At 72.3% G+C, this 45801-nt stretch carries 42 protein-coding genes and 1 pseudogene (1 of these 43 only partly in view); 12 read left to right on the forward strand and 31 right to left on the reverse strand.

The features are described 5' to 3' along the window. Positions 1–1280, reverse strand: partial view of an amidophosphoribosyltransferase gene (purF, locus tag NUV38_RS08740; RefSeq protein ID WP_257728756.1) — the 5' portion only. Its footprint begins 214 nt before the window's first position; 1280 of the gene's 1494 nt are visible here — the first part of the coding sequence; its start codon is at positions 1278–1280; the stop codon falls past the left edge of the window. A 289-nt stretch (positions 1281–1569) separates the two neighbouring features. Here purF and NUV38_RS08745 point away from each other — a divergent pair, with 289 nt between their 5' ends. The 4 genes from NUV38_RS08745 (at position 1570) to NUV38_RS08760 (ending at position 6029) form a co-directional block, all read left to right on the forward strand. Next, positions 1570–2253 carry a ZIP family metal transporter gene (locus tag NUV38_RS08745; protein ID WP_257728757.1) on the forward strand — a complete coding sequence of 228 codons (684 nt, stop codon included), beginning with the start codon at positions 1570–1572 and terminating at the stop codon, positions 2251–2253. Positions 2254–2311: 58 nt separating this feature from the next. Then, positions 2312–2764 (forward strand): SRPBCC family protein, encoded by a 453-nt coding sequence (locus tag NUV38_RS08750; protein ID WP_257728758.1) that lies wholly within the window; start codon positions 2312–2314, stop codon positions 2762–2764. A 108-nt stretch (positions 2765–2872) separates the two neighbouring features. Continuing rightward, positions 2873–4450, forward strand: coding sequence for an AMP-binding protein (locus NUV38_RS08755; RefSeq protein ID WP_257728759.1), 1578 nt, complete (start codon positions 2873–2875; stop codon positions 4448–4450). Between the two features lie 232 nt (positions 4451–4682). After that, complete coding sequence (locus NUV38_RS08760) at positions 4683–6029, forward strand: glycoside hydrolase domain-containing protein (protein ID WP_257728760.1); 1347 nt, start codon at positions 4683–4685, stop codon at positions 6027–6029. Between the two features lie 61 nt (positions 6030–6090). Here the strand turns inward: NUV38_RS08760 and NUV38_RS08765 are convergent, their stop codons facing one another. The 6 genes and pseudogenes from NUV38_RS08765 to NUV38_RS08785 all read right to left on the reverse strand — a co-directional run. Next, positions 6091–6459 carry a sterol carrier family protein gene (locus NUV38_RS08765; RefSeq protein WP_257728761.1) on the reverse strand — a complete coding sequence of 123 codons (369 nt, stop codon included), beginning with the start codon at positions 6457–6459 and terminating at the stop codon, positions 6091–6093. 5 nt (positions 6460–6464) lie between these two features. Then, on the reverse strand, positions 6465–8756 hold the full coding sequence (purL, locus tag NUV38_RS08770; RefSeq protein WP_257728762.1) for a phosphoribosylformylglycinamidine synthase subunit PurL: 2292 nt from the start codon (positions 8754–8756) through the stop codon (positions 6465–6467). Positions 8757–8810: 54 nt separating this feature from the next. Continuing rightward, entirely contained in the window at positions 8811–9101 is a 291-nt protein-coding gene (locus NUV38_RS08775; protein WP_257728763.1) for a DUF1905 domain-containing protein, read from the reverse strand. 61 nt (positions 9102–9162) lie between these two features. After that, the gene (locus NUV38_RS08780; RefSeq protein ID WP_257728764.1) at positions 9163–10257 is read right to left on the reverse strand and encodes an NADH:flavin oxidoreductase/NADH oxidase; all 1095 of its coding nucleotides are present in this window, start codon (positions 10255–10257) and stop codon (positions 9163–9165) included. Between the two features lie 85 nt (positions 10258–10342). Further along, on the reverse strand, positions 10343–10663 hold the full coding sequence (locus tag NUV38_RS17155; protein WP_374626623.1) for a cation:proton antiporter regulatory subunit: 321 nt from the start codon (positions 10661–10663) through the stop codon (positions 10343–10345). Between the two features lie 27 nt (positions 10664–10690). Then, positions 10691–11551: pseudogene (locus tag NUV38_RS08785) on the reverse strand (RimK family alpha-L-glutamate ligase); the annotation flags it as partial. Between NUV38_RS08785 and NUV38_RS08790 the strand changes: the two are divergent. Both NUV38_RS08790 and NUV38_RS08795 read left to right on the forward strand, forming a co-directional pair. Then, positions 11550–12089, forward strand: a complete 540-nt coding sequence (locus NUV38_RS08790; protein ID WP_082480286.1) for a RimK/LysX family protein — start codon at positions 11550–11552, stop codon at positions 12087–12089. The pseudogene NUV38_RS08785 and the gene NUV38_RS08790 sit on opposite strands and share 2 nt — an antisense overlap. Then, a complete protein-coding gene (locus tag NUV38_RS08795) occupies positions 12086–13039 on the forward strand; it encodes a succinylglutamate desuccinylase/aspartoacylase family protein (protein WP_257728766.1) in 954 nt (317 codons plus the stop codon). The genes NUV38_RS08790 and NUV38_RS08795 overlap by 4 nt, the downstream gene beginning before the upstream one ends. 153 nt (positions 13040–13192) lie before the next feature. Here the strand turns inward: NUV38_RS08795 and NUV38_RS08800 are convergent, their stop codons facing one another. Continuing rightward, positions 13193–14392: an NAD(P)/FAD-dependent oxidoreductase gene (locus NUV38_RS08800; protein ID WP_257728767.1), complete on the reverse strand. Its 1200-nt coding sequence runs from the start codon at positions 14390–14392 to the stop codon at positions 13193–13195. 86 nt (positions 14393–14478) lie between these two features. Between NUV38_RS08800 and NUV38_RS08805 the strand changes: the two genes are divergently transcribed. Beyond that, on the forward strand, positions 14479–15219 hold the full coding sequence (locus NUV38_RS08805) for a hypothetical protein (RefSeq protein ID WP_257728768.1): 741 nt from the start codon (positions 14479–14481) through the stop codon (positions 15217–15219). Here the strand turns inward: NUV38_RS08805 and NUV38_RS08810 are convergent. From NUV38_RS08810 to guaA, 13 genes are all read right to left on the reverse strand, one after another. After that, entirely contained in the window at positions 15209–15658 is a 450-nt protein-coding gene (locus NUV38_RS08810; protein WP_257728769.1) for an META domain-containing protein, read from the reverse strand. The genes NUV38_RS08805 and NUV38_RS08810 overlap by 11 nt on opposite strands. 45 nt (positions 15659–15703) lie before the next feature. Beyond that, entirely contained in the window at positions 15704–16018 is a 315-nt protein-coding gene (locus tag NUV38_RS08815) for an META domain-containing protein (RefSeq protein WP_257728770.1), read from the reverse strand. Continuing rightward, positions 16015–16860, reverse strand: a complete 846-nt coding sequence (locus NUV38_RS08820; RefSeq protein ID WP_257728771.1) for a hypothetical protein — start codon at positions 16858–16860, stop codon at positions 16015–16017. Before NUV38_RS08820 ends, NUV38_RS08815 begins: the two co-directional genes overlap by 4 nt. Positions 16861–16935: 75 nt before the next feature. After that, complete coding sequence (locus NUV38_RS08825; protein ID WP_257728772.1) at positions 16936–18435, reverse strand: gamma-glutamyltransferase family protein; 1500 nt, start codon at positions 18433–18435, stop codon at positions 16936–16938. A gap of 10 nt (positions 18436–18445) precedes the next feature. Next, positions 18446–18805 (reverse strand): monovalent cation/H(+) antiporter subunit G, encoded by a 360-nt coding sequence (locus NUV38_RS08830; RefSeq protein ID WP_257728773.1) that lies wholly within the window; start codon positions 18803–18805, stop codon positions 18446–18448. Continuing rightward, the gene (locus tag NUV38_RS08835) at positions 18802–19059 is read right to left on the reverse strand and encodes a monovalent cation/H+ antiporter complex subunit F (RefSeq protein ID WP_257728774.1); all 258 of its coding nucleotides are present in this window, start codon (positions 19057–19059) and stop codon (positions 18802–18804) included. Before NUV38_RS08835 ends, NUV38_RS08830 begins: the two co-directional genes overlap by 4 nt. After that, positions 19056–19415 (reverse strand): Na+/H+ antiporter subunit E, encoded by a 360-nt coding sequence (locus NUV38_RS08840; protein WP_257728775.1) that lies wholly within the window; start codon positions 19413–19415, stop codon positions 19056–19058. Before NUV38_RS08840 ends, NUV38_RS08835 begins: the two co-directional genes overlap by 4 nt. Continuing rightward, entirely contained in the window at positions 19412–20923 is a 1512-nt protein-coding gene (locus NUV38_RS08845; protein ID WP_257728776.1) for a monovalent cation/H+ antiporter subunit D family protein, read from the reverse strand. The genes NUV38_RS08840 and NUV38_RS08845 overlap by 4 nt, the downstream gene beginning before the upstream one ends. Continuing rightward, a complete protein-coding gene (locus tag NUV38_RS08850; RefSeq protein WP_257728777.1) occupies positions 20920–21258 on the reverse strand; it encodes a sodium:proton antiporter in 339 nt (112 codons plus the stop codon). The genes NUV38_RS08845 and NUV38_RS08850 overlap by 4 nt, the downstream gene beginning before the upstream one ends. Further along, entirely contained in the window at positions 21255–23999 is a 2745-nt protein-coding gene (locus tag NUV38_RS08855) for a DUF4040 family protein (RefSeq protein ID WP_257728778.1), read from the reverse strand. The genes NUV38_RS08850 and NUV38_RS08855 overlap by 4 nt, the downstream gene beginning before the upstream one ends. Positions 24000–24208: 209 nt before the next feature. Then, complete coding sequence (locus tag NUV38_RS08860; protein ID WP_257728779.1) at positions 24209–24655, reverse strand: GNAT family N-acetyltransferase; 447 nt, start codon at positions 24653–24655, stop codon at positions 24209–24211. A gap of 17 nt (positions 24656–24672) precedes the next feature. Next, positions 24673–25305, reverse strand: coding sequence for a hypothetical protein (locus tag NUV38_RS08865; RefSeq protein ID WP_257728780.1), 633 nt, complete (start codon positions 25303–25305; stop codon positions 24673–24675). 94 nt (positions 25306–25399) lie between these two features. After that, a complete protein-coding gene (gene guaA / locus NUV38_RS08870; RefSeq protein WP_257728781.1) occupies positions 25400–26959 on the reverse strand; it encodes a glutamine-hydrolyzing GMP synthase in 1560 nt (519 codons plus the stop codon). Between the two features lie 213 nt (positions 26960–27172). Here guaA and NUV38_RS08875 point away from each other — a divergent pair, with 213 nt between their 5' ends. Continuing rightward, a complete protein-coding gene (locus NUV38_RS08875; RefSeq protein WP_257728782.1) occupies positions 27173–27991 on the forward strand; it encodes an adenylate/guanylate cyclase domain-containing protein in 819 nt (272 codons plus the stop codon). A gap of 124 nt (positions 27992–28115) precedes the next feature. On the opposite strand, the gene NUV38_RS08880 is transcribed toward NUV38_RS08875, so the two are convergent. Further along, complete coding sequence (locus NUV38_RS08880; RefSeq protein ID WP_055963666.1) at positions 28116–28514, reverse strand: cyclic nucleotide-binding domain-containing protein; 399 nt, start codon at positions 28512–28514, stop codon at positions 28116–28118. A 138-nt stretch (positions 28515–28652) separates the two neighbouring features. On the opposite strand from NUV38_RS08880, the gene NUV38_RS08885 reads away from it, so the two are divergent. After that, positions 28653–30224 carry an adenylate/guanylate cyclase domain-containing protein gene (locus NUV38_RS08885; protein ID WP_257728783.1) on the forward strand — a complete coding sequence of 524 codons (1572 nt, stop codon included), beginning with the start codon at positions 28653–28655 and terminating at the stop codon, positions 30222–30224. Positions 30225–30379: 155 nt separating this feature from the next. Here the strand turns inward: NUV38_RS08885 and NUV38_RS08890 are convergent, their stop codons facing one another. The 4 genes from NUV38_RS08890 to efeO form a co-directional block, all read right to left on the reverse strand. After that, positions 30380–32071 carry a GMC oxidoreductase gene (locus NUV38_RS08890; protein ID WP_257728784.1) on the reverse strand — a complete coding sequence of 564 codons (1692 nt, stop codon included), beginning with the start codon at positions 32069–32071 and terminating at the stop codon, positions 30380–30382. Between the two features lie 67 nt (positions 32072–32138). After that, complete coding sequence (locus NUV38_RS08895; protein WP_257728785.1) at positions 32139–33689, reverse strand: succinic semialdehyde dehydrogenase; 1551 nt, start codon at positions 33687–33689, stop codon at positions 32139–32141. A gap of 66 nt (positions 33690–33755) precedes the next feature. Next, complete coding sequence (efeB, locus tag NUV38_RS08900) at positions 33756–35021, reverse strand: iron uptake transporter deferrochelatase/peroxidase subunit (RefSeq protein ID WP_257728786.1); 1266 nt, start codon at positions 35019–35021, stop codon at positions 33756–33758. Positions 35022–35061: 40 nt separating this feature from the next. Further along, complete coding sequence (gene efeO, locus NUV38_RS08905; protein ID WP_257728787.1) at positions 35062–36195, reverse strand: iron uptake system protein EfeO; 1134 nt, start codon at positions 36193–36195, stop codon at positions 35062–35064. Between the two features lie 274 nt (positions 36196–36469). Here efeO and NUV38_RS08910 point away from each other — a divergent pair, with 274 nt between their 5' ends. Both NUV38_RS08910 and NUV38_RS08915 read left to right on the forward strand, forming a co-directional pair. Continuing rightward, entirely contained in the window at positions 36470–37162 is a 693-nt protein-coding gene (locus tag NUV38_RS08910; protein ID WP_257728788.1) for a response regulator transcription factor, read from the forward strand. Further along, the gene (locus NUV38_RS08915; protein ID WP_257728789.1) at positions 37159–39846 is read left to right on the forward strand and encodes a DUF4153 domain-containing protein; all 2688 of its coding nucleotides are present in this window, start codon (positions 37159–37161) and stop codon (positions 39844–39846) included. Before NUV38_RS08910 ends, NUV38_RS08915 begins: the two co-directional genes overlap by 4 nt. Before the next feature lie 2 nt (positions 39847–39848). Here the strand turns inward: NUV38_RS08915 and NUV38_RS08920 are convergent, their stop codons facing one another. The 4 genes from NUV38_RS08920 to guaB form a co-directional block, all read right to left on the reverse strand. Then, complete coding sequence (locus tag NUV38_RS08920; RefSeq protein WP_257728790.1) at positions 39849–40265, reverse strand: hypothetical protein; 417 nt, start codon at positions 40263–40265, stop codon at positions 39849–39851. Further along, positions 40262–41368, reverse strand: coding sequence for a GuaB3 family IMP dehydrogenase-related protein (locus NUV38_RS08925; protein WP_055966179.1), 1107 nt, complete (start codon positions 41366–41368; stop codon positions 40262–40264). Before NUV38_RS08925 ends, NUV38_RS08920 begins: the two co-directional genes overlap by 4 nt. Before the next feature lie 207 nt (positions 41369–41575). Then, complete coding sequence (locus NUV38_RS08930; protein ID WP_257728791.1) at positions 41576–42103, reverse strand: SRPBCC family protein; 528 nt, start codon at positions 42101–42103, stop codon at positions 41576–41578. Between the two features lie 7 nt (positions 42104–42110). Then, a complete protein-coding gene (gene guaB, locus NUV38_RS08935; protein WP_257728792.1) occupies positions 42111–43619 on the reverse strand; it encodes an IMP dehydrogenase in 1509 nt (502 codons plus the stop codon). A gap of 182 nt (positions 43620–43801) precedes the next feature. Between guaB and NUV38_RS08940 the strand changes: the two genes are divergently transcribed. Beyond that, entirely contained in the window at positions 43802–44980 is a 1179-nt protein-coding gene (locus NUV38_RS08940) for a low temperature requirement protein A (RefSeq protein ID WP_257728793.1), read from the forward strand. Between the two features lie 14 nt (positions 44981–44994). Here the strand turns inward: NUV38_RS08940 and NUV38_RS08945 are convergent. Continuing rightward, the coding region (locus tag NUV38_RS08945; protein WP_257728794.1) for an SIP domain-containing protein at positions 44995–45801 on the reverse strand (807 nt) is incomplete at its 5' end.

Consider the following 45801-nt stretch of genomic DNA (forward strand, 5'->3'; position numbering starts at 1 on the left):
TTGGCGATGAGCTCGGCGCGCGAGGCGAAGTCGATGCCGTAGAAGCACGGCCACTTGACCGGCGGGCTCGAGATGCGCACGTGCACCTCGGCGGCGCCGGACTCGCGCAGCATCCGCACGAGGGCGCGCTGCGTGTTGCCGCGCACGATCGAGTCGTCGACCACCACGAGGCGCTTCCCGGCGATGACGTCGCGCAACGGGTTCAGCTTGAGCCGGATGCCGAGCTGGCGGATGGTCTGCGACGGCTGGATGAACGTGCGGCCCACGTAGGAGTTCTTGACCAGCCCGTGGCCGAAGGGGATGCCGCTCTCCTCGGCGAAGCCGATCGCCGCGGGCGTGCCCGACTCCGGCACGGGGATGACCAGGTCCGCGTCGACGGGGTGCTCGCGCGCCAGCCGACGACCGATCTCGGCCCGCACGGAGAAGACCCGCTGGTCGGAGATCGTGGTGTCGGGGCGCGCGAGGTAGACGTACTCGAAGATGCAGCCCTTGGGTGCGGCGGGCGAGAACCGCTCGGTGCGCAGCCCGCTCTCGTCGATCGCGATGAACTCGCCGGGCTCGATCTCGCGGATGAAGGACGCACCGACGATGTCGAGGGCCGCCGTCTCGCTGGCGACCACCCAGCCGCGCTCGAGGCGACCCAGCACGAGCGGTCGGATCCCCTGCGGGTCACGAGCGGCGTACAGCGTGGTCTCGTCCATGAACACCAGCGAGAACGCGCCGCGCAGCTTCGGCAGGACCTCGATGGCCGCCTCCTCGACCGAGCGGTCGCGGTAGGAGGCGAGCAGGCTGGCCATGACCGACGTGTCGGTGGTGGCGGTCTCGCCCTTGCCGCGACGGTCCGGAGCCTGCTGGGCGGTCCGCTCCTCGAGCATCGTCACGAGCTCGGCGGTGTTGGTGAGGTTGCCGTTGTGGGCGAGGGCGACGGACCCCTGCGCCGTGGGCCGGAACGTCGGCTGGGCGTTCTGCCAGACGCTGGCGCCCGTGGTGCTGTAGCGCGCGTGGCCGATCGCGACCGATCCCTTGAGGGACTCAAGCGTCGACTCGTCGAACACCTGCGAGACCAGGCCCATGTCCTTGTAGACCAGGATCTGGCGCTGGTTGCTGACCGCGATGCCGGCGGACTCCTGGCCGCGGTGCTGCAGGGCGTAGAGGCCGAAGTAGCTGAGCTTGGCGACCTCCTCACCGGGGGCCCACACCCCGAACACGCCACAGGCGTCCTGGGGTCCGACGTCCTGGGGATCGATGTCGTGCGTCAGCCGACCGTCTCCGCGTGCCACCGCTCCAGTGTAGGGGCCTGCGCGAGGCCCCGGAACCGTCCTGGGCGTGACGTGGTCGGCAGGGGGAGGTAGGTGTCGCGCGCTTCCCGCGGAGGGGCGGTAGGTGGCGCGCGGATACGGGGCCGCCATCCGCGCCTCTCCTACCGCCGGACGCGGCGAGGCGCGTGCCCCCTACCGCCCACCCGGCCGAGCCCCGACGGCCCGGCGGCCGACGACGCCAGCCGTCCGGTCGAGGCGTCTCGGAGGCCACCGACGGGCACGACCGCGCCCCCGGTCCTAGCGTGGACGGGTGCTCACCGCTGCTCTCTACGGCGCCGCCACGGCCGTGCCCCTGGTCGTCGGCGCCGCGGCGGGCCTGCGGTGGCGGATCCCCCAGGCAGCCCTCGCCGCGCTCATGGCGTTCGGCGCCGGCACCATGATCGCCGCGGCCTCGCAGGAGCTGTTCGGGCCGGCCTTCGACGCCCTCGACGCCGTCCGGGCCGGGATCGCCCTGCTCGGCGGCGCCGGGCTCTACGTCGTCCTCAGCCACCTCCTGGACCGTCGGGCCGGCACCTCGGCCGTCGGCATGGGCCTGCTGCTCGGGGCCTTCCTCGACGGCGTGCCGGAGAACACCGCGCTCGGGGTCTCCCTGGGTGAGGGCGGTCTGGCCCTGCTGGTCGCGATCGCCGTCGGCAACACGCCCGAGGCCATCGCGAGTGCTGCGGCCCTCCGCGACGACGAGCGACTCGGCCCTCGCCGCGGGCTGGCGCTGTGGGCCGCCGTCGGTGTGCTGCTGACCCTCGTCACCGTGGGTGCGCACGCGGCCGGCGACGCGGTCTCCCCCGCCGCCGTCGCGGCGGCCCAGGCCGTGGCCGGCGGCGCGACGTTGGCCGTGCTCGCCGACACGCTCCTCCCCGAGGCCTACCGCGAAGGTGGGTGGTGGGTCGGGATCGCCACGGCGCTCGGCTTCTGGCTCGCCTTCGTGCTCGGCTGACCCGCGCACCCTCCCAGCTCGTCGTGCGGGCATGCCCCACCTCGGCCACGATGAGCCCATGTCCACCGACCAGGTCACGGCCGAGCGCCTCGTCGCCGCCCCCGCCGAGCGCATCTTCGCCCTGCTGTCCGACGCCGCACGACACCGTGAGATCGACGGCTCCGGGACGGTGCAGGGCACGAGCAGCGGGAGCGAGCCGCTGCACATGGGCTCGGTCTTCGGCATGTCGATGAAGATGGGTCTGCCGTACTCGACGAAGAACGAGGTCATCGAGTACGACCCCAACCGGCGCATCGCGTGGCGCACCACGGGTCTGTTCGGGATCATCGGCGGCCGGATCTGGCGCTACGAGCTCGTCGACCAGGGCAGCAGCACGATCGTCCGCGAGACCTGGGACATCAGCCGCGACCGTCAGCGCATCGCCCTGCGCCGCGGCAACATGCCCCGGGCCACCAAGCGCAACATCGAGCGCACCCTCGAGCGCATCGCCGCGGTCGTCGAGGGCTCCTGACCGGCCCTCCCAGTACTCGTGACGGGCCGGAACCGGTACCGGGACGATGCTTCACCGTGACGTCGCGAGCCCCTAGGCTGGCGTGACCCACGCCACAGAGGAGACGCCGTGCCCGACCTGCCCGACGCCACGTACCTGACCGACTTCCACGCGTACCGCGCCGAGCACGACCCGGACGGCCGGTGCTGGACCTACCTCGAGCGCGCCTGGACCTGGGGCGAGGCCTGGGACGACGTCCGACGCTTCGCCGGGGCGCTGCAAGCCGAGGGCATCGTGCGCGGCGACCGGATCGCCTTCCTCGACAAGAACAACCCGGCCATCCTCGCGGCGACCCAGGCGTGCTGCCTGCTCGGCTCGGCCAACGCGATCGTCAACTGGCGGCTGGCCGGCGACGAGCTCGACTACGTCATCAACGACGCCGGGGCCCGCATCCTCTTCGTGGGCCACGAGCTGGCTCCGTCGATCGACCTGATCCGCGACCGCCTGGTCGGCGTCGAGCGCATCATCGTGGTCGGGGGCGACGACGACGAGCTCGAGGCGTGGCTCGCAGCGGCGACCCCCGTCGAGCGCCAGCCCGGTGTCGACCCCGACGACGTGTGCCTGGTGATGTACAGCTCGGGCACCACGGGCCGCCCCAAGGGCGTCATGCTCACCCAGCACAACATGGTCGTGCACACGCTCAGCGCCATGGGCGACATCGAGTACGGGCCCGACGACACCATGCTGGTCGCGATGCCGATGTTCCACGTGGGCGGTTCGTCGTACGCACTGTTCGGTCCCGCGACCGGCACACACGGCTACATCATCCGCGAGGTCGACCCCCAGCTGCTGGCCGGCGCGATGATGGCCGGTGCCACCCACGCGTTCCTCGTCCCCGCCGTCGTAGCCGCCCTGCTGCAGGCCGGGCCCCAGGCCATGGCGTTGTTCAGCCGGCTGAAGGCGTTCTCCTACGGTGCGGCCCCCATGCCCCTGCCGGTGCTGCGCGGCGCCCTCGAGCACTGGCCCGGCACCGCGTTCATGCAGGTCTACGGGATGACCGAGATGGGCGGCGTCGTCACCATCCTCGACGACGCGGCGCACCGCGACGCCGAGCACCCCGAGCGTCTCGTCTCGGCCGGTCGACCCATCCCCGGGGTCGAGCTGCGCGTCGTCGACGTCACCACCCTCCAGGACGTCGAGCCGGGTGGATCGGGCGAGCTGTGGTGGCGGACCGAGCAGAACACCGTGGGCTACCTCGGTCGCCCCGAGGCCACCGCCGAGCTGCTCGTCGCGGCCGACGACGGAGGCGGCCCGTGGCTGCGCTCGGGTGACATCGGGCGGGTCGACGACGGCGGGTTCGTGTTCATCGAGGACCGCGTGAAGGACATGATCATCACCGGCGGGGAGAACGTGTACTCCCCCGAGGTCGAGCGCGTGCTCGCCGAGCACCCGGCCGTGCTGGAGACCGCGGTCATCGGCGTCCCCGACGAGCGGTGGGGCGAGACGGTCAAGGCCGTCGTGGCGTTCCGCCCCGAGCACACCGTGGACCCGCAGGAGCTCATCGACTTCGCCCGGGAGCGGCTGGCCCACTACAAGGCCCCCCGCACGGTCGACGTCGTCGAGGCCCTGCCCCGCAACCCGTCGGGCAAGATCCTCAAGCGGGACCTGCGCAAGGGCTACTGGCCGAGCGACGGCCGCCAGGTCTGACTCGATCCCGGGCACCACACGGGAGAGGACGTTAAAACGGTCCCGACCCTCCAGGGGTGTGGGCCGGGACCGTTGTGCCTCCAGGATACATGCCCGGGCAGGTTTCGTCTCCCTCACGGTCGGATGAACTCTGGTTGCGAATGTTTTCCGCCTCGAACCTGCCACCCCGACGCCGCGACGAGAATCCTTCGTGCACCTGACAGGACGCCACCCGTTCCGTAGCCTTCCGGACATGCCTACGGTGACTTCCCCCCCGTCTCACCTCGGCGCAGGGCGGCAGGCCCTCACCCTCGCCTGCGCGCTCCTCGCGTCCGTCCTCGTCACGCTCGCCCTGCCCGGGCCCGCGTCGGCGGCCACGCCCGCGGCGCCCGGCGACCGGACCGCCTACGCCTTCGACGCGTGCGTCGCCCCGAGCACCAGGGTCATGGACGCATGGATGCGCGACTCGCCCTACTCGGCCGTCGGCATCTACGTGTCCGGCAACTCCCGCTACTGCGGGGACCGCTACCAGCCGAACCTCTCGAAGTCGTGGGTCCAGCACAACGCCGACGCCGGGTGGGGCTTCATGCCGATCCACGTGGGCTACCAGTCGCCCTGCTTCAAGAACAACCCGCAGAGCCGCGTGCAGAAGAAGAGGATGTCGACGTCGCAGACGACGGCCCGCAAGCAGGGTGCCGCCGACGCGCGCGAGGCCATCGCCGCCCTCAAGAAGTACGGCTTCGGCGCAGGCTCGGTGGCCTACCTCGACATCGAGTGGTACGCCCGCACCACGACGTGCGACAACGCCGTGCTCGCCTTCTCCGACGCCTGGACCGAGACCCTGAAGGCCTCGAAGTTCCGCTCCGGCATCTACTCCAGCGGCTCGGCCGCCATCAAGCTCGTCGACGACGTCCGCTCCGGTGCCAAGAAGTTCTCGGGCTTCACGCAGTTCGACCAGGTGTGGTTCGCGTGGACGAACAAGAAGGCGAACGTGGACGGCGGTCCCTACCTGTCCGACACCGGCTGGAAGAACGCCCGCATCCACCAGTTCCACAACAACGTGAACGAGACGTACGGCGGGCACCGCCTCACCATCGACCGCAACCTGATGCGCGTGGGCACGGGGTCCGTGGCCACCAAGGAACCGCGGTCATGCGGTGTCGACCTCACGCTCGCGTCCTACCCGACGCTGCGGGCGGGCTCGAAGGGCAAGGCCGTGGAGGCCCTGCAGTGCCTGCTCCAGGAGCGCGGGCTCAAGAAGTCGGTGACGGGCGAGGTCGGCTCCGGCACCCTCTCGGGCATCAACGCGTACCGCGCGAGCAAGGGCTGGAGCCGCAACGGGGTCGTCAGTCGTCCGGTGTGGACCGCCCTCCTCGCCGAGGGGTCGACCCCGAAGGTCCTGAAGTACGGCTCGACGGGCTCGGCCGTCTGGAGGCTGCAGCGCTCGCTGCGCGCCGCCGGCTACACGCCGTCGGTGAAGGGCGTGCTCGACACCGCCACGGTCAGGGCCGCCCAGCAGCTGCGCCGCGACAACAAGCAGGCCGCACTGCAGACGGTGACCTCGTCGCAGTGGTCGCTGCTGCGCCGCGGCAACCTCTGACGGCGGCCAGGTCGGTCCCGCCCGCGTCGGCCGGACCGACCCTGACCCTCCGACGGGGCGGCTACGCGCCGTCGAGCGGCAGGTGGGGCGAGAGGTCCGAACGCTGCCCCGAGGCCCGCACCCGCGTCCGGTCGGCCGACGCCTCGCTCCAGGCCAGTGATCCGCGGGCCAGGGCGATCCAGGTGGCTGCGTCCATCTCCACGACGGCCGGCGGCGTGCCGCGGGTGTGCGTGGAGCCCTCGATGCACTGGACGGCCGCGAAGGGCGGGACCCGCACCTCCACGCTGCGACCGGGCGCCCGCTGGGCCAGCGCACCCAGGTAGTGCTTCACCAGGGGCTTGACCACGTCGCGGGCGTCGTCACCGTCGTCGAGCCGGGCCAGCAGGCCGTCGACGACCTCTGGCGTGAGCAGGGTGGACGGGCGCGCCACGCGGGTCAGCCGCCGAGGACGGGACCGAGCACCGCGGGCAGCGTGGCGCTCCACGCGTCGCGCAGGTCCTCGAGGTCGATCGTGAACTGACCGGCCACCTCGTAGGCCGAACCGCCCGTGCGACCGATCGACGTCAGCTCGACCCCGTGCTCCGCCGCGATCTCCGCGACCTCGTCGTGGTGGTGCTCGGGGACGGCCAGCAGCGCACGCGCGGCGGACTCGCTGAACAGCTGCACGAAGGGATCGTCGTCGAGCACGACCCGCACGCCGACACCGTGGGCGAATGCACCCTCGGCCAGCGCCATGGCGAGACCGCCGTCGGACAGGTCGTGCGCCGACGTGAGCAGCCCGCGCCGACCGGCCTCGCGCACGACCGCGGCGAGCGCCTGCTCGGCGGGGAAGTCGACCGCGGGGGGCAGTCCGCCGAGGTGGCCGTGCACGACGTCGGCCCAGGACGAGCCGGACAGCTCCTCCCGCGTCTCGCCTAGCACCAGCAGGTGGTCGTCGTCGCGGGTGAAGCCCTGGCGGACGCGCTGGCGCACGTCCTCGATGACACCCAGCACGCCCACCACCGGGGTCGGCAGGATGGCCGTCTCGCCGGTCTGGTTGTAGAAGCTCACGTTGCCGCCGGTGACGGGGATCCCCAGCTCGGCGCAGCCGTCCTTGAGCCCGTGCGTGGCCTGCTCGAACTGCCACATGACGGCCGGGTCCTCCGGGGAGCCGAAGTTCAGGCAGTCCGTGACGGCCAGGGGCAGGGCGCCGGTGACCGCGACGTTGCGGAAGGACTCGGCGAGCGCCAGCTGGGCTCCCGCGTACGGGTCGAGCTTGGCGAAGCGGCCGTTGCAGTCGGTCGAGACGGCCACGCCGAGGTTGCTCGACTCGTCGACGCGGACCATCCCGGCGTCCTCGGGCTGCGCCAGGACCGTGTTGCCCTGCACGTAGCGGTCGTACTGGTCGGTGACCCACGACGGGTCGGCGAGGTTGGGGCTCGTGACGACCCGCACCAGCTGCTCGCCGATCTGCTCGCCGGTGGCCGGCCGCGGCAGCGCCTCGGCGGTGTCGGCCTGGAGGGCGTCCTGCCAGTCGGGGCGCGCGTAGGGGCGCTCGTAGGTGGGTCCGTCGTGCGCGACGGAGCGCGGGGGGACGTCGACGATCGTCTCGCCGTGCCAGTCGATCACCAGGTGCTCGCCGTCGGTGACCTCACCGACGACGACGGCCTCCACGTCCCACTTCTCGCAGATCGCCATGAACGCGTCGAGGTGCTCCGGCTCGACGACGGCCATCATGCGCTCCTGGCTCTCGCTCATGAGGATCTCCTCGGGCGAGAGCGACGGGTCGCGCAGCGGCACGGTGTCGAGCTCGACGTGCATGCCGCCGTCACCGGCGCTGGCCAGCTCGCTCGTGGCGCACGACAGACCGGCACCGCCGAGGTCCTGGATGCCGTTGACGACCTTGGCGGCGAACAGCTCGAGGGTGCACTCGATGAGCAGCTTCTCCATGAACGGGTCGCCGACCTGGACGCTGGGCCGCTTGGCCGGGCCGTCCGCGTCGAAGGTCTCCGAGGCGAGCACGGACACGCCGCCGATGCCGTCGCCGCCGGTGCGGGCGCCGTAGAGGACGACCTTGTTGCCGACGCCCGAGGCGAACGCGAGGTGGAGGTCCTCGTGGCGCAGCACCCCCACGCAGAGCGCGTTGACGAGCGGGTTGCCGAGGTAGGTCTCGTCGAAGACCACCTCGCCACCGATGTTGGGCAGGCCGAGGCAGTTGCCGTAGCCACCCACACCGGCCACGATGCCGGGCAGCACCCGGGCGGTGTCGGGGGCGTCGAGCGGGCCGAAGCGCAGCGGGTCCATGACCGCGACGGGGCGCGCGCCCATCGCGAGGATGTCGCGGACGATGCCGCCGACGCCCGTGGCCGCACCCTGGTACGGCTCGACGTAGCTGGGATGGTTGTGCGACTCGACCTTGAACGTGACGGCGTAGCCCTGACCGATGTCGATGACGCCGGCGTTCTCGCCGATGCCGGCGAGCGTCTTGCCCAGCGGGGTCTCCTGCGGCAGCTCGCCGAACTTCTTCAGGTGCACCTTGGAGGACTTGTACGAGCAGTGCTCGCTCCACATGACCGAGTACATGGCCAGCTCGGCGCCCGTGGGACGTCGCCCGAGGATCTCGACGATGCGGTCGTACTCGTCGGGCTTGAGGCCCAGCTCGGACCACGGCAGCTCACGCTCGGGCGTCTCCTGCGCGTGGGCGACGGTGTCGAGCTGGCGCGTGCTGTCGGGCGATGCGTCGGTCACGGACTGAATCCTATCTGCGGCGGGCCGGCCCATCGGCGCTGCACCGCCGGACGCTCACGCAGGACGCAGCGTGACGGTCGCGACGTCGCCCTCGTGCACGTCCTCCGCCGTGCGCACGGCCTTCTTGACCGGCAGCACGTAGGCGCGGTGCTGCTTCGACGGGAAGACCGACGTGCGCCACGTGGAACCGCCGATCGTCACCTCGACCCGGACCGACCCGAACCCGGCGGCCGTGGCTCCGAAGCGCTCCTCCACCTCGTCGGACACGTCCTCGGGGACGGTGACGAAGTGCCAGGCGCCGTCGCGCCACAGAGCGCGCTCGAAGGTCCAGGTCGCGTCGTCCACGCCCCCATCCTGACCCGTCCGCCGGTGCGCTGTCGCCCGCGGACCGGACGAGGGACGGGCGTCAGCGCCAGGTGCCGCGCTCGTACTGCAGCGGGTAGAGGCCGTCGGGCGCGTCGCCGAGCTCGTGGGCGGCGCGCTGCGGCCAGGCGGGCTCGCGCAGTGCCGCGCGGGCCAGCAGGACGAGGTCGGCGTCGCCACGGGTGAGCACGTCGTCGGCCTGCTGCGGGTCGGTGATGAGGCCGACGGCACCCGTCGGCAGCCCGGAGCCCTCACGCACCTCCCGGGCCAGCGGCACCTGGTAGCCGGGACCCACGGGGATCTCGGCCGGGAGCAGACCGCCGCTCGAGACGTCCACGACGTCGACGCCGTGGTCGGCCAGCAGGCGCGACAGCCGAGCCGTCTCGTCGACCGTCCAGCCGTCGTCGAGCCAGTCGGTGGCCGAGAACCGGACCGCCAGCGCCTTCTCGTCCGGCCACGCGGCGCGCACGGCGTCGACCACCTCGACCACGAGGCGGGTGCGGTTCTCGAAGGAGCCGCCGTACTCGTCGTGGCGCTGGTTCGACAGCGGCGACAGGAACTGGTGCAGCAGGTACCCGTGGGCGGCGTGGACCTCGACCAGGTCGAAGCCGGCGGCGTCGGCCCGACGCGCCGCGTCCGCGAAGTGGCCGGGGATCGCCCGCACCTCGTCGAGGTCGAGGGCCCGCGGGGTGGCGTAGCCCGGGAAGGCGAGCGCGGACGGGGCGACCGTCTCCCAGCCACCCTCGTCGAGCCCGACGCTGCCCTGGCCCGTGGTCGCGGCCTGCGGGTGCGCGAACGGGGCGAACGTCGAGGCCTTGCGGCCCGCGTGCGCGAGCTGGACCCCGATGGGCGCGCCCTCCGCGTGCACGACGTCGACGATGCGCGCCCAGGCCTCCTGCTGCTCGACGTTCCACAGCCCCGTGTCCTCCGGGCTGATCCGGCCCTCGGGCACCACGGCGGTCGCCTCGGTGACCAGCAGGCCGAAGCCTCCGGTCGCGCGGGCGCCCAGATGCACGAGGTGCCAGTCGGTCGGCACGCCGTCGCGGGCGAAGCACGAGTACTGGCACATCGGCGCGAGCCAGATGCGGTTGCGGGCGGTGACGCCGCGCAGGGTGACGGGTTCGAGGAGAGCGCTCACGTCAGGTGGCCAACGCGGCGCGGGCGGTCGATGTTCCCTGGGCCACGGCTCAGGGCAGAGAGCTCCGGCCTCAGGGGCTCGTCACTCACGACTCGACGGTCGGCCAGGCCTCGTGGATCGGGTCCTTGGGCAGACGCTTGACCTTGCGGATCCGTCGGCGCCGGCTGGGGATCATCGAGCGCATCTCCTCGAGCTTGCCGAAGCAGAGCAGCCGGTCGCCCGCCTCCAGGACGTGCGAGCGTCGTGGGTTCGGGATCACCTGGGTGCCGCGCTGGAGGGTGAGCACCGAGATGTCGCGGTCGCGCAGGCCGCTCTCGCCGAGCGGCTTGCCCACCAGGTCGGAGGCCGCCTGCACGAGCAGCTCGGCCACGCCGTACCCCGTGGAGACGGTGAGCCGCTGGCGCACGTCGATCTCGGGGAACGCGACCTGGTTGTCGATGTGGTCGATGATCGCGCCCGCGACGTCGAGGTTCGTGGCCGACTCGATGCCCTCGAGGCCCGGCGAGGAGTTGACCTCCATGACCAGGGGGCCGTCGTCGCCCTCGAGCATGTCGACGCCCGCCACCCGCAGGCCCATGATCTGGGCCGCACGCACGGCCACCCGCTCGTACTCCGGGTCGAGCGAGACCGCCTCCACCGATCCGCCCCGGTGCACGTTGGAGCGGAACTCGTCGCCCTTGGCCACGCGACGCATCGCCGCCACGACGCGGTCGCCGACCACGAGGGCGCGGATGTCACGACCCTTGCTCTCGGCGACGAAGCGCTGGATGAGCACGTTCTGCCGCGTGCTCTGCAGCGTCTCGATGATCGCCTCGGCGACCTTGATCTCGGGCGCCAGGATCACACCGATGCCCTGGGTTCCCTCGAGCAGCTTGATGACGACCGGCGCCCCGCCGACCCGCTCGATGGCCGCGATCACGTCGGCCCGGTCGCGCACGAAGGTCGTGGCCGGCATGCCGATGTCGTGGCGCGACAGGATCTGGCTGGCGCGCAGCTTGTCGCGCGAGTTCTGGATCCCCCACGAGGTGTTGGGCGTGAAGACGTCCATCTGCTCGAGCTGTCGCACCACGGCCGTGCCGTAGTAGGTGATGGAGTTGCCGATCCGGGGCAGCGCCGCGTCGTAGTGCGACAGCGGCTTCCCGCGGTACTGCAGGTCGGGCTCGGCCCCGGAGAGGTCGATCGCGAAGCGCAGCGTGTTGAGGACCTTGACCGTGTGGCCCCGGTCGAGCGCCGCGGTGCGCAGGCGCTGCGTACTGTACGAGCGAGGCGCACGTGACAGGATCGCGAGTTTCATGGACTCCCCGAGCTGGAAGGACGGACGATTGACGCACCCACCTTCCTACACCCCCGCCCCAGCCGCAGGGCCGGACGGCGGCCTGCTCGACCAGACCCTGGTCGGCTGGCGGGAGTGGGTCCGTCTCCCCGACCTCGGCGTCCCGTGGATCAAGGCCAAGATCGACACCGGCGCCCGGACGTCGTCGCTGCACGCCTTCGACATCGAGCCCGACGACCACGGCCGGGTGCGGTTCAGCATCCACCCTTGGCAGGGCACCGACGAGGATCCCGTGCAGGTGGAGCTCGACGTGCTCGACCTGCGCGAGGTCCGCTCGTCGTCGGGCCACGTGGAGGAGCGCTACGTGGTGGTCCTCGACCTCACGCTCGCCGGCCGGGTGGTGCCTTCTGAGGTGACGCTGTCGCGCCGCGACGAGATGGGCTTCCGCATGCTGGTGGGTCGCGAGGCCCTGGCGCAGGGGTACCTCGTCGACTCCAGCGAGTCCTACCTCGGTGGCCGACCGCCCGTGCGGGTCCGTCGACGGAACCGGGGTCGATGATGGCGCGTCCGTCCTTCGAGATCGGGCCCATCCGGGTGCGCCCGGGGCAGGCCAAGGCGGTGTCGCTGCCCATCACGCGACTCGTGACCGGCGCCGACGTCGACCTGCCGGTGCGGGTGGTGCACGGCCGTGAGGACGGCCCGACGGTGTGGGTCGACGCCGCCATCCACGGCGACGAGGCGGTCGGCGTCGAGGTGATCCGCCAGGTGCTCGCCGACATCGACCCCAAGACGATGCGGGGCACGCTCATCGCGATCCCCATCGTGAACGTGCTCGGCTTCATGACGGGCGACCGCTACCTGCCCGACCGCCGCGACCTGAACCGCTCGTTCCCGGGCTCGGCCCGCGGATCGCTCGCCTCCCGCATCGCGCACCTGATGATGACCGAGGTCGTGGCCAAGTGCGAGGTCGGCATCGACCTGCACACCGGATCGGACCGACGGACCAACCTGCCGCAGATCCGTGCCGACCTCGAGGACGCCCGGACCCTCGAGCTGGCCGAGGCGTTCGCCGCACCGGTGATGCTGCACGCCAAGATCCGTGACGGGTCGCTGCGTGCGGCCGCGCGCGAGGCCGGCGCGACCGTTCTGCTCTACGAGGCCGGCGAGGCGTGGCGCATGGACGGCTGGGCGATCGACGCGGGCGTGCGCGGCGTCCGTCGGGTGCTCGCCGCTCTCGGCATGACCGAACCGGCGGACGAGGATCCACCCGCCCCCAGCCAGGCGTCGTACAGGAGCAGCTGGGTGCGGGCCCGCGGCACCGGCATGCTGCACCTGGAGGTCGCCCTCGGCGAGCACGTGGCCGAGGGTCAGCGCATCGGCGGCCTGTTCGACTCCTTCGGCAAGCGGGTGCGCCTCGTCCACGCCGAACGGTCCGGCGTGGTCATCGGCCGGACCGAGGCCCCCGTGGTCAACAGCGGCGACGCCGTCGTGCACGTCGCCGAGGTCTGAGAGCCGGACCAGCGATTCCCATCAACTGATGGGAATCCCCCACTCACCATGGCGAACCCTCCATGGTGAGTGGGAGAGAACCATGGTGGGCTCGTGATTCCCATCAGATGATGGGAATCACGAGCACGGCGGGGCGGACCGCGCGGGGACGGGTCAGGCGAGGTCGGCGAGCTCGACGTTCGGGTCGGCGAGGCGCTCGGCGGACACCTCCTGGCCGACGAGGGCGCGCAGGTCGTCCTGGACGTCCCAGATGTTGACGTTCATGGCCGCGGTCACGACGCCGTCGCGCTGCCAGAAGACGATGAACTCTCCGTCCCCGGCGCCGTCGTCCAGCTCGCCTCGCACCACCACGTCGTCGTCGCCCGACCCGTGGCCGACGTACTCCATGCCCAGGTCGTACTGGTCGGTGAAGAAGTACGGCTCCCAGTCGTACGCCGCGTCCTGGCCGAGCAGCACCGACGCCACGGCCTCGCCCTGGCGCACCGCGTCGTCCCAGTGCTCCACGCGCACGGCCTCGCCGCGGCCGGTGTGCAGGGTCGAGGCGACGTCGCCGATCGCGTACACGTCGGGGTGGCTGGTCGCGAAGTGCTCGTCGGTCACCACGCCGTCGTCGACGAGCAGCCCGGCCGCCTCCGCCAGCTCGACGTTGGGCGTGGCGCCCACGCCCAGCACGACCACGTCGGCCTCGAGCACCTCGCCGCCACCGAGGCGGACGGTGCGTGCGGTCACGGCGTCGACCCGCTCGCCGGTGCGCAGCGTGACGCCGTGCGACGTGTGCACGTCGGCGAAGTAGCGGCCCAGACGTTCACCCATGACCGAGGCGAGCGGCACGTCACCGCGGAGCACGACGGTGGTGTCCAGGTCGTGGTGCCGCGCGGCGGCGGCGACCTCGAGACCGATCCAGCCGCCACCGACGACGATCACCGACGACGCGTCCGCGAAAGCGGCCGTGAGCCTCTCGACGTCGGCCGCGTTGCGCAGGAAGTACGCGTCGGCCCCACCGGCGATGGAGTCGGGGACGGCAGGCCGCGCGCCTGTGGCGAGGACCGCCTTGTCGTACGGCACCACCTGGCCGTCGGCCAGGTGCACGCGGTGCGCCTCCACATCGAGTCGCTCCGCCGCCACCCCGGTGACCAGGCGGACGTCGTGCTCGTCGTACCACTCCTGGGGCTGCACCGTGGCGTCGTCGAGCGGCGCCTCGCCGAGCAGCACGTCCTTCGAGAGGGGTGGCCGCTCGTAGGGCAGGCGGTCCTCGTCGCCCACGATCGTGAGTGCTCCGTCGTGTCCGTTCTCGCGCAGGGCGGCGGCCGCCTTGGCCGCGGCGAGGCCGCCCCCGATGATGACGATGTCCATGATTCGACCCTGCCACGGCTGGCCTCCGCGGCAACCCGGGTCGCGACGTGCCACGATGCCCCCACGCCACCCAGGGGGAACGACCCATGCGCAGCACCGCTCGACTCGTCACGACGGCAGCCGCCGTCCTCGCCGTCCTCGTCGGATGCGGCCAGGGAGGTTCCGACCCGGAGCCGACCGCGTCCGCGTCCAGCCCGGCGCCGCTGCCGACCGAGGAGGCCGCGCTCGAGGGCGCCCTGCCCACCCTGGCCCAGGTGCCGGGGGCCTCGGAGGTGGACTTCCAGTGCCCGAAGGACGAGGAGAAGTGCGCCGGGTCCGACGCCGGTCACCCGTTCTGGGCGTTCTCCGCGCGCCTCGACGCCGTCGGCAACCCGGTGGACATCGAGCGCAACGGCACCACGAGCGCGCCCAACGACGTCGCGGTCGTCAACATCAACCTGCTCGACGACGCCGAGGCGGCCCGCACCTTCATGGCCGGTCTGCGCAAGGGCCAGGAGCCCTACGACGGCACGTTCGACATCCCCGCCAAGCCCGTCGGCGGCGGCCGTGAGGTCCCGGCGAGCTCGGGCGAGGGGTCGCTCGACGACGTCGCCGTGCAGGGGCTCGACGGCTACCTGAGCTCCTACCGGCTCGACTCGGCCGAGACCGGTGACCCGGCCCAGCGCGTCGTGAGCCTGCTGGTGGGCGAGGACCGCGTGGTGCTCGGCGTGTTCGTCAGCATGTCCGCACCGGGCCGCGACGCCGACGCCGCGGAGCAGCTCGCGCAGCGCCTCGCCCGCGACACCGTCGAGCGTCTCCGTAAGGGCGCGGCCACGTTCACCCAGTAGGCACCTGCGGGACAGCCTCGCTCGAGCGCAGGACACCGACCGTCGATCCGTCCGCAGCGACCGCGACCAAGGTCCCGGCTTCGGGTCGGAGCGAGACGACGTCGGCCAGACGCTGATCGATCCCCGAGCACCCACGTAGCGAACGAAGCGCCTCGCCCTCGACGACGACGCGGTCACCGTCGGCGGCCCAGGCCAGCCCGCTGAACCCGTTGCACCCGTCGTACCCGGTGAGCGTGCCGTCCGGTTGCAGCTCGATCCACGGCCGCTCGTCGACACCGGCCGACTCGCTCGTCCACCGACCTTCGATCGCGGCGGCCCGTTCCGACGGCGCGACCGTCGCGGGCGGGAGTCGGCGACCAGGTCCGGGTGCACCGGCGCACCCTGCGAGGACCAGGGCGGTCGCGAGCACCAGCACGGCTGGACGGCGTCGGGGTGTCATGCGTCTGTCCTGTCGCGACGGGCGCGATCGTCTCCGCGCACGGGCTCAGTCCGGGTCGGTGAGCAGGACGCCGAGGTCGGTGCCGTCGGGTCCGACGGCACGCAGGTGGCCGTCGTCCCATACGAACGTGGTCGCCTGGCCGAGCCAGGTGTCGACGTCGGGGCAGGCCATCAGCGTCGAGACGCGCGCACCGCTCGTGACGACCTCCTTGCCGGCGAGCGACCACTGCTGTCCGCCGAAGCGGTTGCAGCCGTCGTGCCCGGCGAGGTCGCCGTTGTCGCGCAGCTCGAGGAAGGCGCGCGGCGGCCCGCCCTCGGGCAGCCACCGCCCGACGACGTCGGTCCGGGCCGGCGTGCTCACTCGCTGCCGTAGAGGTCGTCGGAGGTCGCCGTGGTGGGTGACGACGGCGCCGTGGAGGCGAGCACGCCGCGTCGACGCCCACCAGGGAGCCGCTGCGCCAGCGTCCCCAGAGGCTCCACGGCCCCGCTCAGCACCGCGACCGCCTGGTTGAGGTTGGGGATGGCGTTGCCCAGCGCCTCGAGCCGCGGCACGATCGCGTCGAACGTGGCTCCCAGCGAGACCAGCTGGTCGAGCGTCCCGCCCGGCATCAGCAGGTTCTCGAGGATGCCCTCCTCCTCGAGCAGCTTCTCGAGCAGACCGCCTGGCCGCAGCACGTTCTCGAGCGTGCCGTCCTGCTCGAGGATGCGGTCCAAGGGCCCACCGGGCACCAGCATCCGCTCGATCGGCCCGCCCGGCGCCGTCAGCCGCTCGAGCGGCCCGTCCGGTGCCAGCAGACGGTCCAGCGAGCCTCCGGGCGCGAGGAAGCGGTAGAGCGGCCCGTCCTCGGCCAGGGCGCGGTCGAGCGGGCCGTCGGCCTCGAGCAGCCGCACGAACGGGCCCTCCTCCGACGCCATCCGGTCCACGAGCCCGTCACGCTGCAGCGCCTTGCCGACGGGTCGGTCCTCGGCCGTGATGTCGGCGACGAGGTTGCCGAGCGCGATGATGCCGCGCTCGTCGGCCAGCAGCTTGGCCAGCTGCTCCAGCAGGCCGTCCTCGCCGATCAGCACCGCGATGCGGGTGCCGTAGCCGCCCTCGCGCAGGATCGGGCCGTCGGGTGCGGCCAGCTGTCCCAGCGCCAACGTCGTGCGCGTGGCCGAGATGGTCACGCGCAGGGGCAGGGTGGCCAGACCGACGAGGTTCATGCTCGCAGCGTAGGACCGTGACAGTGGTGGTGTCACGTGCTCGTCCGCCCCGTGCTCGAGCGTCGCGGGGCTCCGTCAGGACCGCACGAGCCGGACGGCCCCGTCCCGGCGGGGATCGGCGGCCGCCTCCAGGTGCAGCTCGCCGGCCGCGTCACGGCGCAGGAGCGTCGCACCCACGCCGCCGTAGTACATCGTCAGGTCGGTCTCGACCTTCACGACCTCGTCCGGCCGGCCGGCGCGGTGCACGTGGACCCGCGGGTGGTTCACCGCCTGCTGCAGCCCCATTCCGCCGTTCACGAAGCCCGCGACCACCTGGGCGACGGCCGTGGAGATCCGGTCCGCGCCGGGCGAGCCGATCGCCAGCGCCGCACCGTCGTGGTGGTGCGCGACCGTCGACGCCATGTTCGACAGCAGGCGCGTGCCCGGCTCCAGCCCGTGCAGACCCCGTGGGTTGAGCTCCTGCTCCCCGAGGCAGTTGTTGAGCCAGATGCCGGTGCCCCGCGCGATCATCCCCGAGCCGTAGCCCGAGGAGACGGTGACCGAGCAGGCACCGCCGTCGCCGTCCGTCGCCGAGACGTGCGCGGTCGAGCCCGCCGACCGCGCCTCGTCGTCGACCGACGCCAGGTAGGCCAGCGCGTCGGCCACCAGGTCGTGGCTGTGGTCGAGCACGTCGAGCCGGTGGCCCAGCACGGCGCGCTGCACCTCGACGAGGCGGGCCACGTCGGCGTCGGACCAGCGGCCGTCGACCACGGCGTGCGGTGTGCCGTCGAGCAGGCGCAGCATGGCGGCGACGCACACCCCACCCACCGCCGGCGTGGGGTTGGTGCCGAGCGTCCAGTCCCCCAGCTCCACCCGCAGGGCCGGCCGGACGACCGGGCGGTACGCCGCGAGGTCGCCGCGACCCAGCAGACCACCACGGGCCTGCACGTCGTCGCAGATCAGACGAGCCAGGTCGCCCGTGTGCAGCGCTGCGGCACCGTCGGCGGCGATGACCTCCAGCGTCTCGGCCAGGTCGGGCACCACCACCAGGTCGGTCGTGACGGCACCGGAGGCGTCGTGCACGCAAGCCCGGCTCTGTTCGTCCCAGCCGAAGATGTCGTCGTGCACGTACTCCAGGTAGTACCGCGACGCCGACCCCAGCCGGAACCCACCGCGCGCGACGTCGACGGCCGGCGCCACGATCTCGCGCCACGGCACGGTCCCCCAGCGCGCGTGGGTCTCCTCGAACGCCGCCACCGCGCCGTGCGCGGCCACCGACCCCGGCCCGATCGTGACCGTCACGCCGCCGCCGTAGTCCGTGCGGACGTCCCAGGTCCCGGTGTCGGGGTCGGGGTCGGCCCGTGGGCCGCGGCCCGGCATGTCCATCCACCCGTCGACCGTGACCGGCGCCGACCCGTCGGCCGGCTGGACCGTGACGAAACCGCCCGAGCTGAGCGAGACGATGCCGACCTCGTTGACCATGGTCACGAGCGCGGCGGCGAGCGCGGCGTCGACCGCGTTCCCGCCGGCCAGGGCCACCTGCTCCCCCGCGTCGGCCGCCGCCTCGTTGGGTGCGGCGAGCGCGACGTCAGGCATGAGCGGCAGGCTACCGGTCGTCCCGGCGGGCCTCCGGGTCGTGGAGCTCGTGCAGCTCGGTGGCGTCGGTGCCCTGCTCGAAGGCGTGCCCGGTCAGGACCGCTCCGCGAGCGATGGCCATGCTTCCCACGGCGGACGTCACGAGCTGCAGCACGACGGCGAGCGCCGCCTTGATGCCGTTGCTCACCGACGGGTCGAGCAGCACGATACCCACGACGATGAACGACAGTCCCACGCCCGCCGCGGTGGCCACGGCGGACGTGCGCGTGTACGGGTCGAACAGGGTGATCAGCCCGACGGCGGCGAGCACGAAGACCGCGGCACCCACGAGCAGGAACACCTGGCCCAGGACCTCCAGCACGGTGGTCATCGCCACCCCCGGGTCAGCGCGCGGGCCAGGGAGACCGACGACAGGAACGCCACCAGGGTGGCCACCAGCACCAGGTCGAGGGTGGCGGGGCTCTGCACGCGCGCCCCCACCAGGGCGATGAGCGCGACGATGGCGAAGGTCAGGAGGTCCGAGGCCACCGCACGATCGGCCGGGGTCGGTCCCACCACGATGCGGTAGGCGCTGAGGACCGCGGCGAAGCCCGCCGCGACGAGGGCGACGTCGATGCCGATCATCGGTCGTCCTCACGGACGAGGGCTCTCAGCATGCGGGCCTCCATGTCGTTCAGGTCCGCGAGCGCGGACGGGTGGTCACGGTGGTACATCGAGTGCACGAGCAGGCAGCGTCCGCCGTCCTCGCGCCGGACGACGCCCAGCGTGAGCGTGCCGGGCGTGAGGGTGATCAGCGTCGCGATGAACGTGACCTCGGCGTCGGAGCTCGACCGCAGCGGCATCCGCACCACGCGGGCGGTCGCGTCCGATCCCGGGGTCGCGATGTCGTGCAGGACCTTCCCCGACGACGTCAGCACCTGCCAGGCGAACCAGGCCACGAAGACGGCCATCCGCCCCGGCGCCAGCAGCACGCGCCTCATCGCAGCACCGCCGCGACGTAGGCGGAAGGATCGAGCAGGCCCTCGGCGGCGACCCCGGTCAGCGCGAGCAGCCCCTCGGCCCCGAGACCGAGCAGCAGCGTGAGGACCGCCAGGAGCAGCCCCGGGCCGGCCAGGGCGAGCCCGATGCGTGGCGGCGCGGCAGTGGCCGGCCCCGCCCCTGCGGTGCTCCTGCCCTCGTCGGACGCCCGGGGCTCGGAGACGAACACGGCGTCCCAGATCCGCAGCACCGAGACCAGCGTGAGGAGGCTGGCCGCGACCGCGACGGCGGCCACGGCGACCTGACCTGCGTCGACGGCGGCCACGACCACGGCGACCTTCCCCGCGAAGCCCGAGAAGGGCGGCAGCCCGGCCAGCGAGAGGGCGGCCATCAGGAACGCTGCCGCCACCACCGGCTCGCGACGCGCGACGCCGCTGATCTCGCTCAGCCGTGAGGTGCCGTGCCGGACCTCGACCGCACCGGTGGTGAGGAACAGGGAGGCCTTCACGATCATGTGGTGGACCAGGTAGAACAGTCCGGCCGCCAGGCCCGCGCTCGTGGACAGGGCCAGCCCCACCAGGACGTACCCGATGCCGCTGACCATGTTGAACACGAGGATGGAGCGCATCGTGCGCTCCCCGGCAGCGCCGATCGCGCCCACGGCCATGGTCAGGGTGAAGACGACCAGGCCGATCCACAGGTACCGGTCGTCGCCGTCGAAGACCACGGAGTAGATGCGGTAGATCGCGTAGACGGCCACCTTCGTGTGCAGACCGGAGAACAGCGCGGTCATGGCCGGCGAGGTGGACGGGTAGGCCCGCACGAGCCAGCCGTGGGCCGGCAGCGTCGCGGCCTTCATGCACAGCGCGACGAGGCAGACACCCGTCGCCGCGGCGACCTCGGAGGACTCGGCGGCCCGCCCGGCCAGCTCGCCGAGGTTGACCGTGCCTGCCGTGCCGTAGACGAACCCCACGCCGACGAGGAACAGCGTGGACACGAACAGGTTGAAGGCGACGTACAGGCGGGATCCGCGGACCGAGCGCTCCGTCCCACGCCGTCGACCGGCGAGGACCAGGAGGCCGTAGGACGGCAGCAGCATGACCTCGATGAAGACGAACAGGTTGAAGATGTCGGCGGTCAGGAGTGCTCCGTTGACGCCGGCGGTCACGACGAGCAGGAGCGGACCGAACAGGGGCTCGCGCCCTGGGCCCGACACCACCGCGAACCAGGCGGACACCACGACGAGCAGACCCGTGGCGGTGAGCATCAGCGCCGACAGCTGGTCGGCCGCGAAGGGGATCGCGATGCCGGCAGGCCAGCCGCCGACCGCGTGGGCCAGCACCTGGCCGTCGCGCGTCTCGGCCACGAGCAGGCCCGAGAACACCAGCTGACCGAGGAGGACGGCGAAGGTCAGGGGCAGCACCCAGCGCGCGGCGCGCGGCGCCATGGCCGTCAGGCCGGCCACGGCCAGCGGCACGGCCACGAGGAAGGGCAAGAAGACGTCGTTCATCGGCTGCTCCCGCCGTCGCGGCCGGAATCGTCCGGCTCGACGCCTTCGTCCTCGGCACCGGTGACGGCCAGGACGAGCAGGTAGATCGTGATCGAGAAGGCGATGACGATCGCCGTGAGCACGAAGGCCTGCGGCAGTGCGTCCGCGACCACCGCCGGGTCGAGGTCGGACCCGAGGGGCTCGACCCGCCTGGCGCTGCCGCCGGCGGCGAACAGCGCGAGGTTGACGGCGTGACTGAGGAGCACGAACCCGAGCACGACGCGCAGGAACGTCCGGTCCATCAGCAGGTAGAGCGCGCCGGCGGTGAGGACACCCACGGTGAGGGCGAGGATCATCGGGTCACCTCCGTGAGGGGTGCGTCGTCGGTCTCGTCGGCCTCGCCGGCCGGTTGGCCGAGGAGGCTGATCGCCGCCAGCACCACGCCGAACACGGCCAGGTAGACGCCGAGGTCGAAGAGGAGGGCGCTCGAGACCTTGGTCCCGAGCACCTCGAACGGGATCGGCGTCAGGAACGATCCGTCGACCAGGCCCACGAAGCCGACGACCGCTGCGAGCAGCACCCCGGACCCGGCGATGGCGAGGTAGGGCAGGCGTCGCGTGGTCCACCGGTCGCTCGAGGCGGAGAGGTAGGCCGCGGCGACAGCGGCGGCGCCGATGAGGGCCGAGATGAAGCCGCCACCGGGTGCGTCGTGCCCGCGCAGCAGGGCGTACAGCGAGAAGCCCGCCATGGCCGGGACGAGCACCCGGGCCAACGTCCGCAGGAACACCACGTTGTCCGGCGAGTCGTCCAGTGCCGTGTGGTCGATGGTCACGGGCCCGCCGTCGAGCGCACGGCGGGAGCGCAGCAGGACCGACATGGCCAGGCCCGCCATCGCCAGCACGACCAGCTCGCCGAACGTGTCGAGGGCACGGAAGTCGACGAGGATCGTGTTCACGATGTTGCTGCCACCGGTCTCGGCCTCGGCCTCGCGCAGGTAGTACTCCCCTGCGGGCGAGAGGTCCTCACGGCCGGTCAGGGCGAGCGTGGCGACCGTGGCGGCCACGCCTCCCGCCACTGCCACCGCACCCGTGGCCGCACGAGAACGCGGGCTGCGCGGGCGGAAGCTCCTGGGGAGTCGACGCAGCACCATCACGATGATGACGACCGTCAGGAACTCCACGAGGAGCTGCGTGAGCGCCACGTCGGCCGCCCCCAGCTCGAAGAACCACAGGGCCACGCTGAACCCGACGATCCCGGCGGCGATGACCGCTCCCATCCGCGACCGGGACGCGACGACGGCGGCCACGCCGACGGCGACCAGCAGCAGGATGCCGGCGTCGACGGGCTCGGAGGCCGGCGCTCCCGAGCGCCATCCTCCGGTCGCCACCGCCGCCGCGAGACCCGCACCCGCGATGAGGACGATCGGCACCGCCAGGTGGAACGCAGGCTCGTCGTTGCGCGTGAGGTCGCCGACGCGGCGTCCCGCGACGACCACGCCGCGGTGGACCCTCTCGACGGCGCCGACCCCGGTGCCGGGGAAGAGCGGCCGGTCCAGCGCCTCGCCCACCTGGCGACGCAGCACCACGAGCAGGGCGCCGAGCGCCAGGATCGTGAGGGACACCCCGAGCGCGGGGGTGAACCCGTGCCAGAGGTAGACGTCCGGGATCTGCTGCAGCGGCTCGCCGGAGGCCGCGGCTGCGGCGGGTCGGACCACGCCGTCGAGGAGCGGCGCACCGAAGCCGAGCACGGTCCCGAGGACGGCCGAGATCGAGACGGCCGTGGCCATGGAGACCGTGCCGCCGGTGCCACCCAGCCGCATCGCGGTCCCGGGGAAGGTGTGCACCAGCAGTCGCGCGCTGTAGGCGACGGTGAAGACGGCGGCGAAGCCGATCCCGGCCAGCGCCACCCAGCCGCGGGCGTCGATCCCGGCGTCCAGGATGAGCTCCTTGCTGACGAAGCCCAGCAACGGCGGGACGCCGGCCATGCTGATCGCCGCGAGCGCCAGCATGAGGGAGGTCCAGGGCATCGCCCGCGCCAGGCCGTGCAGCTCGCGGATGTCGCGGGTGCCCGCGCGGCGCTCGATGAGCCCGACGTACATGAAGCCGGCGGACTTGAAGAGGGCGTGGGCCACGACGTGCACGCAGGCCGCCAGCATCGCGTGCGATCCGCCCACGCCGATGATGACGACCAGCAGGCCGAGCTGGCTGACCGTCGAGTACGCCAGCAGCTCCTTGATGTCGGTGCGCTGCAGGGCGAAGACGCCGCCCATGATCGTCGTGACGCATCCGAGTCCGATGAGCAGCACCGGCCAGGCCGACGATGCCGATGCCGCGTCGGCGAAGCGCAGCAGCAGGTAGATGCCGGCCTTCACCATGGCGGCGGCGTGCAGGTAGGCGCTGACCGGCGCCGGCGCGACCATGGCGTCCGGGAGCCACGCGTGGAACGGGAACTGCGCGGACTTCGTCAGGGCTGCCACCGCGACCAGGACCGCTGCCGCCGTCGCGAACGTGGGGTCGGTGGACCAGGCGTCGTCGGCGAGTGCCGCCGACAGGTTGGTGGTGCCGGTCTCGACCACGATCAGCGCGACCGCCGCGAGAAGGCTGAGCCCGCCCATCGCCGTCACGAGCAGGGTCCGGGTGGCGGGACCCGTGGCGTCGGGGCCCGACCGGAGGATCAACAGGTACGAGCACAGCGTGGTCAGCTCCCACGCGACGAACAGCACGATGAGGTCGTCGGCCAGCACGAGCGCGAGCATCGAGGCCGCGAACAGCACCATGAGCGTGTAGTACGAACGCGGTCGGTCCTCGGTGATGTAGCTCGCGCTGTAGAGCATGACCACGGCCCCGACGCCGAGCACCAGCAGCGTGAAGAGGAGCCCCAGCCCGTCCATCCGCAGGCTGAACGACACGTCGAGCGACGGGATCCACGGCACCGACTGCTCCAGCGGGCCCGTGTTCCACACGGCCACGGCGCCCGCCGTGCAGGCGGCGAGCCCGGCGGCGAGCGGCCATCCCGCGCGTGGCCCGAGCCAGGTGGCGAGCAGCGGGGCCAGGGCCACCAGCGCGGCCGCGGCGCAGACCAGCATGATCAAGGTCATGACACGGCCCTGGGGGGTGAAGGCATGGAGAGACTCGCTTGCGATCGACGACATGGCGCCGACCAGGCTTCCCGGCTCACCGGTGCCATCGTATCGCAGCGTCGGGGGGCGTCACCGGCGGCCGTCAGGCGGGCACGGGACCGGCTGCCCGGCTCGCGACGACGGCGCCGACGGCATCCCCGACGTCGACCAGGGCTGGTTCGCGGGCGTCAGGACGTCGGCGCGAGGGGCCGCGACCATGCACGCTCCACGTCGAGCTGGCCGGTACGGGCGAACAGCTGCACCTGCTGGGTGGACGCCAGCGCCGTGGCCAGGTCCGCGAGATCGGCCGGCACGAAGCCGAGGCCCTGCCAGAACGGACCGGACCGACGGCTGAACAGCCAGGCCGTGGTGGCGCCGGACTCGGCGGCCCGCTCGAGGGCGAACCCTGCCAGTCGGGTGCCGTGACCGGCGGCTCGGCGACCGGGGGCCACGGCGACGCTGCGGACCAGCACGTGCGCCCCGTCGTCGCCGACCTCGTAGCCGGTGCTGCCGACGACGGCGCCCTCGGAGTCGCGCTCGATCCAGCAGCGCAGGCCCGGGGCGTCGAGCCCGGCGACCGTCAGGTCGGCGTCGCGGAGGAAGCGAGCGAGGTCCGGCACGTCAGCGGCACGCACCGGCAGGAGCACCGTGGTCAGTCCCCGTCGGGCTCGTTGTCCAGCGAGCTCCAGTCACCGTCGGACTCGAGCGTGCGGCTGCCGTCCTCGGTGGAGACGACGATCGAGCCGTTGCGGCCGACGATCTCGTAGAGCGTGGAGCCCTTCTCGCCGAGGAACGCGTCGTTGCCCGCGTCGTAGTCGCCGGCCATGTCGATGGCGTCGCCGCCCTCGGGCTTGACGACCACACGGAATCGCTCGCCCGAGGAGTTGCGTCCGCAGACCGACGCCTTGGTGCCGTCGGTGGTGGTGGTCTTGTAGAGGATCACCGGGTAGGTTCCGCCGCAGCCGAGGTCGAGCCCGGAGGCCTCCTGCTGGCGCACGTTGACCACACGGGTCCCGCAGTCGGGCAGCAGGCTGTCCTGCTCGACGCCCTCGACGTTGAACTGGGTGTCGGCGTCCTCGCAGCTCGTGGTGGCCGACTCCGTGGGGCTCGGGGTCCCGGTCGGCGACGGCGAGGCCGAGGGGCTCTGCGTGGCCTCCGGCTCCGAGCTGGGCGACGCGAGCGGTTCGGCGTCGTCGCCTCCACCGCCGATGAGGGCCCACCCGCCGAGGCCGGCGAGCACCACGAGGACCAGGCCGACGAGGACCAGTCTCAGCTTGGGTTTCACGCGCAGTACCTCCCGAGATCGACGGCACGCCCAGCCTTCGACCCTAGCAAGAGAGCGCCCGCGGGGCCGTGCCGCACGCCGGCACCCGCCCGGCTCACTCCCACTCGATGGTGCCCGGCGGCTTGCTGGTGATGTCGAGGACGACGCGGTTGACGTCCTCGACCTCGTTGGTGATGCGCGTGGAGATCCGCTCCAGCACCTCGTAGGGCAGGCGGCTCCAGTCGGCGGTCATGGCGTCCTCGCTCGAGACGGGGCGCAGCACGATCGGGTGGCCGTAGGTGCGGCCGTCGCCCTGCACGCCCACCGAGCGGACGTCGGCGAGCAGCACCACCGGGAACTGCCAGATGTCGCCGTCGAGCCCGGCGGCCGACGTCTCCTCGCGCACGATCGCGTCGGCACGACGCAGGATCGCGAGCCGCTCGGCGTCGACCGCGCCGACGATGCGGATCGCCAGGCCAGGCCCGGGGAACGGGTGCCGGCCGACGATGGCCTCGGGGATGCCGAGCTGGCGGCCCACCTCGCGCACCTCGTCCTTGAAGAGCGTGCGCAGCGGCTCGACGAGCGAGAACTCGAGGTCCTCGGGCAGGCCGCCGACGTTGTGGTGGCTCTTGATGTTGGCCGCACCCTCGCCGCCCCCGGACTCGACGACGTCGGGGTAGAGCGTGCCCTGCACCAGGAACTTGACCGGCGGGCCCGGGGTGGCCAGCACCTCGCGCTCGGCCTCCTCGAACACGCGGATGAACTCACGCCCGATGATCTTGCGCTTGGTCTCGGGGTCGCTGACCCCGGCCAGGTGGCCGAGGAACCGCTCGCGCGCGTCGACGACCTTGAGGTCGACCCCCGTGGCCTCGACGTAGTCACGCTCGACCTGCTCGGCCTCGCCCTCGCGCAGCAGGCCGTGGTCGACGAAGACGGCGGTGAGCCGGTCGCCCACCGCGCGCTGGACCAGGGCGGTCGAGACGGCGGAGTCGACGCCACCGGACAGCGCGGAGATGACCCGGGCGTCGCCGACCTCGGCGCGGATCTTCTCGACCTGCTCCTCGACGATGTTGACGCTCGTCCACGTCTGGCGGCAGCCGGCGATGTCGACGAGGAACCGCTCCAGCACCTGCTGGCCGTGCTCGGAGTGCAGGACCTCGGGGTGCCACTGCACCCCGGCCAGTCGACGGTCGGTGTTCTCGAACGCCGCCACCGTCGCCCGCGGGGAGCGAGCGTTGACCGTGAAGCCGTCGGGTGCGCCGACGACCTCGTCGCCGTGCGACATCCACGACGTGATCGGGCCGGGCAGTCCCTGGAGCAGGGTCCCGGGGTCGAGCACCTCCACCGAGGTGCGTCCGTACTCCCGCTGGCCGGTGCGGGCGACGTCGCCGCCGAGCGCCGCCGCCATGGCCATGAAGCCGTAGCAGATGCCGAAGACCGGCACGTCGGACTCGACCATGGTCGGGTCGAGCTGGGGGGCGCCCGGCTCGTACACCGACGACGGGCCGCCCGAGAGGATGATCGCGGCCGGCTTGCGGGCGAGGATCTCCTCGACGGGCATCGTGTGCGGCACGATCTCGGAGTAGACGCGCGCCTCGCGGACCCGCCTCGCGATCAGCTGCGCGTACTGGGCGCCGTAGTCGACGACGAGGACGAGGTCGTGGTCAGGAGTCACCCCGTCATCGTATCGGTCGAAATATTTCTCCAGACCGTCGTAACCCCCTCCGTACGACGTCGTTGATCAGGACGGATCTCACTACACTCCCTCCCGTGAGATCCACAGTGCCGCCTCCTCGTGGCACATACAGGACCCGGCCCGTGAGCTCCCTCCAGGCCGGGTCCTGTGCTGTCCGGCACTCCCCCGCTCCAGCGCCGTAGATTGGCTCCGATGTCCGTCCTCGAGATCGTCCTCTCCGTCACCTGCGCCGCGCTGGCCGTGTCGCTCGTCGTGGCCTGGGGCCTGCTGCTCGGCGCACGCCGACGCATCGCGCAGCTCAAGCGGTCGATCCGGACCGAACGGCCGCGCATCCGGCTGGTGCCCACGCCGTCCGACGCCGTCCGCACCGTCGTCGGCACCGCGATCAGCCTGAAGGACAAGGGCCTCAGCGGAACGTTGCGCGGCTCGATCGACGACCTCGCCCGCTGGGCCGACGTCGAACGTCCCGACCTCGCCCGCATGGCGTCGCGCGACGGGACCGTGGCGATCCTGTTCTCCGACATCGAGGGCTCGACGGCCCTCAACCACGCGCTCGGCGACCGCGGCTGGGTGCAGCTGCTCTCGCGGCACGACGCGGTCGTCAACCGGGCCGTCAGTCGCCACGGCGGCTACGTCATCAAGACCCAGGGCGACGGCTTCATGGTGGCGTTCACCGACGCCGCCCAGGCGGTGGCCGCCGCGGCCGAGGTGCAGCGTCGGATCACCCGCGCGCGGCCCGGGTCACGCCTGAGCGGGGTGGCGGTGCGGATCGGCGTGCACCAGGGCTCGGCGGTGCACCGCGACGGCGACCTGTTCGGCCGCAACGTCGCCTACGCGGCACGCGTGGCGGCCCAGGCCGAGGGCGGTGAGGTGCTCGTGAGCGACGGTGCGCTCGAGTCGCTCGAGCAGACCCATGGCGACGACAGGCCCGCCGTGCTGGAGAGCCGCGAGGTCGACCTCAAGGGGATCCCGGGCACGCAGGTCGTGCACGCGATCGACTGGAAGGTCTGAGCACGAGCGCTCGGCCACCCGCTCGGCCGGTGCGGATCCCACCGTCTCAGCGCTGAGACGGTGGAGTCCGCACCGCGCGGGGCGTGGCCGCCCGATGCGGTGGAGAACTCACCGCTTTGGGGGGTCAGTCGAGGCGCTCGGTGGCCTTCTGCTGGAGCTTGGAGGCGAAGTTCGGGTCGTGGTCGAGCAGCTCGGCCACGTCGGAGTCGGTCAGGTGCAGGGCCTTGACGGGCGTCTTCGCCACGACGGTGGCGTTGCGCAGCTTGCCGTTGACCAGGGCCATCTCACCGATCACGTCGCCGGCCTCCAGCTCGGCGATCGGCTGCTTCTGGCGCCGCACCTCCATCGTCCCCTCGAGGATGATGTACGCCTTGTCCGCGGGGGTGTTCTCGATCATCACCGCCCAGCCCTCGGGGATGTTGACCGGACGACCGACGCCGGCGAGCTTCTCGACGGTCTCGGCGTCGAAGTCGGTGACGCGGGTCAACGCGTCGATGGTCTCGCGGTCTGCCTTGCGTGCCATGGCTTCCTCTCGGTCGTGCGACACCGGGGTGGGAGGGCGCCGCAACTCGTCCAACGACTCGAGCGAAGGGAGGACACGCCGCGGCATGCTGACGGTACGCTGCCGCACGTCCCCACCGCCAGCCCTGGAAGGTCCGACGTGGACGATCGTCCCTCCCGCTCGGCCACCCGGTCCCGGCGTGCGTTCGGGTCGGTGCTGCTCGGGCCGGCCGAGCAGGACCCCAGCCGGCTGCGCGTCCGCATCCAGCTCCTGCTGACCCTGTTCCTCGTCAGCACCAACGTCATCGGCGCCGGCATCGTCTTCGTGCTCTCGGTCTTCGTGGTGCCGAGCCCCGCGCCCACGCGCGAGATGGGCTACGCGCTCGCCGTCGCCGTGCCCTGCTACGTCGGACTGGCGGTGCTCATCGGCGCCACCTGGGGCACCTCGGCCACGCTCAAGGCGCAGCGGTGGGCCATCGAGGGCCGCGAGCCCGGGCCCAAGGACCGCCGCCGCGCGCTGCGGGCCCCCCGCATGCTCACCCTCATGCAGGCCATGCTCTGGATCCTCGCGACCGTCCTGTTCACGGTGCTCTCGCTGGTCGTGCAGCAGGAGCGCGCCCTGTCGACCGGTCTCACGGTCGGCATCGCCTCCATCGTCGTCACCACCATCGCCTACCTGCTCGCGGAGTTCGCGATGCGACCCGTGGCCGCACGCGCCCTCAGCGGTGCGGTCATGAAGAAGCCGCGCGGACTCGGCGCCGCCACCCGGGTCCTCATGTTCTGGTGGCTCGGCACGGGCGCGCCCGTCGTGGGCCTGGTCGTGGTCGGCATCCTCGCGCTCTCCACCGACCAGCTGACCCTGAGCGAGCTGGCCGTCGTCACGCTGGTGCTCGGCACCGTCGTGCTCTGCTTCGGCTTCTTCGTCATGTGGTTGACGGCGCGCGCCGTCGTGCAGCCCATCACGGGGGTCACCGCGGCCATGCGCGAGGTGGAGCGCGGCGAGTTCGGCACCACCATCGAGGTCTTCGACGGCTCCGAGCTCGGCATGCTGCAGTCCGGCTTCAACCAGATGTCCACCGGCCTGCTCGAGCGGGAGCGGCTGCGCGACGCCTTCGGGCGGCACGTGGGACGCGACGTGGCCGAGGCCGCTCTCGGCGAGATCCGGCTTGGCGGTGAGACCCGCGAGGTCTCGGTGCTGTTCACCGACCTCGTCGGCTCCACCACGTACGCCGAGCAGCGCGACCCCGACGAGGTCGTGGGCATGCTCAACGACTACTTCGGGGTGATCATCGCCGAGGTCGACGCGCACGGCGGGCTGGTCAACAAGTTCATGGGCGATGCGGTGCTGGCCGTCTTCGGGGCACCCCGACCGCTCGAGGACCACCCCGACCAGGCGCTCGCAGCCGCTCGCCGGATCGGGGAGCGGCTCGAGACCGAGCTCGTGGGCGTCCGCGCCGGGATCGGGGTGGCCACCGGCCGCGCCGTCGCAGGCTACGTCGGCGACGAGTCCCGCTACGAGTTCACCGTCATCGGCGACGCCGTCAACGCGGCGTCACGCCTCACCGAGCTGGCGAAGGACGTCGACGGCGGCGTGCTGGCCGACCTGCAGGCCGTCGAGGCGGCCGGCCCCGAGGAGTCGGCGCACTGGGCGTCGCACGGCAGCACCGTGCTGCGCGGCCGCTCCGACGAGACGCGGACCGCCGTGCCGCGGCGCGGCTCGCCCGCGTCCTGAGGCCGCGAGCCGGTCCCTTCCGTCCGACGATTCCCATCACCTGATGGGAATCCCCCACCCACCTGCGGATGCATCCCCCGGGAAGTGAGGGAAGACCATGGTGAGCTCACGATTCCCATCAGGTGATGGGAATCGTGAGCCGACCGATGCGACCGTCAGCTGACCCCGACGATGGGGAGCCGGAGGGCGCCGGGGGCGTCGTCGGGGACCACGGGGCTCTTGGGGGCGATCGGCTCCATGGACCGGAAGCCCTCGCCCACGGCGGGACGGACGTCGGTCTCGCCGCGGTTGGGCCAGTAGGCCATGGCGCGCTCGGCCTGGGCCGTGATGGTCAGCGACGGGTTGACGCCCAGGTTCGCGCTGATGGCGGAGCCGTCGACCACGTGCAGGCCCTCGTACCCGTACAGGCGGTGGTACGGGTCGATGACGCCCGTCTCGGGCGAGTCGCCGATGCAGGCGCCGCCCATGAAGTGCGCCGTGAGCGGCACGTTGAAGGGCTCGCCGATGGTGCCGCCGGGGGTGCCGCCCATGTGCTCGGCCATGCGCTGCACCGCCACGTGCCCGGGCTCGATGAACGCCGGGTTGGGCGCCCCGTGGCCCTGGCGCGACGTGAGCACCTTGCGACCGAGCAGGTTGCGCTTGGTGTACGTGGTGATCGAGTTGTCGTGCGTCTGCATGACGAGCGCGATGATCGTCCGCTCGGACCAGTGCCGCAGGTCGTACAGCTTGAACAGGTTGCGCTTCTGGTTCCACATCTCCTTGAGCCACGTCTTCCAGCGCTTGGCCGGCAGGCTGCCGTCGGTGAGGACGGTCTGCAGCAGCGACATCGCGTTGGAGCCACGGCCGTAGCGGCACGGCTCGATGTGGGTGTACTCGTCGGGGTGGAACGAGGAGGTGATCGCCACCCCCTCGGAGTAGTCGATGTCCTTGCCGTCGGAGATCGAGCCCAGGAGCGCCTCGGAGTTGGTGCGCGTGAGCAGCCCCAGGCGGTCGGAGACCTTCGGCAGGACGCCGCGGTCCTTCATGCGGTGCAGGAGCTTCTGGGTGCCCATCGAGCTGGCGGCGAAGATCACCTGCTCGGCGGTGATGACCTTGTGCTTGCGGAAGCGCTTGTTGGTGCCCCGGGTCTCGACGGCGTAGCCCCCGCCGGGCAGGGGCTCGACCGACACGACGGTGGTCAGGGCGTGGATCTCGGCGCCGTTCTGCTCGGCGAGGTGCAGGTAGTTCTTCACGAGCGTGTTCTTGGCGTTGTGCCGGCAGCCGGTCATGCACTCGCCGCAGTTGATGCAGGCGTTGCGGTCAGGTCCGGCGCCGCCGAAGTACGGGTCGGCGACCTTCGCGCCGGGCTCGTCGCCGAACAGCACGCCGACGGGCGTGTGGTGGAACGTGCCCTCCACGCCCATGTCGGCCGCGACCTTCTTGATGATCCGGTCGGCCGGGGTCTCGAAGGGGTAGGTGGCGACGCCGAGCATCCGCTTGGCCTGGTCGTAGTAGGGCGCCAGCTCGGTCTTCCAGTCGGCGATGTGGCCCCAGGCGGGGTCCTTGTAGAACGGGTCGAGCGGCTCGTAGAGCGTGTTGGCGTACACGAGCGACCCTCCACCCACGCCGGCACCGGAGAGGATGAGGACGTCCTTGAGCTTGTCGATGCGCTGGATGCCGTAGCAGCCCAGCTGCGGCATCCAGAGGAACTTGCGCAGCCGCCAGGACGTCTTGGCGAAGTCCTCGTCGCGGAACCGCTTGCCGGCCTCGAGCACCGCGACCTTGTAGCCCTTCTCGGTCAGGCGGAGCGCGGACACGCTGCCGCCGAAGCCTGAGCCGATGACGATGACGTCGTGGTCGAATGCCATGGGATACCTCTCGTCGTGCTGCGGGGTCGTGCGGGGTGGGGTCGTGCGGGAGCGAGGCGCTGCGGGGTCAGGCGCGCCGGGTGCGTCGCAGCACCTTGAGGCCGAGCGTGAGGGCCCGAGCGTAGGTCTTGGCCGGCACGAACGCCGGGCCGGCCATCGGCACGGCGCGCTGGACGGCCACCGACTGCGGCTCGGTGTAGCGCAGGATGCCCTCGGCGCCCTGGCGGCGGCCGACGCCCGAGCTACGCATGCCGCCCATGGGGGCGTCGATGCTGCCGAACGTGGCGGCGAACCCCTCGTTGATGTTGACCGTGCCGGCCTTGATGCGCGGCGCGACCAGGCGCGCCTGACGGACCGGGCCGAAGATGCTCGCGTTGAGGCCGTACTCGCCGGCGTTGGCGAGCGCGATCGCGTCCTCGACGGTGCGGTACCGGTACAGCGAGACGAGCGGGCCGAACGTCTCCTCGGCGAAGCAGGCGGCCGCCTCGGTGACGCCCTCCAGGACGGTGGGCTCGTAGAAGTAGGGGCCCAGGTCCGGGCGGGCCCGGCCGCCGGCGAGGACGGTGGCCCCGTTGGCGACGGCGTCGTCGACGTGCTTGGTGACGGTCTCGACCTGGCTCTGGGAGATGAGCGAGCCCATGTCGGCGTCCCAGTCGAAGCTCGCCCCGAGGCTGAGGGCGCGCACCCGGCGCACGAAGGCGTCGCGGAAGGAGTCGTAGAGCGCCTCGGGCACGTAGATGCGCTCGATGGACACGCACAGCTGGCCCGCCGAGGAGAAGGCGGCGTTGACGGCACCGGCCGCGGCGCGCTCGACGTCGGCACCCGGGAGGACGATCATCGGGTTCTTGCCGCCGAGCTCGAGCGAGCAGCTGACCAGACGCTCGGCGGCCTGCTTGGCCACGAGGGTGCCGGTGGCGGTGGAGCCCGTGAAGCAGATGTAGTCGGCGCGCTCGATGATCGCGGTCCCGACGACGGAGCCGGCCCCGCTGACGACCTGCCAGACGTCGGTGGGGATGCCCGCGCGGCGCAGCAGCTCCACGCCGGCGAGCGCGATGAGCGGGCTCTGGCTGTCGGGCTTGTGCACCACGGCGTTGCCGGCGGCGACGGCGGGCAGGCCGTCGGCGATGGCCATGGTCAGGGGGTAGTTCCAGGGGCTGATGACGCCCACGACCCCCTTGGGTACCTGGTTCACGTGCACGCTCGTGAGCCCGGGGAGGGCGCCGTTGCGCCGACGCGAGCGCAGCTGGCTGCGCAGGCGCCGTGCGTAGAACCGGGCGGTGAGCGCCAGGTGGGCCACCTCGTCGAAGGCGTGCGCACGCGCCTTGCCGGACTCCAGCTGGATGAGGTCGAGCAGCTCGTCCTGGTGGGCGAGCACCAGGTCGTGCAGGCGCAGCAGCGCGGCCGACCTGGCCTCGAGCGGCGTGCGGGCCCAGCGCTCCTGGGCGATGCGGGCGGCGTCGAACGCGGCCTCGACGTCGTCGATCGAGGAGACGGGGATCTCCGCGACGGCCTCACCGGTGAGCGGCGTGCGGGTGGTGCGGGTCTCGCCGCTCGTGCTGCGGATGAGGGCGGTGAGGCTCGAGACGCGGGAGGCGGGGACGACGCTGGCGGCGGACATGCTGCTCAGGATACCGCCGGTATGTGGAACGCGACAGGGCTTGTGTCACATCGGGGACGTCACACGTCAGCCCAGCAGGCCCTCGCCCCAGAAGCCCTTCGCGCCGAGGCCGGGAGGGCAGGCGAACAGCCCCGAGCTGCGGTGCACGATGTACTCGTTCAAGGCGTCGTTGGTGCTGCCCGCGAGCGTGCGCTGGATGCGCACGAACTGCGCGGGCGAGCGCTGGAAGCTGATGAAGAACAGCCCCGCCGCCAGCTGGCCCAGACCGTCGGTCCCGTTCACGAAGTTGTAGCCACGGCGCAGGATCTTGGCGCCCCCGTTGGAGTCGGGGTGGGCCATCCGCACGTGCGAGAGGGTGGGGATGGCCGGCTCGCCGTCAGCACCCTTGGCGGCCAGGTCGATCGCGGCGTGCTCGTCGCCACCCGACAGCGGTCCGCCCGACCCCTTGGCCCGGCCGATGATCGCCTCCTGGCCCGCCAGCGGCTCGCGGTCCCACGTCTCGATGCGCATGTCGATGCGTCGGGCCACCAGGTAGGACCCGCCCACGAGCCAGTCCGGTCCGTCGGACCCCTGCACCCACACGACGTCGTCGACGTCGCGGTCCTCGGACTTGACGTTGGCCGTCCCGTCCTTGAACCCGAAGAGGTTGCGCGGCGTCACCTGGGCGGCCGAGGTGGACGACGTTCGGCCGAAGCCCAGCTGGCTGTAGCGGACCGACGCCCGCCCGAAGGCGATGCGCACGAGGTTGCGGACCGCGTGCACGGCCACCTGCGGGTCGTTCGCGCAGGCCTGGATGGCGATGTCGCCACCGGTGAGCGCCGGGTCGAGCCGGTCGCCGGAGAAGGCCGGCAGGTCGACGAGCTCGTCGGGCCGTCGACCGTCGAGGCCGAACCGGGCCTTGCCGTCGCGCTCGAAGAGGCTGGGGCCGAAGCCGATCGTCAGGGTCAGGCCCGACGCGGGTAGGCCCAACGCCTCACCCGTGTCCTCCGGCGGGGCGAGCGGGGTCCCGGCGACCGCGCCGTACACCCCGACCTCGTTGCCCTGCGTGAGACGACGCGCGGCCTGGGTCCACTCCTTCAGCAGCGACACCAGCTCGTCGCGGCTCTCGGTGGTCACGTCGAGCACCACGAAGTGCAGACGGTCCTGGGCCGGGGTGAGGATCCCGGCCTGGTGCCGGCCCTCGAACGCGACCGGGACCGCGTCGGGGTCCGGTGCGACCGGCTCGTCACGGGTGGCGGCCACCGCGTAGCCACCGGCGGCCCCCGCGGCGAGCGCGCCGACCCCGGCCGCCCCCAGCAGGGAACGACGGGAGACGCCGCGGCGCTCGGTCACGACCGCCGTCCTGCCGCGGTCGAACCCGTGAGGCAGGTGGTCACGCCGAGGCGGCCACGACGGCCGCGACCTTGCTGATCGGCTCGCTCAGGGCGGCGACGGCGTCGGAGAGCTTCTTGACCTGGGCCTTCGTGAGCGTGTCGTAGCCGACCCACTCGCCGGTGTCGGCGTCCTGGTGCTGGTCGAGCTCGGTGTCGAGCGCCTCGAAGCGCTGGTCGATGAGCGTCACCAGCTCGGGGTCGGCCTTCTCCAGCACGGGGCGCAGCGCCGCGATGGCCGCCTGGGACCCCTCGATGTTGGCCTTGAAGTCCCACAGGTCGGTGTGGCTGAACTCGTCCTCCTCGCCGGTGATCTTGCCGGTGGCGACCTCGTCGAGCAGACCCTTGGAGCCCTGGGCCAGCTGCAGCGCGGTGAGCGGCTGCTCCTTGCTGAGCTCGACGACCTTCTTCACGTTGGCGAGCAGCTCGTCGGCGTAGGGGTCCATGCCCTTCGTGTTGCCCTCGACCCACAGCTGCTTCTCGATGCGGTGCCAGCCCGTGAAGTCGCGACCCTCGGCCTTCGCGTCGGGCTCACGGCCGTCGGTGATGGGGTCGAGGTCGCCGAAGATCTCGGCGACGGGCTCGATGCGCTCCCAGTAGGTGCGGGCCCGCGGGAACAGCGCCTTGGCCTCGTCGACCTCGCCGGCCTTGACGGCGTCGACGAACTCGGTGGTCTTGTCGATCAGCGCGCCGGTCTGGCTCTCGACGTAGCGCTCGTAGCTCGCCGCGGCGGCCTTGAGCTCCTCGGAGTCCGACAGGTCCTTCGCCGGCGCGCCCGTCACGGACAGCGTCTGGCGGATGCCGTCGCCAACCATGCCCGGCTTGCAGGCGCCCTCGTAGGAGCCCTTCGGCAGGTCGACGACCAGGTCGCGCGACAGGCCGGGGCCGACGTTCTCGACCTCGCCCATGATGCGGTCGCCGTCGGCGTAGACGTAGAACTCGGTGACCTTGGAGCCCTTGTTGGTCACCTGGAAGGTGGTCGGGCCGGCGTCGAGCTTCGTGGCGGACACCTCGCACGAGGAGTCCGAGGCGGCGACGGCGACGGTGCCGTCACCGGCGGCCGGCTCCTCGGCGCACGCGCCGAGGAGGGAGAGCGAGACGGCCACCAGGCCGGTGGCGGCGAGACTGCGGTGCATGGGATTCCTTCGGGAACGGGCGTCCAGGTGAGGACAGCCTCACCATGGTAGTCCCGCACCGGTTCCTCGACGCAACGATCCTGCGTGTGACGTGTGCCGACCCCCGCCCCGCCCCGCCACGCCCTCCCCGCCCCCATCGGTGGATCCTCAACCGCAAGGCCGCGTCTGCGGTCGAGGATCCACCGATCGTGGGGGCGGGCGGCCGACGGATCTTCACACGATCTCCAGGTCGCTCCCCCACGGCGGAGCCCGTGCCGAACCTAGGGTCGGGTCCATGACCACCGGAGCCCGTCGCACCATCCTCGTCGTCGAGGACGAGCCGCTCATCAACCAGATGGTGACCGACCGTCTGCGCGCCGAGGGCCACGACGTGGTCCAGGCGCACGACGGGCCGGGGGCCGTCGTCGCGTTCGAGGAGCACCACCCCGACCTGGTCGTGCTGGACCTCATGCTTCCCGGGTTCGACGGGCTGGAGGTGTGCCGACGCGTGCAGGCCCTGCGTCCGGTCCCCGTGCTGATGCTCACCGCACGCGACGACGAGACCGACGTGCTCGTGGGCCTCGGCGTCGGGGCCGACGACTACGTGACCAAGCCGTTCCGCCAGCGTGAGCTGGTGGCCCGCGTCCACGCCCTCCTGCGCCGCGTCGACCGCGCCGCCGAGCTGGCTGCGCAGGCAGCCCCGACGCGCACCGTCGGCTCGCTGGCCGTCGACGGCGCCACACGTCGGGTGAGGGTCGACGGCGCCGACGTGCATCTCACGCCGCTGGAGTTCGACCTCCTCGCGGCACTCGCTGCGGAGCCCGGGTCGGTGCGCAGCCGCGAGGAGCTCATGCAGGAGGTGTGGGGCTGGTCCGACGCCTCGGGCACCCGCACGCTCGACAGCCACGTGAAGGCCCTGCGCGCGAAGATCGGCGCCGACCGCGTGCGCACGGTGCACGGCGTCGGGTACGCCCTGGAGGAGCGATGAGCTCCCGACCAACGGGCACCCGACCGACCAGAACCGGACCGGCTGGCACCCGATCCACGGGCGGCGGGCGTCCGCTCGACGCGGTCGGGTCGATCAAGGCCAAGCTGGGCCTGCTCGTCGGCGCGAGCACCGTGGTCGCCGCGCTCCTCGCCCAGATCGGCGACCGGGCCGGGCTGCCCGTCTGGGTCTCCCTCCCGGTCACGGTGGGAGCCGCACTGCTCGTGACGCAGTGGCTCGCCCGCGGCATGACCTCGCCGCTGCGCACCATGACCGACGCCACCGCGCGCATGTCGGCGGGCGACTACGGCGTCCGCGTCGGCGCCACGTCCGACGACGAGGTCGGCCGGCTCGCCCGCGCGTTCGACGCCATGGCCGCCGCCCTCGAGTCGACCGACCGCGAGCGCCGTCAGCTGGTCGCAACCGTCGCGCACGAGCTGCGCACCCCGCTCACCGCGCAGCGGGCGCTCCTGGAGAACCTGGCCGACGGCGTCGTCCAGCCCGACGACGCCGCGCTGGGCGCCGCGCTGCAGCAGGCGGAGCGCCTGAGCGACCTCGTGGCCGACCTGCTCGACCTCTCACGCATCGACGCGGGCGTGGCGCCGCTGCGCCTCGAGGACGTCGACGTGGAGGCGCTCGTGCGGTCCGTCGTGGACGAGAGCCCCGACCGTGGGCGCGACACGTCCGTGACCGTGGAGGTGGCACCGTCGGGCCTCACCGTCCGCGCCGATCCCGGGCGGCTCGCCCAGGTCGTGGCGAACCTCGTCGACAACGCCGTCCGGCACAGTCCCGCCGGTCGCTCGGTCCGGGTGAGCGCCTCGGCCGACGACGGCCGGTGGCACCTCGACGTCCGCGACGAGGGTCCGGGCATCCCGTCCGAGCTGGAGGACCGCGTGTTCGAGCGGTTCGGCACCGGCCCCGACGCAGGGGGCGGCACCGGCCTCGGGCTCGCGATCACCCGCTGGGTCTGCGAGCTGCACGGCGGCACCGTCGACGTCGTGCCCTCCACGGCGGGAGCGCACCTGCGAGCCACCCTTCCGCGCGACCCCCGCCCCACACCCCGTCCGGCCGTCGCCCCGACCCCGACCTCGCCCCCGACCCTCCCGACGATCGACCCGAGGAGCACCTCCATGACCGCGAGCCCCCCTCCCCAGCAGCCAGGAACCACCGAGACGGTGGCGGACGTCGCAGCACCACCCTCCACCGGGCGAGCCGACGACCTGCTGGCCCGCCTGTGGCCCGAGCGGGCACTGCCCCCGCAGGTGCCGCTGCTCCTCGCCTCGGCCGGCGTGGGTGTGCTCGGCTCCCTGCTGATCGTCGACCAGCCGATCGGCGTCGGCTCCCTGCTGCTCGCCCTCGCCGTCGCTGCCGTCGTGCTGGCGGCGGCACACGGTCGCTCCCGTGGCGCCGCCGACCCGTTCACGGTCGTGGGCGTGGCGCTCGGGGTCGCCCTGGCGTCGATGACGGTGCTACGTGCCAGCGAGTGGCTCGGTCTGCTGGGCGTGGTCGTGGCCGGCACGACCGTCGCCGTCGCCGTCACCGGCGCCCGGTCGGTCGCGGCGATTCCCGGTGCCGTCGTCGCGTGGATCGCCTCCGCCGCCCGCGGGCTGCCGCTCCTCGGGCGGACGCTCTCGGCCACGAGCCGCTCCCGCCTGCTGTGGCCGGTGCTGCGCACGACCGCCCTGGCCGCGGCCGGCCTGGTCCTGTTCGGCGGGCTCTTCGCCTCGGGCGACGCCGTCTTCGGCACCTGGGCGTCGAGCCTCGTCCCCGACCTCGCCTGGGACTCGGTCGTGGCTCGCGGATTCGTCTGCTTCTTCGTCGCCGGCGTCACCTTGGCCGGCAGCTACCTGGCGCTCAACCCGCCGCCCCTCCTCGCCGAGGACCTCCCGACCGGCAGACCGGTGCGGCACCGGTGGGAGTGGCTCGTGCCGCTCGGCACCGTCGTCGTCCTGTTCGTCGCCTTCCTCGTGGCGCAGTCGGCGGCGATGTGGGGTGGCCGCGACTACCTGCAGCGCACCACCGGCCTCACCTACGCCGAGTACGTGCACCAGGGCTTCGGGCAGCTGACGACGGTGACGTTCCTGACCCTCGTCGTCATCGGGGTCGCCGCCCGCAAGGCCCCACGCACCGACGAGCGGGACAGGCTCGTGCTGCGGCTGGTGCTGGGCCTGCTGTGCGTGCTGACGCTCGCGGTCGTCGTGTCCGCGCTCTACCGCATGGACCTGTACCAGGAGGCCTACGGCTACACCGTGCTCCGCCTCGCCGTCGTGGGCTTCGAGCTGTGGCTCGGGCTGCTCGTGGCACTCACGCTGGTGGCGATCGGCCGCCTCGACGGGTCCTGGCTGCCGCGGGCCGCCCTGCTGAGCGGTGCCGGAGCCTTGCTGGTCCTCGGCCTGATGAATCCCGCCGGCTGGGTGGCCACCCACAACGTGGAGCGATTCGCCGAGACCGGGACCCTCGACGTCGACTACCTGCGCTCGCTCGGCGACGACGCGGTCCCGTCGATCGTGGCGGGCCTGCCCGAGCGGACGGCCGCGTGCGTCCTGGACGACCCGTACGGCCCGACGGAGACCGACGACGACGGTGCCTGGTCCTGGAACCTGGGTCGGGAGCGCGCCGACCGTGCACGGTCCGAGGTGGCTGCGGTCCCGTCCGACGGGTCGTGCCTCACCATCGCGCGTGAGTGAGGTCAGCGGGTGAGGACGACCATCCAGCCCACCATGGCGGCGCATGCGGCGACACCGACGACCAGGCCGACGAGAGGCCAGTGCCACGTGCGTCTGCGCCGGATCGCCCCTCGGACGATGAGCAGCGCGGAGCCGAGGACGGCGGTCGCCAGCACCAGCCAGAGGACGGCGATGCCCAGGAAGAACAGCAGTCCTCCCCCGTCGCCGCACAACAGTGCGCCGTCGTCGGATGAGGTTCCGCAGCCGTCGGCCGCCATGACCAGCAGCAGCGCCATGACACCGGCGACGGCGGACAGGGCGGAGAGCCCGAGCCACAGGACGGTCGCGACGACGACGTCGGCGACGCGCACGGGGCCGAGGTCGGCCGGCAGCGACGGCAGCCGGCTGCCGGTGTCGTCCGAGGCCGGCCCGTCGCTCACGCGACGACGACCTCGACCCGCTGGAACTCCTTGAGCTCGGTGTAGCCCGTCGTGGCCATCGCGCGGCGGAGGGCGCCGATGAGGTTCATCGTGCCGTCGGGCACCGACGACGGGCCGAAGAGCACCGACTCGAGCGAGCCGACGGTGCCGATCTCGACGCGCTTGCCGCGCGGCAGCTCGGCGTGCCACGCCTCGGCACCCCAGTGGAAGCCGCGGCCGGGGGCCTCGGTGGCACGGGCGAACGGGGAGCCGATCATGACCGCGTCGGCCCCGCAGGCGACGGCCTTGGCGATGTCGCCGCTGCGGCCGATCGAGCCGTCGGCGATGACGTGCACGTAGCGGCCACCCGACTCGTCGAGGTAGTCGCGGCGGGCCGCGGCGACGTCGGCGACGGCGGACGCCATGGGCACCGCGACGCCGAGCACCGACCGCGTGGTGTGCGCGGCGCCGCCGCCGAAGCCGACGAGGACGCCCGCCGCGCCGGTGCGCATGAGGTGCAGGGCGGCCTGGTAGGTGGCGCAGCCGCCGACGATGACGGGGACGTCGAGCTCGTAGATGAACTCCTTGAGGTTGAGCGGCTCGGTCTGGCTCGAGACGTGCTCGGCCGAGACGGTGGTGCCGCGGATGACGAAGAGGTCGACCCCGGCCTCCACGACCACGTCGGAGAACTGCTTGGTGCGCTGCGGGGAGAGCGCGGCGGCCACGGTGACCCCGGCGTCGCGGATCTCGCGCAGGCGGTCCTTGATCAGCTCGGCCTTGATCGGCTCGCCGTAGATCTCCTGCAGCCGTGCGGTCGCGGCGACGGCGTCGAGGGACGCGATCTCGGCCAGCAGCGGGGTCGGGTCCTCGTAGCGGGTCCACAGACCCTCGAGGTCGAGCACGCCGAGCCCGCCGTGGCGACCGAGCGCGATCACGGTCTCGGGGCTCATCACCGAGTCCATCGGTGCGGCGATGACCGGGAGCTCGAAGCGGTAGGCGTCGATCTGCCAGGCCGTCGAGACCTCCTCGGGGTCGCGGGTGCGCCGGCTGGGCACGATCGCGATGTCGTCGAAGGAGTAGGCGCGGCGGCCGCGCTTGGCGGCACCGATGTCGAGCTCAGGCATGCGTCCCACCCTAGTGGCGACCGGCGCCACGTCTCGTCGTGCGTCGTCGCGCGCCCCAGGTCCTCGCCGTCAGAGGTAGGTGGCGCGCGGAATCGGCGGGGCGGAGGTCGGTAGTGCGCGGAATCGGGCCTCGTATCCGCGTGCCACCTACCTGCGACGCGAGAATGTCGCGGGTCACCTACCTCTGACGGCGATTCCGCGGGCTACCTACCTCTGACGGCCGCGGGCCTCGCGCTCGGCGAGCGCCTTGAGGGTGAGCAGCTGGCGGCGCGCCATCGGGAGGTCACCGAGCGAGAGCAGGTCGACGAGGGGTCGACGACCGCGCGAGACGAGCTTGAGCAGCAGGCGGGTGCGCCCCTGCCCTGCCGGCTCGACGCGGTAGCTCATGACGGCGGGCCCGATCCGGGCCGTGACCTCGCGGCCGGGCTCCACCGCGAGCACCCGCCCGACCTGGCGTCCCATCGCGGTCATGAACACGTCGCCGACGACGGGGTCGGGCAGGTCTGACCGCTCCCGCGGCGAGCGTCGGCCGAGGTTGTCGACCCAGTCGTAGGAGTACGGGGCCAACCTCAGCTGGCGCACCCACGCCCACACCACGTCGGCCGGCGCGTCGACCGTGACACCCCGCCACGCCTGCATCGGCGCGTCGGGCAGGACGCCGTCGCATCCGTACTGAAGCGCGACCTCGGCGTCGGTGACGCCCCACCGGTCGGCCAGGACGCGACGGGGCCTCACGACGTCGTCAGCGTCCGGCGTAGTTGGGCGCCTCGACGGTCATCTGGATGTCGTGCGGGTGGCTCTCCTTGAGCCCCGCCGACGTGATGCGCACGAAGCGGCCGCGCTCCTGCAGCTCGGGGATGGTGCGCGAGCCGACGTAGAACATCGACTGGTGCAGACCACCGACGAGCTGGTGGGCGACCGCACCGAGCGGGCCTCGGTAGGCCACCTGGCCCTCGATGCCCTCGGGGACGATCTTGTCGTCGCTCACGACGTCGGCCTGGAAGTAGCGGTCCTTGGAGTAGGACTTCTTGCCGCGCGAGGCCATGGCGCCGATGGACCCCATGCCGCGGTACGTCTTGTACTGCTTGCCGTTCATGAAGATCAGGTCCCCGGGGCTCTCCTCGCAGCCGGCGAGCAGCGAGCCGACCATGACCGAGTCGGCACCCGCGACGAGCGCCTTGGCGATGTCGCCGGAGTACTGCAGGCCGCCGTCGGCGATGACCGGCACGCCCGCCGGCTTGGCGGCGAGCGAGGCCTCGTAGACGGCCGAGATCTGCGGGACGCCCACGCCGGCCACCACACGGGTGGTGCAGATGGATCCGGGCCCGACACCGACCTTCACGGCGTCGACCCCGGCGTCGACGAGCGCCTGGCTGCCGGCGCGGGTGGCGATGTTGCCGCCGATCACCTGGATGCCGTCGAAGGCGCGGTCGGCCTTGATGCGGCGGACCATGTCGAGCAGGAGGCGGGCGTGACCGTGGGCGGTGTCGACGACGAGCACGTCGACCCCGGCCTCGCGCAGGGCGTTGGCGCGGTCCCAGGAGTCGCCGAAGAAGCCGACCGCGGCACCGACGAGCAGGCGGCCCTCGTCGTCCTTGCTGGCGAGCGGGTACTGCTCGGACTTCACGAAGTCCTTGACGGTGATGAGGCCGGCGAGACGGTCGTCGGCGTCGATGATCGGGAGCCGCTCACGCTTGTGCTGGCGCAGCAGCGCCGAGGCGTCCTCACGGCTGATGCCGACGGGTCCGGTGACGAGCGGCATGGGCGTCATGACGTCGCCGACGATCGTGGTGGACCACTCCGCGACGGGCGTGAAGCGCAGGTCGCGGTTGGTGATGATGCCGAGGAGTCGGTTGTCGGGGTCGACGACGGGCAGGCCCGACACGCGGTACTCGCCGCAGATCTCGTCGAGCTCCTCGAGCGTGGCCTTCGGGCCGATGGTGACGGGGTTGGGGATCATGCCGGTCTGGGTGCGCTTGACCAGGTCGACCTGGTAGCTCTGGTCCTCGATGGACAGGTTGCGGTGCAGGATGCCGATGCCGCCCTCGCGGGCCATGGCGATGGCCATCCGCGACTCCGTGACGGTGTCCATCGCGCTCGACAGCAGCGGGATCCGCAGCGTCAGGTCGCGGGTGAGCCGCGCGGTGGTGTCGACGTCACTCGGGACGACGTCGGTCTCGCCGGGAAGCAGCAGGACGTCGTCGTACGTGAGGCCGAGGCTGGCGAACTTGTCGGGGATGCCCTGCTCCATGCAGCCATGGTACGGCTGCCGACCCCGGGACCCCAGGGGCCGTGGCGTGACGCGGCTCCTACCCGCCCGACGAGGGCGCAGGCCCCCGACGCAGGCCCGCGCGACGGGTGCACTCCGTCCCCGAACACTGGCAGGATGGTCGCCGGACCGGCGGACCAGGCCGCCGGGGTTCGGGAGGAAGCATGAGCACCAACCCAGCGACGTCCAGCCTGCGGCTGCTGCCGATGCGCCCGCGCGATCCGGGCGAGTCCGGCCGCACGGCCAGCGCGCTCGAGCTGTTCTTCGACCTCGTCTTCGTCGTCGCGGTGAGCACGGCGTCGGTCGAGCTGCACCACGCGCTGACCGAGGACCACGTCGTCGACGGCCTCGTGTCCTACGCCGCGGTGTTCTTCGCCATCTGGTGGGCGTGGATGAACTTCACCTGGTTCGCCACGTCGTTCGCGGTCGACGACTGGCTCTACCGGGTGCTCACCTTCGTGCAGATGGCCGGCGTGCTCGTGCTCGCCGCGGGTGTGGAGCCGGTGTTCGCCGACGCCGACTTCCGCCTCGCCGTCGCCGGCTACGTGATCATGCGCGTCGCGATGGTGGCGCAGTGGCTGCGAGCCGCCCGCGCGAGCGACGAGCACCGGCGCACCTGCCTGACCTACGCAGGTGGCATCGCGCTGGTGCAGGTGCTGTGGATCGGGATGCTCGCCCTGCCCGCCTCCGTCGTGCCCGTCGCCTTCGTCGTGCTGCTGCTCGCGGAGCTGGCGGTGCCGGTCGTGGCCGAGCGCACCGGCGCCACCACGCCCTGGCACCCGCACCACATCACGGAGCGGTACGGCCTGTTCACGCTGATCCTGCTCGGCGAGAGCCTGCTCGGCTCGGCGAAGGCCATCCTCGAGGCCCTGCACGAGGACACCGCCCTCGGACCGCTCCTCGCCGTGGCCGCACTCGCGTTCGTCTCCACGGCCGCCCTGTGGTGGATCTACTTCTGGCCGCCGCACCACCGGGCCATCACCTCGTTCGCCAGCTCGCTGCGCTACGGCTACGTGCACTTCCTCGTGTTCGCTGCCGCAGGAGCACTGTCAGCCGGCATCGAGGTGGAGATCGACGTGCTGACGGACCACTCGAAGCTGTCCGACCTGGCGGCGGCGTTCACCGTGACGGTGCCGGTCGCGCTGTTCGTGCTCGGCATCTGGTGGATCGCCCTGCGGGACCATGCCGATCGCGTCGTCAACACGGTCGTGCCGCTCGGCGCGTTGCTGGTGCTGCTCGACCCGGTCCTGCCGATCCCGTTCGCCGTCACCGCGATCGTGCTGGTGGCCATCGTGGTGGTCCTGGTGCGACGACCACCCACCACGGCGCCTGCCGGTCACTGAACGGCAGGCGCGGGCTACAGGCCGGTCTTCCCCTCGGCCCAGTAGGGCTGCGTCCTCACCGCCTTGCGGTCCAGCCCCACGACGTCGCGCAGCAGCGTGCGCTGGCGCTGGATGGCCGGACCGTTGCCGGCCAGGTAGGCCACCGGGTCGGGCAGCACGCGCAGCGCCTCGACGTTCGCGCGGATCCAGGCGTCCAGGACGGCTCCGGGTGCCTCGACCGCGGGAAGCACCGTGGCCTCGGGCACGAGCGCACGGGTGGCGTCCACGTCGGCCTCGGGCACCTCGAGCACGGTGACCAGGTCGCGTCCGTCGCGGTCCGCACGCTCGGCCATGCACAGCGCGAGGCTGATGACGGTCGCGTCGCCCAGGAGCACGATGGGCCGTCCCTCGCTCGGCGCCGTCTGCCGCCCGCGGCCCGGCACCCCCGCCAGGTCCCAGGTGAAGGCCCGCGCGGACGACCACCGGCAGACCTTCACGGCGTCGCCCTCGGACCAGCTCTCGACCAGGTCGTGACCGGGCGTCGGGCCGGGATGGTCGTGGCGCTGCACGATGATCGTGAGGGCGTCGCCCTCGACCAGTGCAGGCGTGTAGTGGCGGAACTCGTTGCGGGACACGCGGAACGCGGTCACGTCGCACGGCTCGATCGTGGCACCCACGAAGTCGGAGCACCGCAGGACGAGACGGCGCAGGCCCGGCGAGATCACCTCGTTCGCGCCGACGGTGGCCTCGTGGGCCTGGGCCTCCACGTAGTTCGCGAGCAGGGTGGGTGTCTTCGACACGGTGTGCTCCAGGTCGGCCGGGTCGGGCAGCGACGGCCCCGA

Source organism: Aeromicrobium sp. 50.2.37 (assembly GCF_024655735.1).
In the GTDB taxonomy this organism is placed as follows: domain Bacteria; phylum Actinomycetota; class Actinomycetes; order Propionibacteriales; family Nocardioidaceae; genus Aeromicrobium.

Bases quoted from the DNA above. Each gene is read 5' to 3' on its own strand.
- NUV38_RS08910 (WP_257728788.1), top strand. From the start codon at position 36,470: ATGACCACCGGAGCCCGTCGCACCATCCTCGTCGTCGAGGACGAGCCG.
- NUV38_RS08750 (WP_257728758.1), top strand. From the start codon at position 2,312: ATGTCCACCGACCAGGTCACGGCCGAGCGCCTCGTCGCCGCCCCCGCC.
- NUV38_RS08800 (WP_257728767.1), bottom strand. From the start codon at position 14,392: ATGGACATCGTCATCATCGGGGGCGGCCTCGCCGCGGCCAAGGCGGCC.
- NUV38_RS08840 (WP_257728775.1), bottom strand. From the start codon at position 19,415: ATGAGGCGCGTGCTGCTGGCGCCGGGGCGGATGGCCGTCTTCGTGGCC.
- NUV38_RS08845 (WP_257728776.1), bottom strand. From the start codon at position 20,923: ATGAACGACGTCTTCTTGCCCTTCCTCGTGGCCGTGCCGCTGGCCGTG.
- NUV38_RS08825 (WP_257728772.1), bottom strand. From the start codon at position 18,435: ATGCCTGACGTCGCGCTCGCCGCACCCAACGAGGCGGCGGCCGACGCG.
- NUV38_RS08880 (WP_055963666.1), bottom strand. From the start codon at position 28,514: ATGGCACGCAAGGCAGACCGCGAGACCATCGACGCGTTGACCCGCGTC.
- NUV38_RS08850 (WP_257728777.1), bottom strand. From the start codon at position 21,258: ATGATCCTCGCCCTCACCGTGGGTGTCCTCACCGCCGGCGCGCTCTAC.
- NUV38_RS08790 (WP_082480286.1), top strand. From the start codon at position 11,550: ATGGACTCCCCGAGCTGGAAGGACGGACGATTGACGCACCCACCTTCC.
- guaB (WP_257728792.1), bottom strand. From the start codon at position 43,619: ATGGAGCAGGGCATCCCCGACAAGTTCGCCAGCCTCGGCCTCACGTAC.
- NUV38_RS08820 (WP_257728771.1), bottom strand. From the start codon at position 16,860: ATGAACCTCGTCGGTCTGGCCACCCTGCCCCTGCGCGTGACCATCTCG.
- efeO (WP_257728787.1), bottom strand. From the start codon at position 36,195: ATGCACCGCAGTCTCGCCGCCACCGGCCTGGTGGCCGTCTCGCTCTCC.
- NUV38_RS08810 (WP_257728769.1), bottom strand. From the start codon at position 15,658: ATGACACCCCGACGCCGTCCAGCCGTGCTGGTGCTCGCGACCGCCCTG.
- NUV38_RS08760 (WP_257728760.1), top strand. From the start codon at position 4,683: ATGCCTACGGTGACTTCCCCCCCGTCTCACCTCGGCGCAGGGCGGCAG.
- NUV38_RS08940 (WP_257728793.1), top strand. From the start codon at position 43,802: ATGAGCACCAACCCAGCGACGTCCAGCCTGCGGCTGCTGCCGATGCGC.
- NUV38_RS08890 (WP_257728784.1), bottom strand. From the start codon at position 32,071: ATGGCATTCGACCACGACGTCATCGTCATCGGCTCAGGCTTCGGCGGC.
- NUV38_RS08795 (WP_257728766.1), top strand. From the start codon at position 12,086: ATGATGGCGCGTCCGTCCTTCGAGATCGGGCCCATCCGGGTGCGCCCG.
- NUV38_RS08925 (WP_055966179.1), bottom strand. From the start codon at position 41,368: ATGCCTGAGCTCGACATCGGTGCCGCCAAGCGCGGCCGCCGCGCCTAC.
- NUV38_RS08895 (WP_257728785.1), bottom strand. From the start codon at position 33,689: ATGTCCGCCGCCAGCGTCGTCCCCGCCTCCCGCGTCTCGAGCCTCACC.
- NUV38_RS08915 (WP_257728789.1), top strand. From the start codon at position 37,159: ATGAGCTCCCGACCAACGGGCACCCGACCGACCAGAACCGGACCGGCT.
- NUV38_RS08835 (WP_257728774.1), bottom strand. From the start codon at position 19,059: ATGATCGGCATCGACGTCGCCCTCGTCGCGGCGGGCTTCGCCGCGGTC.
- NUV38_RS08855 (WP_257728778.1), bottom strand. From the start codon at position 23,999: ATGACCTTGATCATGCTGGTCTGCGCCGCGGCCGCGCTGGTGGCCCTG.
- NUV38_RS08875 (WP_257728782.1), top strand. From the start codon at position 27,173: ATGTCCGTCCTCGAGATCGTCCTCTCCGTCACCTGCGCCGCGCTGGCC.
- NUV38_RS08830 (WP_257728773.1), bottom strand. From the start codon at position 18,805: ATGACCACCGTGCTGGAGGTCCTGGGCCAGGTGTTCCTGCTCGTGGGT.
- NUV38_RS08805 (WP_257728768.1), top strand. From the start codon at position 14,479: ATGCGCAGCACCGCTCGACTCGTCACGACGGCAGCCGCCGTCCTCGCC.